Below are 56,286 nucleotides of genomic sequence, written 5' to 3'. Positions count from 1 at the left end.
CCGGACCTGGTCCTGTATTTCAAGCACATGATGGTGCTGAAGGGGAACCCGGAATACCTGCTGCATTTCAACGAGACCGACGCGCTCAGCGACAGCCAGCGCGGCTATGCCGAGGCGCAACTGCGTCTCTTTGAGGTATGGTATGCCGATTGGGCGAAACAGCCCGGCGCGGTGCAGAAATACGCTGCCTAACTGTGATCCGGCGCCGCATCAGCGGCGCCGTTTTCCTTTATTCCCGGCGCAGAATACGGACCAGTTCGGGGACGTAATCCGCGCCATGGCCTTGGCTCACGGCATGATCCAGCGCCCGGCTGATGCCATCCGCCACCTCATGCGTGGCCCCCGCCGCGCGCGCCATTTCCAGATAATAGCCCAGATCCTTGGCCGCGTTTGCGATGGCAAAAGGCAGCGCATCGCGATTGCCTTGAGTGATGAAAAGCGCAATCCGCTGCAAGGCGGTGCCGCCCGCGCCGCCGCTGGCCAGCACTTCGACAAAAGCATCGGGATCGACCCCACCATCAGCAGCATGGGCGGCCGCCTCGGCGATCAGCGCCAGCGATCCCAGCGAGACGTAATTGTGCAGCAGCTTCATGCGGTGCCCCGCGCCCTGCGTCCCGACATGACGCACCTCTTCGGCAAAGGCGCTCAGAATGGGCAGAGCGCGCCCGATCACCTCGGCCTCGCCACCGACCAGCAGATTCAAGCGGCCCTCATGGGCGTGCTGCGCCGTCCGCGTCATCGGCGCGTCGATGAATTCCCCACCCGACTCGCGGACCAATGTCGCCATGCGCAACGTCGAATCCGGCAGCGAGGTCGAGCAATCGATAACGATGCAACCCCGCGGCATTGCCGGGATGACGCCTTCAGCGCCAGTCAGAACCGCCTCGACCTGGGCCGAACCGGTCACGCATAGGATGACCGCCTCGCAGCCCGAAACCACCTCGGCGGGGCTGGCGCAGGAGATGCCGCCCAGCGACAGGATCTCGTCCACCGGGCGGTTTCCGGGGTGATCCAGAAAGCGCAGGTCAAATCCCTTGAGCAGAAGGTTTCGGGCGATGCCGTGGCCCATCAGCCCCACTCCGATTATCCCGAGCGTCATGGCGCATCCTCTCCGGCAAGCTCGCTGTCGTCCCGATTTCTGCCCCAGTCCGCCCCGAGGGGCCAGCCCCGATCAGAAAAACCGCGCCCGGCCGCTTCTGGCATTGCCGATGGTTTCACTTGGGTTTACGTTCGGCGGAAATTCTGGAAGGGCCATCATGTTTCCGATCCGTCCGCATCGCAGCACCGGCACATTCTCCTCGGCTTCCGGGGCGGCGGCGGCCTTGCTGCGGGCCCGTGCCGCTGAATGGGATGTCGAATTGATCGAGACCCCGGACAGCCTGACCATGCATGTCTGGGGCAGCGAGCTTTGCCTGATCCCCGGCGACGGGATCGCGCGGATCGAGTTGCATGCCCCCGAACAGCGCTTGATCGCAATCATGCAGGACAGCGCCACCGAATTGTTCGAAAGCCATGGCATGGCGATCAACTGGGACAATGTCGATGCGGGGGCACTTGCGCCGGGCCTCGCGCTGATGCGGCTTGTCTCATGCACGCGGCGCACGCCCGGCTTTATCCGGATCAGGGTGCAAGGCCCCGAGGCCGAGCGCTTTGCCCATAGCAACCTGCATTTCCGCCTGCTGATCCCGCCGCAGGGCCGCGCGCCGATCTGGCCCCGTATCGCCGAGAACGGCCGCACCCGCTGGCCCGAGGGCGAGGATGCGCTGCATCGCCCGGTCTATACCGTGGCCCTTCAGCGTGAGGATTGGGTCGAGTTCGACATCTTCGCCCATGAGGGCAGCCCGACCTGCGACTGGGCCGGGCGCGCCCAGGCCGGCGATCCGGTCGGACTGATGGGACCCGGCGGCGGCTGGTGCCCCGAGGCCGAGAAACTCTGGCTCTTCGGCGATGAGACCGCGCTGCCCGCCATTGCCCGGATGCTGGCTTTGGCCCCGGGCGCGGTCCGAGCCTATATCCGCGCCAATGCCGAGGATCTGGCCGAACTGGCCGCTGATCCCCGCGTCACGCGTTGCGACAACCTGGCCGCCGCCTTGGATTCGGCTCCGATCGAGGCGGGCGAAGATCTGCATGTCTGGTTCGCGGGCCATGTGAATGCGGCCCGCGAGGCCCGGCGCCAGCTTCTGGCGCGCGGGCTGAACAAGCGGCAGTTCACAGCCGCCGCCTATTGGGGTCAGCCCGACAGCCGGGCATAGACACCATCCTGCGAGACCAGCGCGGCATGCGTGCCGGTCTCGACAACCTTGCCCTCTTGCATCACCACGATCCGGTCAGCATGGCGGATCGTCCCCAGACGATGCGCGATGACCAGCGTGGTGCGCCCGACCGCAAGCGCGTCCAGCGCGGTCTGGATTTCGCGCTCGGTCTGGCTGTCCAGCGCCGAAGTCGCCTCGTCCAGGATCAGGATCGGAGGATTCTTGAGAAAGGCCCGCGCAATCGCCACCCGCTGCTTCTGGCCGCCCGAAAGCATCACGCCCCGTTCGCCCACGACCGTGTCCAGCCCTTCGGGCAGGCTTGCGATCATCGGGCCAAGCTGGGCCTGTTCGGCCGCGCGCATGATCTCGGCATCCGTCGCACCCAGGCGGCCATAGGCGATATTCTCGCGCAGCGTGCCGCCAAAGAGGAACACGTCCTGACTGACCAGCCCGATCTGGCGGCGCAGGCTGTTGAGCTTCATCTCGTCCAGCGCCAGGCCATCAACCGTGATCCGCCCCGAGGTCGGCTCGTAGAAACGCGGCAGCAGGGCGAGCAGCGTCGTCTTGCCCGCGCCAGAGGGCCCGACAAAGGCCACGGTCTCGCCGGCTTGGATCGAAAGGTCGATCCCCTTCAGGATCTCGCGGCCGCTGTCATAGGCAAAACCGACATTCTCGAAGCGGATATCGCCCTTCAGGGCGGGCGCGTCGATCGCCTGCGGGGCATCGCAGATCTCGGGATCGGTGGCCAGAAGCTCCTGATAGCGGCGGAAACCCGCGATGCCGCGCGGATAGGTCTCGATCACGGCGGCGATCTTTTCCAAGGGCCGGTAGAAGACCCCGACCAGCAGCAGGAAGCCGACAAAGCCCCCGGTGGTCAGATCGCCCGACAGAACGAACCCCGCGCCGACGACCATCACGAGCACCTGCACGAGGCGCAGCCCCATATATTGCAGCGCCGAGGACACGGCCATGACCTTATAGGCCTCGAGCTTGGTCTTGCGGTAATTCAGGTTGTCGCTGGCGAAAAGCTCGGTCTCATGCGCCTCGTTGCCAAAGGCCTGCACGACGCGCACCCCGCCAAGCGCCTCTTCGAGGCGGACGTTGAAATCCCCGACGCGGGCATAGATCGCGCGCCAGGTCCGCGTCATGCGCCCGCCATAGACGATGACCAGCGCCAGCATCGCCGGCACGACCAGCGCCACGATCAGCGCAAGCTGGGGGTTGATCCAGAACATCAGAAGGAAGGCGCCGACAAAGGTCATCAGCGCGATGAACGCATCCTCGGGGCCGTGATGGGCGACCTCGCCGATTTCCTCCAGATCGCGGGTCACCCGCGCGACCAGCTTGCCGGTGCGGGCCCGGTCGAACCAGCGCCAGGAAAGCCGGGTCAGATGGTCGAAGGCGCGCGCGCGCATCTCGGTCTCGATATTGATGCCCAGCATATGGCCCCAGTAGATCACCACCGACATCAGCCCGGTATTGACCGCATAAAGCGCCATCAGCCCGATCGCGGCGGCGATGGTCAGGCTCCAATTGCCCTGCGGCAGAAGATGGTCGATAAAGGCCGTGATCGCCACGGGAAAGGCGAGTTCCAGCAGACCCGAGACCACGGCGCAGCCGAAATCCAGCCAGAAAAGGCCCATCCAGGGGCGGTAATATGCGAAGAAATCGCGCAGCATAGCAGTCCTATCATTCGTCAGGCGGGAATGGCGACGGGCGTCCCGTTCTCGCAGCGCAGCACCTGCATCGGCAGCCCATAGACCTGCGCCAGCGCCTCGGGCCGCATCAGATCGGCCGGGCTGCCCTGCAAGGCAAGGCGCCCCCCCTTCAGGGCGACGACATGGTCGCAGAAACGCGCGGCCATATTGACCTCGTGCAACACCACCACGGCGCTGCGGTTTTGCTCATGGCACATGCGGCGCACAAGCGAAAGCACTTCGACCTGATGCGCGATGTCGAGCGCCGAGATCGGCTCGTCGAGCAGCAGCGTCCCGGCCTCCTGCGCGACCATCATCGCCAGCCATGCCCTCTGCCGCTCGCCCCCAGACAGCGTATCCACCAGACGCTCGGACAAGGGTGTGATCGCGCATTCGTCCAGCGCCGCCTGAACCGCGGCGTGATCGTCCCGCCCGAAACGGCCAAGCGCGCCATGCCAGGGATAGCGGCCAAGCGCGACCAGTTCGCGCACCGTCATGCCCTCGGCCGGGGGCGTGTTCTGCGGCATGAAGGCCAGCGCGCGGGCAAAGTCCCGCGCCGCCCAATCGGTGAGGCCCCGGCCGGCAAAGCGGACCTCGCCCGCGCTAAACGCGATCTGTCGGGCCAGCGTCTTCAACAGCGTGGACTTGCCCGAGCCGTTATGGCCGATCAGCGCGACGACCTGCCCGCGCGGCAGGGTCAGATCCACCCCGTCCAGCAACCGGCGGCCAGGCACATCGACGCATAGGCCCCTCATGGTGAAAAGCGGCTCGCTCATCGCCTTGTCCTCATCATCAGCCAGATCAGCCAGGGCGCGCCCAGAAGCGAGGCGAACAGCCCCAGCGGCAATTCATAGGGAAAGCCCGCCATTCGCGCGCCGAAATCCGCCGCAGTCATCAGGATCGCGCCCAGCAAGACCGCGCCCAGCACCTGATCCGAGGCGCGGGCAAAGCCGATCCGGCGCGCCAGATGCGGGGCCATCAGCCCGACAAAGCTGACCGGGCCGACCAGCAGCGTCGCCGCCCCGGTTGCCAGCCCCGCCAGCGCGATCAAACCCAATCGCGCGCGGTCCAGCGGCAAGCCAAGCGCCAGCGAGACCTCGGCCCCCAAGGGCAGGATCGCGAGCCAGCGCGCTGCGCGCAGGGCAAGCGCCAGAAGCACCAGCGCGAGCAGACAGAGCAGCACCGCCTGCCCCCATCCCACGGTCGAGGACGAGCCGCTGAGCCATGCCAGAACCTGCCAGGATTGCGCGCTGCCCGTCGCCATTACCGCCGAAAGCAGCGCCGCTGCCATGGACGAGACGGCGATCCCGGCCAGAAGCACGCGCTCGGGCGGCATATCCCGGCGTCGGGCGTAGCTTGCGACCAGCGCCAGAGCCAATGCGCCGCCAAGCATCGTCCCGATCATGCGCAGCCCATTTCCCGGCGCCGCGAACAGGAACAGCGTCGCGGCATAGCCGATCGAGGCGCCGCCCGCGACGCCCATCACCTCGGGCGAGGCGAGCGGATTGGCGGTCATCCGTTGCAGGATCGCTCCCGACAGCGCAAGCAGCGCCCCCGCCGCCGCCGCCGCGACCAGACGCGGCAGGCGCAGCGGCAGAAAGGCGCGGAAACTCGGCCAATCCAGCACGGCCCAGCCCTGCGGCAGGCGGCCGATCCAGACCAGCAGCAGCGCAAGCGCCAGCAGCAGCGCCGTCAGACCAAGCAAGGCCCGACCCGGCCGGGCAATCCGCGGAGCCAGACCCTCGGCCGCCTCGGTGCCGGGCGGGGTCGAGCCGCGCAGCCGCATCAGCAACCACAGAAGCAGCGGCCCGCCGATCAGCCCGGTCAGCGCGCCGGTCGGAAACATCTCGCCGCTCAGGCCCGCGACCGTCAGGACCAGCCCGTCGCAAACCGACAGGATCAGCGCGCCCAGAAGCGGGGCGAGCGCCAGCACCTGCTCGACGCTGCGCGCGCCAAGGCTGCGCGCAAGAGCCGGCGCGGCCAGCCCGACGAACCCGATCAGCCCCAGCTCGGCCGAGACCGTCGCGGCCAGCACCACGGCCAGCACCAGAACCGCGAAACGGACCAGCCCGACATTCATGCCAAGCGCCGTCGCGCCCGCCGCGCCCAGCGACAGGACGCGCAGCGGCCGGGCCAGAACCGCCGCGCCCGCAGCGCAGATCAGCAGGACCAGCGAGAGCTTGCCCACCCCGCTCCAATCCTGCTGCACCAGCGAGCCGCCGTTCCAGATCACCAGAGACAGCAGATATTCCCCGCGCGCCAGCGTTACCGCCGTCGCAATGGCCGAGGCGGTCATCGCGACCAGCATCCCCGCGATCACCATGGTCACCGGCGCAAAGGCGCGGCGCGCGCCGATCGCCATGACCAGAGCCGCCGCCGCCCCTGCCCCGGCCATCGCAACAGGCCAGCGGCCCTGATCGAGCAGGCCCGGCGCATGGATCGTCGCCATGACCAGCGCAAGCTGCGCGCCAGAAGAGATCCCCAAAGTGGTCGGATCCGCCACCGGGTTGCGCAGGACGGCCTGCAACAGCGCGCCCGAAAGACCAAGCGCCGCCCCCGCGAGCAGCGCGATCACCCCACGCGGCATATGCCCGAAGGCCAGGAGGATCTCGTCCAGCCCCATCGCCGACGGGTCAAAGGGCGGCACGGGCCAGGGACCGGGCACGATGGCCAGGGCGGCGGCATACCACAGCGCCAGCGCCAGCATAGCGCTGGCAGCAATGATCAGTAAGGATTTCATGCGGATAACGGTCCCCGCTCAAGCGCAAGGGTCAGAAGTTCGGAGAAACGCCGTCCGGCCGGCACTCCGCCAAAGGGATTGACGCCGGGCAGCCGGTAGAGCCGCCCCTCGGCCACCTGCGGCAGGGATTCCCATAACACGCTGCGGCGCAGCGCATGACGCGCCTCGACGGCGACATCTCCGACAAGGACCAGCCGCGCCTCGGGCATCTCGGCCAGACGCTCGAGCGGGATCGGTGCAAGGAAACTGAAACGGGTCCGGCCAGCCCAGGCATTCGTGAGCCCCAGACGGGTCAGCACATCGCCGAACATGCTGTCAAAGCCAAAGGCACGCAGATGCCGCGCATCGCCGATATCGACAAGACAGACCGGCCGGTCGCGATATGGTTCGAGCCGCGCCGCCAGAGCGTCAAAGCGCGCCTCGGCCTCGGCTCGGGCAAGCCGGGCTGCATCGGTCCTGCCGATCCTGTCGCCCAGAATGTCCAGCGCCGCCATCGCCTTGGCCAGAGGTGGTTCGCCCGGAACATAGAACGGAACCGAGAGCACCGGCGCGATGCGCGCCAGCCGCGCCTCGTGCTGGATATAGAATGGCGAGCTCAGGATCAGATCCGGCCGCGTCAATTGAAGCAATTCGTAATTCGGCGCGCCGCGCAGCCCCAGATCCACCACCTCACGGGATATCTCGGGGGCGATCGCCTGCGCCCGGTAGCTGACCAATTCGCAAGCCGCCTCGGGCATCTGTCCCAGCGCGATGGCGGTTTCGAGCATCGCCCAATCGATCGCGGCGAGTCGCGCGCCCTGAGGCGCAGCCGCAAGGGAATAGCCCGCCGCCGCGAATGCGGCGACGGACAGCATCAAGGCACGGCGCCCGATCTGGGCCCCGGCTGTTACCACTTGTAGGTCAGCCGCGCCTGAACTTCGCGACCTTCGCCATAGTTGCAGTAGAAGGAACTGCAGCTTGCCAGATAGGTCTCGTCGGTCAGGTTCAGGACGTTGAGCGAGGCTTCGATATTGTCGCGGGTATAGCTCGCGCCCAGATCGAGCAGCGTATAGCTGTCCAGCGGATAATCGTTGGCATCGTCGCCAAAACGCTCGCCGACATAGCGCACGCCGCCGCCGGCGCGGTAGCCATTGCCGAAATCGCGATCCAGCCAGACCGACGCCATGTGGTAGGGCGAGTTCGCGGCGCGGTTGCCATCCAGGAACGGCCCGGTTTCGCGCGCATCACCCTTTTGGCGGGCATCGGTATAGGTATAGGCGGCGCGAATATCCCAGCCCTGGGCCAGTTCGGCGGTGCCCTCAAGCTCGACGCCGCGCGAATGCACCTCGCCGATCTGGAAGGTCTGGAAGCTCTCGTCGCTGCGCACGACATTGGTCTGCTTCAGATCATAGACTGCGGCGGTCAGCAGGATATCGGCCGTCGGCTGATACTTGACGCCCACTTCCCATTGCTTGCCCTCGGTCGGCTTCAACGGATCGCCATTGCGGTCCGTGCCGATCTCGGGGTCGAACGAGGTCGAATAGGCGATATAGGGCGCGAGATCATTGTCGAAGAGATAGGACAGGCCGATCTGGCCGGTCGTCGCCTCATCCTTCTGATAGGCGTCCGAACTCGACGGGAAGCCCATGAACGCCGAGTTTACATCGCCGGTCTGCTTGACCCAGCTGTGACGCAGCCCCGCCGACATCCGCCAATTGTTCCAGGAAATCTCGTCCTGCGCATAGAGGCCGATCTGTGTGATCGTCAGATCCTCGCGCTTCACATACCATTCCTCGCCCACGACATCGATATCTCGATCGGGGTTGCGCCAGTCGATATCCTGCGGATACAGGAAATGGGTGGTGTTATCGAGCTTGTTGCGGATGATATCGAGGCCAAAGAGCAGCCGATGCGTCGCCGCCCCGGTGGCCACTTCTCCCTTGAACCGGGTATCGACATTCAGGGCCGAACTGTCCTCTTGCTGAATGGTCTGGTTCAGGTCGATATAATTGCCATCTGCGGAAAGCGCGTTCGACGTGAAGATATTATAGTCCCAATCGAACTTCTGATAACGGAAGCCCTGTTCCAGCCGCCAGCCATTGTCGAAATCGCGGCCATATTCCACGCCGAAATTGAACATGCGGCGATCGCTGTCCGTCTCGTCGGGATAGCCCGCGTAGAAGTCGCGCAGATCATCGCCATCGGCGATCTCGGTCAGGGCAAAGGGCACGCCGGCCGGCGAAATCGGGCTGTCCTTCTGATACGAGATCAGCAGATCGAGCGTCGAGACCTCGTCCATCTGCCACCGGAACGCCGAGGCCAGGTAGCCCCGGTCATTGGTCACGTCCTCGACCTGCTCTTCGGTCTGGCTGAGTTGCCCCGTGAGACGCCATGCCAGAGCGTCGGAGGGCGCGCGGTTGACGTCAAAGAACAGGCTGGCATCACCGAAACTGCCAAAGCCGATGCCGGATTCGGCAAAGTCTTCGACCTGGGCGTGCTTCTGCACGAGGTTGACGATGCCCCCCGGCGAGCCCGCGCCGTAAAGCGACGAGGACGGACCGCGCAGCAATTCGACCCGCTCGAGGCCGTATAGCTCGTAAGAGGGTGCGCCGAACTTGCGGATGAAACGCAGGCCGTTCAGATATTGCGAGTTGTTCGAGCCAAAGCCCCGGATATTGGGCTCGTCAAAGCCCGGCGTCGCGCCATAGGGTTCGGCCACGGCACCCGCGCTGTAGCGCAGCGCCTGCCCCACCGAGGCCGCGCCCTGATCGCGCATCTGCTGGGTGGTGACGACGGAAACCGATTGCTGGATCTCCAGCACGGGGGTTTCGGTCTTCGTGGCGATCTGGGTGGTCGGCACGACATAGCCCTGGGTCGGGGCCGTCGCATCCAGCACGACCTCGTCCAGAACCACGCCTTGGCTGGTTTCGGTTTCCTGCGCCATCGCGGGCAGGGCAAGCGCCATCAGGCTGCTTCCGGCCAGCAAGGCGAAACGCGGGGAAAGACGCATGTTGCGGTCCTTTCGTAAAGATCACTGTCGGTGGCGTTCCGCCCGTTCGGCCGCGCCAATCCCTATTATTTTTATGGGGAATCCTATTGCGCCAAATCCGGGACCGGCACAAGCGAAACTTGGCCTGTGCCGCGCGACGAAAAGGTCGGACGTGGCATTCGGGCCAGCCCGGCTTCCGCTCAGGGCAGCAGCCGACGGTCCCAGGCGATCGGCACTTCCAGACCGGGAAGGATGCGCGAAAATTCCGGATGCCCGGTATTGAAAAGCAGGTTGAATTCGACCGGTGCAAGCGCGCTCGGCACCAGCAGCACGGCCGAGCGGCGCTCCTGCGCCCAAAGATGCCCGAACTCGGCCGCCTCGACCGAACCGGGGCTACGCCAATCCGGGGCCTGATGATCGGCAAAGACCTCATAGCTGATGCCGGCGGGTATGCGGATCTCGATCGCGTGCTGGTTCGCAGGCAAGAGCCCCGCGAAATGCACCAGCTTCTCAAGCATCGCGGTCGAGAAATGCTCCGAGGCATAGATCACCGGATCCCCTGCCCTGTGCCAGCGGCCGGCATGACGCAGCGCCCCCGCATCGCTCCAGATCGGATAGCGGCCGGCCGGATCGCCGATCCGCCAGGCGCGGCGTTCCGCATCGAATCGGCGATGCGTCATCAGGCGGCGAATCCGGCCTCGGCCTGATGCAGAAGCTCGCTGACCGCATCCGCCCCGGCCGAACTGGAGACCGCGACATCCAGCGCCGCCTGACCACCCAGCAGCGGATGCGGCGTCTCCAGAAAGCGCATGGTGCGGTCATGGTCGCCGCCGTAAAGCCGCAGCGCCAGCTCATAGACCCGCGCGAATTCATAAAGCTTCTCGCTGGTTTCGCGGGTCAGCGGCTTGTCGAGCCGACGGACCCGGCGATAGGTCGCTTCCGGCAGGATGCGATAGAACCGCGACGCACCGATCCGGTCATGAACATGGCGGGCGCTTTCCGCCGGAAGCCCCTCGGCCACGTTTCGGGCCATGCTCAGCCTATCCCGGACCGCGCCATGCAGGCCCAGAACATCGGCGATGCGCAGCGTCTCACTTGTCACGTTCATCGCAGGCTCCCTGTCAGCTGATCCATATTTGGCGATCACATGATCGGATTGCAAGCCTCTTCACCGGGTTTCGATCCTTACCCGCGTCAACGTGCCATCGCTGCGCTGGACGGCGAGACGCAGCCGTTCCATCAGATGGGTGCGGATGTAATTGGCGTGAAACCGGCTGGGCGCGATCAGGGTCAGACAGCCTTCGTCGCTGCCAGCCTCGGCCAGCGGGGCGAACCAGGCATCGCAGATCGTGCCATCCTCTTGGGACAGCAAGTGACAGGCTTGCGCCCAGACCCCGTCCAGCGGCATTGCCGGAGCGGATCGCGGAAAGGGGATGACGCGGCTTTCCTCGACCTGATCGGGCCCCCCTGCCCTCTGGACGAAATCCTCGCCTATATTGCCCCATTCCGGGCGCGTGTCCTGCATGATCCGCCCAAGATTCAGACCCAGGACCGAAACCCGGCCGCGCGCGCCCTGCCGCTTGACCTCGATCCAACCCAGACCCTTGAGCCGGGACATGTCGCGCTTGACCGTGCGTTCATCGACGCACCACAGCCGGGCGATCTCGCGTTGGCCGATGGTCAGTTCGTCGCGCTGCCAGTTGTAGCGTGTCGTGATCAGCGACATGAGACGCAGCACCAGCCGTTGCCGGTTCTGGTCACCGGCAAGCGCATGGGCCATCATGGCCGAGAGAAGGTCATATTTCTTCGCAGCCGCGTCCCGTCCGACGGCCTTGATCGTCTGCATCTATGCCCTGCCCGCCGGAAGTCCCGGCCATCCTCGATGCCGTCCTTTGGGACGGTCTGTTCTCATCCGGCTCTGGCGGTGATCCGGCTTTGAGCCACCGGAACACAACGCTTTTCGCTTTCTTCACCGAATTTGCGTCCAGGTTGACGATTCTGTCAAGAGCCTGGCGCGCTCGCCGGGATCTGCGCCGAAAAATCCGAATGAAAAATGGTATCAATGGTATTGCGGGACATCTTGGGTGACCCCCATTCGGTTGGAAATGTCCCCTATTTCCCAGTTCTGGACGTGGCGACGTCCCCCAATACATCCCCTTGAGTTTGCACCGAATCACTTTCCGGTCTCTGAGGGTGAGGCGCGGGGATGGCGCCGATTCGCCGGGGAATTCTCCTCGCAGGAAATAGTCGAGCCATATTGAACTTCGCTTTTGCCAAAAGCGCAAATCCGGCGTAAAACCGAAGACACTGATTATTTGCGTCCTTGAATACAGGCAAAACATGTTTACGCACGAAGACCTCGCTCGGCTTCAGTCCCAATCGCTCAAGATGCAGGGCTGGATCAGAAGACAGACCTTCAGCCCGGACAGCGAAAAGACCCTGCGCCGCTTCTCGAGCTGGGAGGTGGCCGAGCTGATCTTCCGCATCAACCAGTCGACCTTCCGCGGCAAGCTCGCCGCCGAGCCGCATCTTCCCCTCGGGGAAGTCGAAGAGGATGGCCGCCAGCGCTGGTTCTCGCTCGACGAGATCAATGAGCTGCGCCGCCGGATCCGGGTCAACAAGCGTTCGCTGATGCCGCCGCGCCCCGAAGGCAAGCGCGCCTTCCGCGCCGCCATCGCCAACTTCAAGGGCGGTGCGGGCAAGTCCACGGTGGCCCTGCATTTCGCCCATGCCGCGGCGCTGGACGGCTACCGCGTCCTTGTCGTCGATTTCGACCCCCAGGCGACGCTGAGCCACTCCATGGGCCTGTCGGATGTCGGTGAGGATCACACGGTCTGGGGGATCATGGCGCGCGATCTTGAACGCGAGACCGACCGGATGAATGCGGCCTCGGCCGGTGCCGAGACGGGCACCGCCCTGCCCCAGCGCAAGCTGCCCGCCTCGATCCGGGACATGGGCCTGGGTACGCTGCGCCCGGCGGACTTCATCAAGCCGACGGCCTGGCCCACCATCGACATTGTCCCCAGCTGCGCCAACGCCGCCTTTGTCGAGTTCGCCAGCGCGCAGTATCGCCATCTGAATCCGGAATGGACCTTCTTTGGCGCGGTGTCGCGCTTTCTCGACAGCCTGTCGGACGATGCCTATGACCTGATCCTGTTCGACTGCCCGCCTGCCATCGGCTACCAGTCGATGAATGCGGTCTTTGCCGCGGACATGCTCTATATCCCCTCGGGTCCCGGCTACTGGGAATACGACTCGACGACGAGCTTCATCGGTCAGCTCGCCGAGGCACTCGAGGACCTGTCGCATGGTTTCGACAACTTCCCCACGGGGAAGGTCGCGCTGCCCAAGGCATTCGCCGATGTCCGCTTCCTGATGACCCGCTATGAGCCGTCCAATGATCTGCACCAGGCCATGTTCAATGCCTTTCGTCAGGTCTTTGGCGATCGTATGGCCGACCATCCGATCGAACTGACCCGTGCGGTCGAGCAATCCGGCCGATTCCTGAGTTCCATTTATGAGATCGATTATCGCGAGATGACGCGCGGGACCTGGCGTCGGGCACGCGCGACCTTCGATCAAGCCTATGAGGAATTCAAGTCCCATGTCATCTCGGCATGGAGCAAGATGGAGGCCGAGGCATGAGCCGCAAGCGTCGCATGTTCGATATCGAATTGCCGGAGGAGCAGTCCGAAACCTTCCCCGCGGGGAAGGAGGAGGTGCCGCAACGCCGTGGTCCCATGGCCGCGGCGATCACCGAGGCCGCGGAATCGAGCCGGGAGCGGGCCCAGATCGAAGCGCAGATCCGCGCCGAGAATGACGCCTTGGCGCAAGAGCATGTCCGGCTGAAGCGGGCCGGGCTGATCACCGATCTCATTCCACTGGAGGCGATCGACACGGTCAAGCTGGTCCGCGACCGGGCGGCGGGGCCGGATTTCGAACTGGCCGAACTGGTGGAATCGATCCGCGAGATCGGGCTGTCGAACCCGATCCGGGTCGAGCCGGCGGGGCAGGGGCGCTATGAGCTGATCCAGGGCTGGCGGAGGCTCTCGGCCTTTCGGCAGCTTCTTGAAGAGACCGGGGATGCCGAGACCTGGGGGCGGATCCCAGCCGGGATCGCGGCCCGAGGCGATGAGCTTGAACAGCTTTACCGGCGCATGGTCGATGAGAACATGGTCCGCAAGGACATCTCTTTCGCCGAGATGGCGCAGCTGGCCCTGCATTACGCGATGGACCCCGCAACGGCAGAAAACGACCCCGAGCGCGCCGTGGCGATCCTGTTCAAATCGGCCGGCTACCAGAAGCGCAGCTATATCCGCAACTTCATCCCCGTGGTCGAGCGTCTGGGAGAGGTGCTGATGTATCCGCGCGAAATTCCCCGCGCACTTGGCCTTGCCCTGTCGAGCAAGCTTGATGAAATGCCGGGGCTTGTCGCGGCGGTCAAGGCAGAGCTGAAGGATTGGGACACGCGTTCACCCAAGGACGAACTCGAGATCCTGCGTCGCTTCGTGGGGCAGGGGGGCGACATTGAAAGCGAAGAGCTGGTGCCCCGAACCAAGGGGGAGGCGGTACCCAGCGGCAAGGCCAAGACCACCTTCCAGATCGCCCGTCCCCAGGGGAATGCAAAATGCACGGCAGCCAATGGCCGTCTGGAGATCCGGCTGACGCGCGACTTTACCGCTGTGGACCGCAGGAGGCTTGAAGCGGCCGTAGCCTCGCTGCTGGATCAGATCGAGTGATCTTCCCCACGGGGAAGGGGTCGCGAGGATCCGCGTTTGAAGATGATACTGCGGCTAGCATGTGGGAGGCTGGCCGCAGGCGCATTTGGTGAGCCAGTGCAAAAGGGATGAGAACGCATCTGGGACCGGACAAATTCTCGCGAACAAAACGAAAACATCGGCCTTGCGCCGAGGTTGGACCGCCCTGTTCTAGTGTCGCCGCGCCTGACGGGTTCCGGCATGGACCATGCCGGGATCGGAGGGCGCGATGATCGCCATCCGTCCGGCCCGTCCATCCTGTCTTAGCCCATCGACCTCGGCGAGATCGACCGAAGTGGCAATGGGGCGCACCCCCTGCGCGGGACTCGGGACATGCGCCCCAGCCGGTCAGGGCTTCATCAGGACCGACTTGCGGGGATAATCCGAGGCAAAGCCGGCGGGCAGGGGGGCGATGAAGACATTCTCGGTCCGGGTGCGCGTGATCTTCCACTGGCCGTCTTGTTTGCGGAAGCTGTTGTTCAGCCGCGACGAGCGCAGCAATGCCTTGCCATCCGAGAACAGCCAAGGCTGCATGTGGACCCATTGGCCATCGGCGGTGTCACCCGTGACATGGATCTGCTCGGAGGTCAGGTAATGGCAGTTCAGGACCAGTTCCGGGTCGCGTTTCTGGCCCCAGAAGCCTTCGAAATGCCGGCGGATGGCGGCGGCACCTTCGGCTTTGCCGAACTGGTTGTCGTAATATTCGCCCACACCTTCCCAGACCGCATCCTCGGCATAGAGTTCCATGATGCGGTCGATGCGTTCGGCATCACTGGCCACGGCGTATTCCGGGAGCGGCGTGTCACAGAGGAACATGTAGCGGGCCTGAATCCTCCGGATCTCGGCCTCGGCCTCCAGTATTTCGATGCGGGCGATCAGATGGTCGAGCGTGGCTTGCGCAATCATGGACATGGCGGATCCTTCGGTTCATGGGGAAAGGGCAGGGCCGACGCTAGAGGAGCGCCGGGTCGCGAATCAAGCAGGAATATTCACGCGAATATTCCGACAAGTTGGCGTCCTTTGTCGGGCTTTTGCGTAAGATCACGGCAGATCGCAGAGTGTCCCGCGCGAAAGACATTTTTCTGTTGCATGAAAAAGAATGTAATTGCTACCCTGTTCCGGCAGAGACATGACTTCGCATGCCCAAGGGGATGCGAAGCCGTTTTCCATTCAAGTTACTGATTGTAATTAAAAAATCAGGCGACGAACGGAAAATTCCGTTGACCGACGGCGATATTGCGGTAACTTTCATGTAATACGTGAAGTCAAGGCGGCAGATTGCCGCGACCAAGGATCGCAATGACCCAGGCAAACTTCCCAGACCATGCGCTTGTCGCATCACTTCACCTCGGTGGGCAGGGGCCCAGCCTTGTCGTCAAGGATTGCATCGACATCGCGGGCACGGTCACCGGATGCGGCTCGGCCGCGCTGAGCGATCGGTCAGAGGCAAGCGCCCATGCGGCGGTTGTCGCGCGGCTCCTGCGTCAGGGATGCCGGATCCGGGGCAAGGCCAATATGCATGAGCTGGCCTTTGGCATGACCGGGGTGAATGCGCATACCGGCACGGCGCAGAACCCGAATTGGCCCGACCGCATTCCGGGGGGCTCATCCTCGGGGTCGGCCGCCGCCGTCGCTGCGGGTGCGGTGGATTTCGCGATCGGGACCGATACCGGCGGCTCGATCCGCCAGCCGGCGATCTGCTGCGGCATTGCCGGGCTGAAGCCCAGCTTCGGGCGGATCCCGCGCCAGGGCGCGACGCCGGCGGAAAGCTCGCTTGATTGCATCGGTCCCTTCGCCCGCGACGCCGCCGGGATCGAGGCGGCGATGGCGCTCATGGATCCCGGCTTTCAGCCTGCTCGTCAGGTCGAGAATCCGCGCCTGAGGGAAATCCTCGTCGCGACCGATGACGAGATTTCCGCTGCTTTCGCGCCTGTCGCGGCGCTGGCACAGGATCGTATGATCCTTGCCGGGCTGGACCGGGCCTTTGCTGCCGGAATGACGCTGATCGCCGCCGAAACGGCCGCGGCCTTTTCGCATCTGCGGCAGGACCTGATCGGCGAAGATGTGCGCCAGCGCATCGCGGCAGGGACGCGGATCGGCGCGGCCGAGATCGCCGAGGCCGAGGAAGCGCGAGAGGTTTTCCGCGCCGAGGTGGATGCCGCACTTGAGGGCTGCGATGCGCTGCTCTTGCCGGCATTGCCCCGTGTGCCGCCCCGGCTGGCCGAAGCCTCGGACCCTGCGGCGGTGCTGCCTTTGACCCGTTTTCTGCGCCCTTTCAACCTGTCGGGCCATCCATCACTGGTCCTGCCGATCCGGACGGATGCGGGCTTGCCCGCCGGACTCCAGATCGTGGGCCGAATGAACGACGACGCGCGGCTTTGCGCCATCGCACGATGGATCGAACCGCGCCTGACCGCCCTTGCGACCAAGGAGTCGACTGCATGAACGAAGTTCTCAGCCTCAAACCTGCTGTCCAACCCGGCCTTGCCGAGTTGCTGGCAGAGATCCGCGCCCGGCGTGGCGAATTCGAGAAGCTGCGCCATATCCCGCGCGACATCGTCGAGGGTTTCCGGCGCGCCGGGATCTATCGCGCCTTCGTCCCCGCGCGTTTCGGCGGCGACGAGATTTCCCCCGTCGCCTTCCTGCGCCTGATCGAGCGGATCTCGACCGCCGATGCCTCGGCAGGTTGGGTGGCAAGCTTTGGCGTGTCCTCGACCTATCTCGCGGCCCTGCCGGTCGAGACCTATGCCGCGATATTCGGGACCGATCCCGACACGGTCTTTGCCGGCGCGATGTTCCCGCCGCAGCCCGCGCGCCGCGTCGAGGGCGGCTTTGAGGTCTCTGGGCGCTGGCCCTATGGTTCGGGCTCGATGGGTGCCGATCTGATCGGCGCGGGCATCAAGGTCGAGGGCGAGGACAATCCCTTGCCCCGCACCGCCGTCATGCCGCGTGCGTCGGTGACCATCGACGAGACCTGGGACACGATCGGTCTGACCGCGACCGGCAGCCATGACATCGTCGTGGACAAGGTCGTGGTCGCGCCGGAATGGACCTTCGTGCGCGGCGCGAAATCCGCGATGGAGGACCGCATCTTCCGTTATCCCGCCATGGCCTTGGCGGCGCAAGTGCTGGCCGTGGTGGGCCTCGGCACGGCGCGCGAGGCGCTGGACTGGATCCGCTCGGATGCGGCCTCCCGCGCCTCGATCACCGGCGCGCCCAGCCCCGGCGCGCGCCCTCATGTTCAGGCCGATCTGGCCCGCGCAGAGGCCCGCCTCAGCGGTGCCCGCGCGCAGTTCTTCGAGATCGTCGAAGCGGCATGGGACCAGCTCGCCCATGCCCCCGCGGTCGAGCGCGAGACCCATATCCGCCTGCGCCTCGCCGCCACCCATGCCGCCGAAGAGGCGGCCGAGATCGCCCGCATGGCCTTCGTGATGGGCGGCACCGGCGCGATGGTGCGCGGCCATCCCTTGGGCCGGATCATGGTCGATGCGGCATGCGTCGCCCAGCACGCCTTCATGGCCTCGGGAACTTGGACCGCCGCCGGCGCGGCCATGTTCGGTGAAAAGACGCCTCCGGGCTTCCCTTGATATTCGAGAAAGAAAGACCCTAAAATGACCGACAAGACCCCGCTTCGCACGCTGCTCTGCTTTGCCGTGCAGCCCGCCTTCTTCGACCTGCCCTTTGACCAGATCGGCCCGGTCTGGAAAGGCGTCCAGCAATTGATGGGCGAGATCGCCCGCATCCCCGGCACCACGGTTCTGGGCACGCTGGACGATGACCAGACCCAGGTCGGAACCTCGCCCGCCTTCCCCTGGACCTGGTATATGCTCTGCGATTTCACCGATCGCGACGCCGTCGTCGCTGCCTGCAACCTGCTGCGCACGATCCAGACCGACGACCAGAATCACCGCCTGTGGAAATACATGCGTGTCGAGGCCCGCATGGGCCGCGCACTGGAAATCCCGCAACTCTGACCCCCGAGGCCGACATGACGCTTGATACCCCCGTCCAACTCGATCTCGACGCGCTCTACAATGACGCGCAGGTCGCCACCTCGATGTATGAGGATCCCGCGCTTTTCGACATCGAGATGGAGCGCATCTTCAAGAACACCTGGGTCTTTGTCGCCCATGACAGCGAGATCCCCGACAAGGGCAGCTTCAAGCTGTCTTGGGTCGGCAAGGAACCGGTGATTGTGGTCCGTGACCGCAAGGGCAAGGTCCATGTGATGGTGAACCGCTGCCGCCACCGCGCGGCCACCGTCTGCGAAGTCAAGAAGGGCAAGACCAGTTCCTTCCAATGCCCCTATCACGGCTGGGGCTATGCGCTGGATGGCAGCCTGCGCGCGCTGCCCTATCCCGAGCAGTACGGCGACGATTTCGACAAGGCCCAGCATGGGCTGCAGCGCCTGCATACCGAAACTTATAGCGGCATGATCTTTGCGAGTTTCAACGCCGAGATCGAGCCGCTGGTCGATTTCCTCGGCCCGGTCACGAAATGGATCGACCTGTTCATGAAGCAGGGCGGCGGCTTCCCGGTGAAGGTTCTGGGCGAGCATCAGTTCAAGGTCCCGATGAACTGGAAGGTGCAGCTGGAAAACACCACCGACGCTTATCACTTCCCGATCGTGCACAAGTCCTTCATGCAGTCGCTGGATGGCGAGACCGAGGAGATGTTCGAATTCCTCGAAACCGGCAAGGGCTATGTCGAGGATCTGGGCAATGGCCATTCGGTTATGGTGATGATCCCCGAACTTGTCGATCTGGATGAAAACCTCGACGCGCCGATCCCCGAGCGTTTCGCGGAACTGGCGCAGGAATTGCGCGACGAGGGTTACCCCGAGGATCAGGTGAAAAAGATCGTCCGCGCCGTCGGCGGGGCGGGTTTCAACCTGAACCTTTTCCCGAACGTGTCCTTCAGCCTCGCCTTCTTCCGCGTGCTGCGGCCGGTCAGCGTCGAGGAAACCGAAATCCGTCATATGGCGCTTGGGATGGAGGGCGGTCCGGCCGCAGCGAACCGGATGCGCCTGCGCCTGCACGAGCATTTCCAGGGCCCGATGGGCTTTGGCTCGCCGGACGATGCCGAGGTCTGGGAACGCGTGCAGCGCGGCACCAAGGGCGGCCCGGATCTGAAGATCTTGGTCAATCGGGGCCTCGTCGATGAGCGTCCCGGTCCGGACGGCCCGCTTGGCCATATCTCGGCCGAGACCGGCATGCGCGCGGCCTATGACATGTGGAAAAGGATGATGTCGAAATGAACGACATGAGCAGAACCCCCGGCAGCATGCTGCTTTCCGATGTCGCGGAATTCCTGTGGCACGAGGCTGATCTGCTGGACCGCAAGGATTACGACGCCTGGCTGTCGCTCTGGACCGGCAAAGGCCATTACATCCTGCCGATCGGCGACACGCCGGACGCGGAATTGGCAGATGCGCTGAACCTTTGCTACGACAATGACAAGATGCGCCGCGACCGGATCGCGCGGTTTCAGGCGGGTTTCTCGATTTCCTCGGCCCCGCCTGCGGAAACCATCCGCACCGTCTCGCGCATCGTGATCGAGGCCGCCGAGGGCGACCGCGTCACCATCCGCAGCGCCGAGCACCTGATCGAGGACAAGTTCGGCCGCCAGCGCGTCTGGGCCGCCAATGTCACCCATCGCCTGATCCGCGTCGATGGCTCCTTCCGCATCGAGGACAAGATCGTCCGTCTTTTGAACTCTGACGGGATGCTGAATTCGTTCAGCTATCTGTTCTGATGGCGGCGCCTTTGCCTGAAAAGGTGCAGACGGCAGTGGTGACGGGCGGCGCAAGCGGCTTTGGCGCCATCGCGGTCCGTGCGCTGCACAAGGCGGGCTTTCGGGTCGTCATCACCGATGTCGATCTGGAGCCTGCGACGGCCTTGGCCTCGGAACTCGACCTAGCTGGCGAGACGGCAGTGACCGCGACGCTGGATGTCTCGAAACCCGCGGATTTCCAAGAGGTTCTGGACAAGGTCATCGAGCGCTGGGGCTCCTGCGAGGTGCTGGTGAACAATGCCGCCCGCACCGCCGTCCAGCCCGTGCTGGAAATCGATCCCGCCGATTTCAACGCCATCATGGCGGTGAATGCGGGCGGCACCTTCACCGGATGTCAGGTCTTTGGCCGGCATTTCAAGGCGCAGGGCTATGGCCGGATCGTCAACATGGCCTCGCTCGCAGGCCAGAATGGCGGCACGGCGACGGGGGCGCATTACGCGGCCTCGAAAGGCGCGATCCTGACCCTGACCAAGATCTTCGCCCGCGACCTCGCGCCCTTCGGCGTGACCTGCAACGCGATCGCGCCGGGTCCGATGGACACGCCCATGGTTCGCGCGGTGCTGGGCGAGAATATCGACAAGGCCGCGGCCGCGATCCCGGTCGGCAAGCTGGGCGAGCCGGTCTTCGTCGCCGACCTGGTGGCAATGCTGGCCGGGCCTGCGGCCTATTTCGTGAACGGCGCCTGCTGGGACGTCAATGGTGGGATCTATATGCGATGAGCCTGGACATGACCCAAACGACCATGACCCTCGTGCTGGATCGTCGCATCGACGAGCCCGGCAATATCGCCCGGCTGCGCCTGCGCGCCGAGGACGGTGCGATGCTGCCGCCCTTTGACGCGGGCGCGCATCTGGATATCCGCATCACCGAAGGCACGACCGAGCTTTGGCGGCAATACTCGCTCTGCTCGGACCCTGCCGAGACCGGCTATTACGAGATCGGCGTCTTGCGCGATCCCGAAAGCCGGGGCGGATCGGAGGCCCTGCACCGCATCGCCATCGAGGGCACGCGCTTTCAGATCGAAGGCCCGAGGAACCTCTTTCCGCTGGCAGAGGACGCGCCGCAAAGCGTGCTTTTCGGGGGCGGTATCGGGGTTACGCCGATGATCGCCATGGCGCGCCGCCTGTCCGCCTTGGGTCGCGATTTCGCGCTGCATTACTGCACCCGCTCGGCCTCGATCACGGCGTTCGGCGACGAGATCGCGCAAAGCCCCTTCGCCGCGCAGGTCCATTTCCACCATGACGACCAGCCCGAAACCAAGCTGGACATTGCCGCCGCGCTGCCTCCGGTCGCCTCGGGCGCGCATGTCTATGTCTGCGGGCCGCAGGGCTTCATGGATTGGGTGATCGGCGCTGCCGAGGCGGCGGGCTATCCCTCGGGCCGCATCCACCGCGAATATTTTTCGGCCGAGGTCGATGCCTCGGGCGAGGGCTTTGAGGTGGTGGCGCAAAAATCCGGCGTGACCGTGACGGTCGGTCCCGATGACACCATCGCCAAGGCGCTGGCGCGGGCGGGCATCAAGATCACCGTCAAATGCGAGGAGGGCGTCTGCGGCACCTGCGTCACCGACGTGATCGAGGGCGAGATCGATCATCGCGACAAGTTCCTGACCGATGAGGAACGCGAGGATGGCGACCAGATCTGCGCCTGCTGCTCGCGCGCCTGCGGCGCACGCCTTGTGCTGGATGTCTGAGGGAGGAAACAGGATGACCCATTCCGCAACCGCCTTCCGCGAGGGGATGAGCCGCCTTGGCGCGGCAGTCACGGTCCTGACCTCGGACGGGCCTGCTGGTCGGCACGGCATGACGGCCTCGGCCGTCGTTTCGGTCACCGACTGCCCGCCCACGCTGATTGTCTGCGTCAACCGCAAGAACCGCAGCCATGACCTGTTCGTCGAAAATGGCGTGGTCGCGGTGAATGTTCTGGGGGGGCGGCACAAGGAACTGTCGAACGCCTTTGCAGGGCGGGCCGAGGGCGACCGCTTCACCGGCCATGACTGGACGCGCATGACCACCGGCGCGCCGGTTCTTGCCGATGCCGAGGTTGGGTTCGACTGCCGCATTGTCGATGTCCGCGAGGTCGGTTCGCATTCGGTCCTGACCTGCGCCGTCGAGGCCGTGGCCCTATCCCCCGAGCGGCCAGAAAGCCTGATCTGGTTCGGTCGCGGTTTCCACCATCTGCACGCCGCCAGTTGAGGCGGCGGCAAACCGGGCAGACGAGCAATCCGGCGTGGCTGTCAGCCGCGCCGGATTGCTCGCGGTTTTTTTGTCGGCAGCACCGATTTCATCTGCATTCCGCCCAAAATGCAGGCTTCCGCGCAACGCAAAGATTCAATGACAAGTCAGGTGATTTTTCACGTGACAATGGCGACAAATTGTCGCTAGCCTCATGGGTGAAAGGGCTTCGCCCGCGAAGACACCGCAGCCGTCCGACTCAGTTGGGACGGCATGGCGCGAGCCGCTTTTCCAACGATAGCAATGCATGACATAGCCAACGGGAAATCCATGACCATCCGCAAAAACCCCCTCAAGAAAAGCGCAATCCTCGCGGCGGCGATGGCATCTTTGGTCGCGCACGCCCTGCCGGTTCAGGCCGATGACATCCCGACGATCCGCGTCGGCTGGACCATGCCGGGCGAGGATTCGAAATACTGGATGATGAAGCGCCCGGAAAAATTCGAGGCGCTCGGCAAGACCTATAATGTCGAATGGGTGCAGTTCCAGGGCACCGCGCCCATGGTTCAGGCGATGATCGCGGGGGCGCTCGACTGCTCGACCCAGGGTGCGCTGTCGCTGGCCAATGGGCATTTGCAAGGCGGGCTCGACTCTTATGTGGTGGCCTCGCATCTGGGCACGGCGCCGCAGAGCTTCTCGCCCTATTGGGCCGTGGCCGAGGATAGCGAGGTCAAGGCGGGCGCGGATCTCAAGGGCAAGACCGTGGGCATCAACGTGTTGGGTTCGGGCCTTTACGGTCAGCTTTACCTGTTCCTGAAACAGTCGGGCCTCGACCCGCAAAAGGATATCAAGCTGGTCGAGACGGGCTTCCCCGGCTCGGAGGATGCGCTGCGCGCGGCACGGGTCGATGCCGCGGTGATGAACCAGCCCTTTGCCGCCAAGGCCGAGGCCAAGGGCGGCATCCGCAAGCTCTTTACCATCAATGACATCACCCCGAACAGCATCCAGATCTTTGAGGTCTGCAGCAAGAAATTCGTCGATGAGAAACCGGAGCTGGCGGCGAATTACGTCAAGGATCTGACCCGCGGCATGGACATGGCTCTGGCCGATCGCGCAGAGACCATCAAGGTCGCCTCGGAAGTCACCAAGGCTCCGGTCGAGGTCCTCGAAGGCTTCTACCTGAAAGAGGGGCAGGATTTCGAACGCGCGGCCGGCGCGGCCGTCGATTTCACGGTGCTGCAAAACATGCTGGACCTTTACCACGAGGCCGGGATGATCCCCGCCAAGGTCGAGGCCGCCAAGTTTCAGCATGCCGAGATCGTGGCCCCGCTGAAATAACCCTGAACAGACATCTCTCCCGACAGGAGATTGAATATGATCGCGATCGAGCATCTCTCGAAACGCTTCAAGACGGCTGCGGGCAAGGACCATCTTGCGCTGTCGGACATCAACCTTGAACTCAAAAGCGGCGAGTTCGTGTCGATCATCGGTCCCTCGGGCTGCGGAAAATCGACGCTGCTCTACATGATCGGCGGCTTCATCCCCGCCTCCGAGGGCCGTATCCTGATCGACGGCAAGCCGGTCGCCGGGCCGGGGCCGGATCGCGGCCCCGTCTTTCAGGAATTCGCGCTTTTCGCGTGGAAGACGGTGTTGCAGAACATCGCCTATGGATTGCGCCTGCAGGGCAAGTCCAAGGCCGAGGCCGAGGCGCGCGCGCGGGTGCTGCTCAAGATGGTCGGGCTGGAACGCTTTGCGAATTTCTACCCCAAGGAGCTGTCGGGCGGGATGAAGCAGCGCGTCGCCATTGCCCGCACGCTGGCCTATGATCCTCAGACCCTGCTGATGGACGAGCCTTTCGGCGCGCTCGACGCCCATACCCGGACCCATCTGCAGCGCGATCTGCTGCAGATCTGGGAAGAGCATCGCAAGACTGTCCTCTTTGTCACCCATAGCGTCGAAGAGGCGGTCTATCTTTCGGACCGTGTGATCGTCATGGCGGCCGGGCCGGGCCGGATCGACCGCATCATCCCGATCGAGCTTGACCGCCCGCGCCAGCGCAGCGAATTGATGTTCGACCGTCGCTATCAGGAATACATCACCCAGATCGAGGGCATGATCGACGCCTTCGAGACGGAGGCGGCATGACGCGCCACATCCCCTCGATCTGCGCCGGCGTCGCGCTGCTGCTGCTCTGGGAAATCGCACATCGCAGCTTTGGCCTGTCGGGCTTGCCGGGACCGGTTTCGGCTTTCCGGGCTTTGCCTGAATTGCTGTCGGATGGTGACGCGCTTTACGACATCGCGCAATCCCTGCAGCGCATGGCGGCGGGCTATCTCTTGGCAGCGGTATTCGGCATCAGCTTCGGCCTGCTCATGGGCACCAGCCCGCTGGCCGAGCGCCTGCTCAATCCGCTGATCATGATGATCTATCCGATCCCCAAGGCGGCCTTGATGCCGATCCTGATGATCTGGCTGGGCATTGGCGATGCCTCGAAGATCCTGGTGATCTTTCTCGGTTCCAGCCTGCCGATCATCTATCACGCCTGGCAGGGTGGCCGTTCGGTCAGCCAGATCGTGGTCTGGAGCGCTGCGGCCATGGGCATGGGGCCGGTGCAGCGCCTGTTCCGGATCGTGCTGCCCGCCGCTCTGCCCGAGATCTTTATCGGGCTTCGCACCGGCCTGATCCTTGCGCTGATCACCATGGTCGTCAGCGAGATCGTGGCGCGCAGCAATGGCATCGGCAACCTGCTCTTCAACTCGATGGACATGGCGCTTTACGACCGCATGTTCGCCGCAATCATCATCATCGCCGCCATGGGCTATGTGCTGGACCTGATCTTCGAGGCGATCAGGACGCGTTTCCTGCGCTGGTCCGACAGCGGCGAGCATATTCAGGTGGCTGTCGGATGACCGCAAATTCCAAGCTCATCGGTCTGGTCCCCATCCTTGGCCTGGTCCTGCTGTGGGGGTGGCTCGCGGCTTCGGGCATGGCGCCGCGCGCCCTGCTGCCCTCGCCGGTGGATGTCGTCCAGAGACTCTTCGAACTGCTGGCCGATCCCGATTTCCTGGCGCAGATCGGAACGACCCTGTTCCGCCTGGTCTCGGGCTTTCTGATCGCGCTGGTGCTGGGCACGGTCCTGGCGGTACTGTCCGCTTCGAGCGAAGTGACCCAGACGGCGGTCAATGCCTTTGTGCGCATTCTCGCGCCGCTGCCCAAGATCGCGCTTTACCCGGCGATGATCCTGATCCTTGGCTTTGGCCATAGTTCCAAGATCGCACTAGTGGTCATCGAAGCGGCCTTTCCGATCTATCTGGCCACCTATCAGGGCATGCGCAACGTCGACAAGAAGCTGGTCTGGGCGGCGCGCTCGGCGGGGGCGTCGCGGCTGCATTGCCTGCTTTTCGTGATGCTGCCTGCGGCGGCGCCGTCGATCCTGACCGGGGCGCGGGTGGCCTTGGTGATCTCGTGCATCGTGGTCTTTCTCAGCGAGATGATGTCCTCGACCGAGGGGCTGGGCTATGTGCTGATCGATGCCGCGCGGAATTTCCGCACCATCGACATGTTCGTCCCGATCATCCTGATCTCGGCGCTTGGCCTTGGCCTTGGCGCGGGTCTTTCCGCCCTGCGGCGCAAGCTGCTGGTCGGCTATCCACAAGACTGAAAACATAAGAACTGGGAGTTTCAAATGCGTATAGCTGTTCTTGGAGGCGGGAACGGGTCGATGGCTGCCGCCGCCGATTTCGCGCTTGGCGGGCATGAGGTCGCCCTGTGGCGTCGTGGCGAGGCCGAGGTCGCGCAGCACCGCGAGTTTGGCAACAAGCTGATCGTCCGCGATGGCAAGGGCCGGCACGAAGCCCAATTGGCCGAGGTCACGACCGATCTGGCCGCCGCGATGGAGGGGGCCGATCTGATCTTCTGCCCGGTGCCCGCCCCGGCGCATGGTGATATCGCCGAAAAGGTCGCGCCGCATCTGCGCCCCGGTCAGGTCGTGCATCTGCCGCCGGGCACGATGGGATCGCTGGTCTTTGCCCGCGCCGCGCAAAAGGCGGGCACGGTCAAGGGCGTGGCTTTCGCCGAATCCGGTACGCTGCCCTGGCTGGTGCGCAAGCATGGCTTCAACGAGATGGTGATTTCGGGCCGTACCACGCGCCTGCCGACGGGCGTGTTCCCGCTGTCGCTCGAGGATCATGCGATCGAGATCATCGGTCGTGCTTTCCCCGGTGCGGTCGAGGCCTGCGGCGATGCGCTGTCCGGTGCGCTGATGAATGCCGGTCCGATCATCCACCCGCCGCTGATCACCATGAACGCGGGGCCGCTTGAACATTTCCCGGCATGGGACATCCATAACGAAGGCACGCAGCCCGCGATCCGCCGCGTCACCGATGCGCTGGATGCCGAGCGCGTCAAGGTCCGCGAGGCCTTGGGTTACGGGGCGCCGCATTTCCCGCTGGCCGATCACTACAATCAGGACGGCGATGAATGGATGTATGGCCGGAAGGCGCATTCCGACCTGACCGATTCCGGCGACTGGCGCGAAAAGATCGTTCTGACCGAGCATCGCTACATGCTGGAGGATGTGCGCTACGGCCTGTCGCTGCTGGTTTCGGCCGCGCGCATGGCGGGGGTTTCGGTCCCGGTCGCCGAGGGGCTTCTGGCCATCGGCGGCTCGATCTGCAACGAGGATTTCATGCAGACCGGTCGCCCGCTGGCCGCCGTGGGTCTTGATACCCTCAGCCGCGAGGAACTGCGCGAGACCATGCAATCGGGCTTTGCCGCATGAGCGCGGCAAAGCAAACCATCGCGGCGCTTGGCGCAGGCAGGATGGGGCGCGGCATCGCCATCGTCTTTGCCTATGCCGGGCATCCGGTCGCGCTGATCGACTTCAAGACCCGACCCGAGGCCGATTTCACCGCTCTGGCTGCCGAGGCCCGACAGGAAATCCACCAGACGCTGACCATGCTCCATGAACTGGGCATGTTCGCGGATGCGGGGGCCATTCCCCGCATTCTCGATCAGATCCAGATCGTGCCGAAATCGGGCGCCGCCGAGGCCTTGGCCGAAGCGGATGTGATCTTCGAGGGATTCCCCGAGATCCTCGACCTCAAGCGCGAGGCGCTGCGCGAAGCATCCGCCCTGTGCCGGGACGATGCGATCATCGCCTCGACCACATCGACGATCCTGGTCGATGACCTGTCCACGGCGGTGCGCAATACCGGGCGTTTCCTGAACGCGCATTGGCTGAACCCGGCGTTCATCGTGCCGCTGGTCGAGCTTTCTCCGGGCCGCGACACCTCGGACGAGGCCACGCGGCGGATGACGGAACTGCTGGAATCGGTGGGCAAGGTTCCCGTGACCTGCGCCGCGCGGCCGGGCTTCATCGTGCCGCGCATGCAGACGGTGGCGATGAATGAGGCCGCGCGTCTGGTCGAAGAGGGCGTCGCCTCGGTCGAGGATATCGAAAAGGCCGCGAAATACGGCTTCGGCTTCCGCTTCTCGGTTCTGGGACTCCTGGAATTCATCGACTGGGGCGGCGGCGACATCCTGCACCATGCCAGCCGCTACCTGTCGGATGCGATGCAGGACGACCGCTATGCTGCGCCCGAAGTCGTCACCCGCAACATGGAAGAAGGCCGCATCGGCCTGAAGACCGGCGCGGGGTTCCTTGATTACAGCAGCATGGATGTTCCGGCCTATCGCAAGGCCCGCCTTGGCGCCTTTGTCGAGCGGCTGCGCGACATGGGCATGGCGACGGAACCCGCAGCCTGATCCCTATCCCGGCCATGCGGCGGCCTGGCCGGGGTATCGCATGATACCCGCCGCAGATCTGGCAGATGCCGCGCGCGGGATGCCAATATTACAGCATCGACAGCAGGGCATCGCCCCGTAAGTCAAGAAGGAGGAGAACCACATGAGCCATGTCACCATCGACAACGTCACCGAGACCGTCATCGCCTCGCTCGGCAAGCACGCCCCGATCGAACCCCGCCAGCGCCAGATCATGGAAAGCCTGATCCGCCACCTGCACGGCTTCTGCAAGGACGTGAACCTGAGCCATGCCGAATTCATGGCGGCCTGCGACTATCTTGGCCGCGCCGGCGCGATGTGCAGCCACAAGCGTCAGGAATTCATCCTGCTGGCCGATATCCTTGGCGTCGAAGTTCTGGTGGACATGCTGTCGAACCCGGTCGCGGGCAACGAGACCACCTCGACCGTGCTTGGGCCCTTCTTCCGCGAGAATGCGCCGGTCATGCCGAAAGGTGCCTCGACCGTTCAGAAGCATTTCGATGGCGAGGAATCCGTTCTGGTCGAGGGCCATGTCCGCGACACCGATGGCAATCCCATCGTCGGCGCCATCATCGACGTCTGGGAGGACGCGCCGAACGGTCTTTATGAAAACCACGACCCCGAGCAGCCCGACTACAACCTGCGCGGCCGGTTCGAATCCGACGAGAACGGTCATTACGCCTTCCGCGCGATCCGCCCCGTGCCCTATCCGATCCCCGGCGACGAGACCGCGGGCGAGCTGATCCGCTATATGGGCCATCACTGCATGCGCCCTGGCCATATCCATATGATGGTCAACCGCGAGGGCTTCCGCCCGCTGATCTCGCAGATCTACGACTCGAGCAGCGCGCATCTGGACGACGACTCGGTTTTCGCCGTCAAGGAAGAGCTGATCGGAGAGTTCCGCAAGGCCCCGGAAGGCGCGGATACCGACTTGGTGCTGGAATTCGACTTCATCCTGCCCCGCGCCGAGGCGCAGCGCATGGCCGCCGAATAATCGGCCAGGGCCGCGCCCGGACCAGGGCGCGGCAATTTTCAGGACGAAAGGAAGATTGCGATGAACGTGCCGGGCATTTCTGGCCTGTCTCCTGCCGAGCGCGCGGATCACCGCCTCGGCCGCGACATCACCCGGATCGAACCCGTGATCGTCGATCTGCCGACGACCCGCCGCCACCGGCTCTCGAATACCGAGGTGACCTTCCAGTCCTATGTGATCGTGCGCGCCGAACTGGCCGATGGCACGGTCGGTTATGGCGAGGCCGCGACCTTGGGCGGTCCCCGCTGGGCCGAGGAAAGCGTCGAGGCGATCAAGGCCAATATCGACGCCTACCTCGCCCCCGCCATTCTGGGCCGGAATGCGCTGGATTTCGAGGCGAACCTGCTGGCGATGAAAAAGGCCGCCAGTCGCAACAATGCCGCGCGCGGCGCGGTCGACAGCGCGCTGTTCGACGCCGCCGGGAAATCTCTGGGCCTCCCCACAAGCCTGTTCCTTGGCGGCGCATTGCGGGACCGGATCGAGGTTCTCTGGGCGCTTGCCTCGGGTGACGCCGATCAGGAGATCGAGGAAGCCAAGGGCAAGCTCTCCGCCCGCGAGCATCGCCGCTTCAAGATCAAGCTCGGTTTCCATTCCCCCGCCGACGACATGGCGCGCCTGACCCGCATCACCGAGGCTCTGCCGGGCTGCGAGATCGTCTGCGACGTCAATCAGGCCTGGTCCGAGGCGACCGCGATCCGCTACCTCCCGCGCATGGCGGAACTGGGCATCGTGCTGATCGAACAACCCCTGCGTCCGGGCCTGCTGGAAGCCACCGGCCGCATCGCAGCCCGCAGTTCCATTCCGATCATGACCGATGAAGCCGCCTTTACCGGCGCGGAAATCGTCGCCAATGCGACCTCGGGCGCGGGCAGCGTCTATTCGCTGAAGCTGGTGAAAAGCGGCGGTCTGATGGAGTTGAAGCGCGCTGCCGGAACCGCGCAGGCCTGCGGGATGGAGCTTTACGGCGGCTGCCTCTTGGAAACGGGTCTGGGGGCTGCGGCGCATCTGGCCGTTTTCTCGACCCTGCCGACGCTGGAATGGGGTTGCGAGCATTTCGGCCCGCGCATCGTCAAGACCGATCTCTTGCGCGAGCCGATCACCTTCAAGGACTTCCATATCCATTGCCCGACGGGGCCGGGGCTGGGGGTCGACATCAACGAAGACGCCCTTGCCGCCATGACGCGAAAGGCCTGACCCATGCCGCTATTGCACTGGTCGCCGCGCTCTCCCTATGTCCGCAAGGTCATGGTCGCGCTACATGAAAAGGGCCTTGCCGGACAGGTCCGCACCATTCGCACCCATGCCGATCCGATGATCCCGCATGAGGGGCTGATGCAGGTCAATCCGCTGTCGAAAATCCCGACGCTGGAGCTTGAGGACGGCCAAGTCCTGTTTGACAGCCATGTGATCTGCCGCTGGGCGGACCGCAACGGAACCGGCCCGGTGCTCTTCCCCGAAGACCCGATGGCCGAACGCGACGAGGCCCTGGGGACCGGCCTTCTGGATGTGGCCCTGCCTTGGCTGGTCGAGGCGCGGTTGCGTCCCGAAGAGCAGCGTTCCGAGCAGATGATCGCCGCCTATCGCAGCAAGCTGAACCGTGTCGCGGATTGGCTTGAAGGGCACGCGCCCGCGCTGGCCGCACGCCCCTTCGATATCGGCCATCTCAGCATCGGGGTTGCGCTGAGCTATCTCGATTTTCGCTTCGGGGTGGAAGATTGGCGTAAGTCGCGCCCCCGTCTGGCGGAATGGCATGCGGGCTTTGCGGCGCGGCCCTCGGTCCTTGCGACCGAGTTCAGGGACGATCCCCGCCCGCAGGCGGCCTGAGCGGGTTGCGCGCGAATTTCCTTGTGATCTCAAGGAAATTCACCACCTGCGGCGCGCGATTGTCGAGCCGGGCATGGACGGTCAGCGCCGTGCCCGGATTTTCCCCCTCATAATCGCGATAGATCACGCCGGGCCTTTGGGTCCGCGCCACCGATTCCGGCACGACCGAGACCCCCACGCCGACCGAAACCAGACTGATCGCGCTTTGGAAATCCTGAGTCAATTCCAGCTTGGCGGGCGTGAACCCCGCGCGCTGGCATAGCCCAAGGATCACATCGGCATAGCTCGGACGCGGGCGGCGCGGGTAAAGGACGAAGGTCTGCGCCGCCAGATCGGCCAATCGGATCTTGGACAGGCTCGCCAGCGGCGAATTGTCCGGTAGCGCGAGGATCAGCCGCTCGTGGCAGAGAAGCTCGCGGCGGAATTCGTCATCGACCAGTTCAGGGCGGGCGACAGCAATGTCGATCTCGCGGCTAATGAGTGCCCGGTGCAGTTCGGCATTGTTCATCGCCGACAGCGCCAGTTCGACATCAGGGTAGAAGGACCGAAAGGACTTGATCAGCGTCGGCAGCACCCCATGCGAGGCCGAGCCGACAAAGGCAATCCTCAGCCGCCCCGCGCCGCCCAGCCCCACTGCGCGGGTATCGCGCCGGGCCGCATCTAGGCGTTCGAGGATGTCTCGGGCATGATCGCGAAACACCTCGCCGGCCTGTGTCAGCCGGATCTGGCTGCGGCTGCGGTCGAAAAGCTGCACGCCCAGTTCCGCCTCGAGCGACGCGATCTGGCGCGACAGCGGCGGCTGCGCCATGTCGAGCCGCGCCGCCGCACGACCGAAATGCAGTTCTTCGGCTACCGCCAGAAAATAGGTCAGCCCCTTGAACTCCACGCCATCCCCCTCGCAGCACCTTTCTCTGCCGTCATACCGAAACGAATGGTTGAATTACATGCCAATTCATGCAAATCCAAATTTATCCCTCTGTCCGTCGCAAGTTCTGCCGCAGATACGGAGAGTTACCAGCAGGAGCCCGTGCCGATGCGCGCCCCCGAAGATGTGCCGTCCGAGGATTCCGGCCCCGCGAACCTGCTGGGCGAGGGGCGGATGCGGCCGCAATGGCCGTTTTACTGGATCTCGCGCGTGAACCAGCGCTATGCTGAGACGCTGCAAGCCCGGCTGAAGCATCTTGATCTGGACGTCTCGCGCTGGCGGGTGCTGATGTCGCTGCATGAGGACGATCTGCTGAGCGTCTCTGAAATTGCGGAATATGCGGTGCTGAAGCTCAGCACCACGACCAAGATCGTGCAGCGCCTTGTCGCGGATGGCATGGTGACGACCCAGCCCCGCGCCAGCGATGCCCGCGTCACCGAGGTGCGCCTGACCGACGAGGGCGACCGCATCCGCCGGCTGGCCCGCGCGCAGGCCGAGGCGGTCTTTGCCCGCGCCTTCACCGTCGAGGCCACGGACGAGTTGGCGGGGCTGAACGAGCTTCTGGAAAAAGTCTTCACCCGCCTGAACGATGCCGACACCCCCGCGCGACGCGCCCGCCGCGAGCGTGATCAATGACAATGAAGGAAACGCCCGCAATGCCCGCCACCCATGCCTATGTCGAACATTCCGCCTTCCGCGTGCGCGAGATCAAGCCCGTCGCGGATTTCTTTCGAGAGGTCCTGGGCATGACGGTGACCCAGGTCGATGGCAACCCGGAACATCCGCGTCAGGTCTGGCTGCTGGGCGGCGTCCAACTGATCGAGGATGCCGGTTTCGACGGCAATGAGGGCCGTTTCGGGCATCTCGGCATCGTCTGCGAGGATGTTCCCGCCGCGATCGAAGGGGCCAAGGCTTTCGGTGCGCGCTCGACCGAAAAGGGCCCGCATTGGATGCTCTTGCCCGATGGGCTCTTCATCGAGTTCCTGCCCCAGAAGAACGGCGCCGTCGCCAAGATCCGCGCGCTCGACCCCCGCGCCCCGGCTTGTCCGGAGCCTGCCCAGCCCGTAGCGTGATCTCATCCCGCGCAGGCGCGCATGTTTCAGGAAAAGCCTTTCGATGACCGAGCCGAATGCCGTCCACCGCGCCTCCCCCGAGATGATCTCGGGTCAGGTCAAGCACATGAAGAAGAACTGGCCCTTCTACTGGATCTCGCGCGTGAATGCGCGCTATGTGCAGGTGCTGGAACGGCGGCTGAAACCGATCGGTCTGGACATGCCGCGCTGGCGGGTGCTGATCTCGCTTTACGAAGAGGAATATCTCAGCGTGTCGCAGATCGCGGAACATAGCGTGATGCGGCTGAACACGGCGACAAAGGTGGTGCAGCGTCTGGCCGCTGACGGCATGGTGACGACCCGTGTCAGCCCCAGCGATGGCCGCGTGACCGAGGTGACGCTGACGGCCGAAGGCGATCGGATGCGGCAGGCGGCGCTGGAACAGGCCGAAAGGATTTTGGCGGCCTCGTTCATCAATATCACGCCTGATGAATTGGCCGCCTTGAACGGGTTGCTGCAAAAGGTCCTGTCCCGCCTCGACGAGATCTAGCCGCCGGTCGGCGGAGCCTCGATATTCCAGATCCGTCGCGCATTCCGATGCAGTATCAACGCCCGCTCCTCGGCCGAAAAATCCGCCAGCAGGGCATGGGTCGCACCGACCCATTCGGCGAGATTGGAGTGCAGCGTGCAGACCGGGCTGTCCGAGCCCCAGACGATGCGCGCGGGTCCGAAGCAGTCGATGACCTGAGAGACCCAGGGCCGCAACGTTTCGAGCGTCCAATCTGCCGTCGCATAGGCGGTGATGCCCGAAAGCTTGACATGGACATTGGGGCGAAGGGCAAGCTGCGCCATTGCCTCTGCCCAGCTCTCATGGGCACCACCGGCAATGTCCGGCACGCCGCAATGATCCAGAACCAGCACCGTGTCGGGCGCCGCATCCGCAAGCGCGATGCCCAGGTGCAATTGCCGTGCCAGAAGACACATGTCAAAGGGCAGGCCCGCGGCCCCCAATCGGCGGATATTCTCGCGAAAGGCCGGGGCTTGGGACAACTCGTCCGGCATCACATGCAGAACGCGGCGCAGGCCTTTGACGACCCGTCGGTCGAGCCGCTCAAGCCAGCTTTCGAAATTCGGGGATTCGGGACGGGCCGCGCTGATCGCACCACGGATCAATGAGCCGGGCCGGGCCATCAATTCTGCAATATAGGCGGTTTCGGCGTCGATATCGGCCTCGGCGACATCCACCTCCATATGCAGCACGTCGGTAATGCCAAGCCGCTGCGCGACGGTTTCATATTCCGCGTAGCTCCAATCCCGATCAAGTCTGTTGACATTTGCCAGCCACGGATAGCTCAGGCGGTTGCGTGCGATCAGGTGAAGATGCGTGTCAAAGATCATTCCGGCCTCTCGGTTCCTCGGTCGCCATGTTGACGCGGGGGACGCGCGGTCTTCAACAGCTTAATCGCTGGTCTGATCATTCTGGCTGCAGGGGCCGGTCTTTGGCTATGCTCAACGAGGGCAGGCGGCGGGCACTACTTCTTGACATGCTCGGGTTTGCCTTTCCGCTTCGTGCTGGCAAAATCCTCGAGCTGGTTTTCGGACATCGACTCGTACATGTCCTTGGATGCGCCGCGCAGCTCGCTTTTCTTGGTCTCGCCGCGCTTGGCCGAGAGCGCCGCTCCGGCCGCTTTCTGCTGGGCTTTCGACTTGGCTGGCATTGTGCCATCTCCTTCGATGGGGTTGGCGCCGCCTTGCGGCGACGCCGGAACCGTCAGTGATGATGCTCGGGCAGCGCTTTCAGCGCCTCCTTGGTCTTGGTCGTCACGCCGTGAACGGTGCCGTCCTGATCGCGCATGAAGTCGATCTCACCGACACGTATCGCCACGGGTTTCGCTCCGATGCCCAGAAAACCCCCGACATCGAGGATCACCTCGGCGCTGGATCCCATGCCATGAAGATGCGAGACGGTGCCAACGGTCTCGTCATCGGGCCCATAGATCGTCGCACCCGAGAGAACAGCATCGGTCAGTTCGGTTTCGGACAGTCGTTGATGCGATGCGTGATCCATTTCAGATCCTCCAGCTTGTTGCAGATGAAGGATAAACCCGTCCCCGCCGGTGATGTTTCGCTGTCTCAAGCTAACGTGAGACCTTGCGGCGGGGATGTGCCGGTTTCAGATCTGAATGCTGCAATGATCGGAAGTCCGGGTTTCCGGACGCGTCCCGACCAGCGTTTCGGTCACGATCAAACGTGGGGTCCATCACCGAAATGCTGCGCAAGGTGCTCGAACCGGATCCGCAAAACCGGGCACCCACGGCGCGATTTCAGGAACAATCCACGCAACCGGGGGTTCTATTGATGCGTCCGGTCAGCGACGCATTTCCATTTCGAGGTTACGATGGCAGGGCGGTTGATCGTCATTTCAAATCGCATTCCCATGGGTGAAAGCATTTCAGGCGGGCTTGTCGTCGCATTGCATGACGCCCTGGGTTGCTCTGGAGGAATATGGATCGGCGCTCACCCCGATCCCGGTGACGGAGATGACAGCCTTGAGGAACTCGGAACCAGCCCCTATCAGCGGCTGGCCTTTCGGCTGACAGAGGAAGAGCAGAATAATTACTACCTTGGCTACGCGAATTCGGTGCTCTGGCCGCTTTGCCACCGGCGCGGCGATCTGGTCGAGATGCGATCGGAATATGAGACAAGCTATCGCGCAGTGAATGCGCGTATCGCAAGGATCGTCAGCAGGATCGCCGAGCCCGAGGATCTCATCTGGGTCCATGACTACCATTTTCTGCCGCTTGCCACCGAGATGCGCGCGCGGGGCTTGCGCAATCGGATCGGGTTCTTTCTGCACATTCCCTTTCCCGCGCTTGGAGATCTCTCGGTCTTGTCTCAGCCCGAGCGCTTTGCCGACGATCTTGCGCATTACGATCTGGTCGGGCTTCAGACCCGCAGCGATGTCGCACGTTGCCTGGAAATGTATCGGGCGGACCCTCGGGCCGAGTTCATGCCGGATGGCAGCATCAAGTTTCTCGACAGATTCACCTCGGTTCGTTCCTTTCCGATCGGAATTGATACCAAGGGCTTTGCGGCAGATGCCGCCCAAGAGGCGGTCAATCCATTCGGGCGCGAAGAGCCGGGCAGTTACATCATCGGCGTTGACCGGCTGGATTACTCGAAGGGTCTGCCGAACCGCTTTCGGGCCTTCGCGCGCTATCTGGAAACCCGGCCCGAGGGCGTGCGCCCCTGTCTCGTTCAGATCGCGCCCCCGACCCGCCAGCAGGTGCGCGCCTATCAGGACATTACCCGCGAACTCGAGGAAATCGCGGGCCATGTGAACGGGGCTTTCGCGGAACTCGACTGGACCCCGATCCGCTATATCCATCGCGCGGTGCCGAGGGCCGAGCTTGCACGGCTGTATCGCAAGGCGCGGGCCTGTCTTGTGACGTCCTATGCGGATGGGATGAACCTTGTCGCCAAGGAATATGTCGCGGCGCAGGATCCCGAGAATCCGGGCGTGCTGCTCTTGTCGCGCTTTGCAGGCGCCGCGGAGGACATGACCGAGGCGCTGCAGATCAACCCCTACGATGTCGAGGAAGTCTCGGCGGCCATTGCCGCCGCGTTCGACATGCCTTTGGCCGAACGCAAAAGACGGCATGCGGCATGTCTGGAGATCGTGAAGAAAACCGATGTCACTATCTGGTCGACGGATTTTCTGCGCGTCCTGATGCGATGCAAGCCTTTTGCGGTGCCGGAATATCTGGGGATGCGAAGCATTCCCGACCCTGCGCTCTGAAAGGCGGGGTTTTTCGGTGCCCTCTCTGCCCAATTGTATTTCTGGCTTCGGGGCGGTTGCTTGAAAGTCGCCACAACAGAAGGAGTGGCCATGGCAGATATTTCGCGGGTTCCGGCCTAGTCGCGACTGCTGGCCCTTCGGTGATCTTGCCCCGTGTTCCTGGGCCGGTGGTTAGTTTACTCTCGGGACAATGGATCCATACTGGCACAGGATCACGTTGCCGGATCAGGGCAGGGTCCGGGGAACAGGCGGTCGCGGCAAGTCAAAGGAGGGTGCAACTCGGGCCAGCGTCGCGCTGGAGCCAGGGCCACTCACTTCGTCGCAAATGAAGGGCTGGCGGCTCGCGCTTGAGGCTGCGGGTTCTACTGACGCTTTGCACCGACAGAAGGCTGAGACAGTAGGACTGCCGGAATTGCGCCGCGAGAACCCTCTCCTGAAAGAAGGGAGCGTGGTGATGCGCAAAGCCTAGGCATGTTTCGCGCAATGGGAGGCAAAGCCGGCCTTCATCGCTTTCCGGGCTGGTGAACACGTGCCACCTGCTCATGCCAGCGTGAGTTGGTGCGCCAGGGCATGTCCTTGTCCCAGTCAGATCAGCAAAGCGTCACGCTGCTTCAGCGCCTGGTTTTAGTCGCTTCGTGGCTCGGTAGCGGGTAGGTGAGGAACTATGCCGCAGCTTTTACGTACTGAATGCGCTTGGTGAATCTGGAGGCGAAAAAGCCTTGCGACAATTTCCATCGACACGAGCCGCTGGCTGCCCCGTCATTCCCACCGCGCCAGGGGCCTTGGCGGAATGACGTCAGATCACCGTGATTTTGCCCGCCGTCGCAGCCTCTTGATACCAATCTACGGTTGGTATACTGCCGCATACAATTAGCTTGACCTTGCGCGCCGGAGCTTCTCCCGGCCCGCTTTTCCAGCTTATTCCAGCATTGCTACCCAGGGATCGTCATGAGCTTGTACACCGACTACCTAACCGAGATCGAAACCCGCAAAGGCGAAGGTCTGCATCCCAAGCCCATCGACGACGGCGCGCTGGTGGCCGAGCTGATCACCCAGATCGAGGATGCCGGAAACGAACACCGCAAGGACTCGCTGCAATTCTTCATCTATAACACCCTGCCGGGCACGACCAGCGCCGCAGGCGTCAAGGCGCAATTCCTCAAGCGGATCATTCTGGGTGACGCCATTGTCGCCGAGATCACCCCGGATTTCGCGTTTGAGCTGCTGTCGCACATGAAGGGCGGCCCCTCGGTCGAGGTTCTGCTGGACCTCGCGCTGGGTGCGGATGCCGCCATCTCCGCGCAGGCCGGCGACGTGCTGAAAACCCAAGTGTTCCTTTACGACGCCGACATGGCCCGTCTGGGCGATGCCTATAAGGCTGGCAATGCCGTCGCCAAGGAGGTGCTGGAGAGCTATGCCAAGGCCGAGTTCTTCACCAAGCTTCCGGCGGTCGAGGACGAAATCAAGGTCGTGACCTATATCGCCGCCGAAGGCGATATCTCGACCGACCTGCTCTCGCCCGGCAATCAGGCGCATTCGCGCTCGGACCGCGAATTGCACGGCAAATGCATGATCTCGCCCGCGGCTCAGGCCGAAATTCAGGCGCTGCAAGCCCAGCATCCGGGCAAGCGCGTCATGCTGATCGCAGAAAAAGGCACGATGGGCGTGGGTTCCTCGCGCATGTCGGGCGTGAACAACGTGGCACTCTGGGCCGGTAAGCAGGCCAGCCCCTATGTGCCCTTCGTCAACATCGCCCCCGTGGTTGCGGGCACGAACGGCATCTCGCCGATCTTCGCCACGACCGTGGACGTGACCGGCGGTATCGGCCTGAACCTGAAAAACTGGGTCAAAAAGACCGATGAGGACGGCAAGCCGATCCTGAACAATGACGGCAATCCGATCCTTGAACAGACCTATTCGGTCGAGACCGGCACCGTCCTGACCATCGACGCCAAGAACAAGAAGCTTTGCGACGAAGCGGGCAAGGAACTTGTCGATATCGCTTCGGCCTTCACCCCCCAGAAGGTCGAGTTCATGAAGGCCGGTGGTTCCTATGCCATCGTCTTCGGCAAGAAGCTGCAAACCTATGCGGCCCAGACCCTCGGCATCGAGCCGACCCCGGTCTTTGCCCCGAACAAGGAAATCTCGGTCGAAGGTCAAGGCTTGACCGCTGTCGAAAAGATCTTCAACCGCAATGCCGTGGGCGTGCTGGGCGGCAAGGTGCTGCATGCCGGTTCGGACGTGCGCGTGCGCGTCAATATCGTCGGCTCGCAGGACACGACCGGTCTGATGACCGCGCAGGAACTTGAGGCGATGGCGGCAACCGTCATCTCGCCGATCGTCGATGGCGCCTACCAGTCGGGTTGCCACACCGCCTCGGTTTGGGACAAGAAGGCGCAGGTCAACATTCCGAAACTCATGAATTTCATGAATAATTTCGGCGTGATCACGGCGCGCGACCCGAAAGGCGTCTATCACTCGATGACGGACGTGATCCACAAGGTTCTGAACGACATCACCGTGGATGATTGGGCGATCATCGTCGGCGGCGACAGCCATACCCGCATGTCGAAAGGCGTGGCCTTCGGCGCGGATTCGGGCACGGTGGCGCTGGCTCTGGCCACGGGCGAGGCGACCATGCCGATCCCGCAATCGGTGAAAGTGACCTTCAAGGGCACGATGCAGCCGCATATGGACTTCCGCGACGTGGTCCACGCAACGCAGGCACAGATGCTGAAGCAATGCGGCGACAACGTCTTCCAGGGCCGCGTGATCGAGGTCCATATCGGCACGTTGCTGGCCGACCAAGCCTTCACCTTCACCGACTGGACCGCCGAGATGAAGGCCAAGGCGTCGATCTGCATTTCGCAGGACGACACCCTGATCGAGTCGCTGGAAATCGCCAAATCGCGCATCCAGATCATGATCGACAAGGGCATGGACAATGCCGCTGGCACGCTGGCCGGGCTGATCGCCAAGGCAGATGCCCGCATCAACGAGATCCGCTCGGGCGAGAAACCGGCGCTGGCCCCCGATGCCAACGCGAAATACTTCGCCGAGGTCGTCGTGGATCTGGACCTGATCGACGAGCCGATGATCGCCGACCCGGACGTGAACAACGCCGATGTCTCCAAGCGCTACACCCATGACACGATCCGCCCGGTCTCCTATTACGGCGGCACGAAAAAGGTCGATCTGGGCTTCGTCGGCTCCTGCATGGTGCACAAGGGCGACATCAAGATCGTCGCGCAGATGCTGAAGAACCTCGAGAAAGCCACCGGCAAGGTCGAATTCAACGCGCCTCTGATCGTCGCGGCCCCGACCTATAACATCATCGACGAGTTGAAGGCCGAGGGTGACTGGGAGATCCTGCAGAAGTACTCGGGCTTCGAGTTCGACGATCTGAAGCCCAAGACCACCAACCGCACCGAGTACGAGAATATTCTTTATCTTGAGCGCCCCGGCTGCAATCTCTGCATGGGCAACCAAGAGAAAGCCGAAAAGGGCGACACGGTTCTGGCCACCTCGACGCGTCTGTTCCAAGGTCGCGTCGTGGAAGACACTGCCGAGAAGAAGGGTGAATCCCTGCTCGCGTCGACCCCGGTCGTGGTTCTCTCCGCGATCCTTGGCCGCACACCCAGTGCGGATGAATACAAATCCGCCGTCGAGGGCATCGAACTGACCAAATTCGCGCCGCCGCTCGAGAAAACTGGCTTGGCGCGCTCGATCCAGTTCTGATCACCTTGCCCCGGCGCCGCCACCCGCGGCGCTGGGGTCTTCAACCGTGACGCTCTTTCATGTTCGAAATGTTGCGTCCCAGGAATCGTCTCCGGCTTGTGGGCGATGTCGCACAAAATGTCCGAACTCTGAGCTAGCCCTCTAGCCGCTCCAAGGTCATTTGAAGCTGATTGTACGAAGAATACCGAAGCAACTCGGCAATTCTTCTGCCTCGGCTTTCTGCCGCCCTACGGCTGGGCCGATCACGTGGCCCAAGCCGCCAATCCTTTGGCAACGACGAGGCATACCCGGCTGCTCCTTGCACTCCGCCGTAACCCGGAGATTTCGTCCCCTTGCTCATTTTTGTCCTTTGCCACGACAGCAATTAACTGCCTTTCGGGATCACGCGACAGGTCAGCCTGTTCTGCTGCAGCCAATCAGGGCCGTTAACAGATTTCTTAGAAATTTCTGGCATCTAGTGGCTTGGAATGGCCTGATTCCAGGCACGGGAACGACCGGAATCCCTGGAAAGCGGAGATCTCGATTTGCCTCAAGTGGACGTTATCATACCGTATTTTCAAGAAAGTCCGGGAATTCTTGCCCGCGCGTTGCGCAGTGTCGGCACTCAGACGGGTATCGCGGATTTGCAGATCGAAGTCTATGTCGTCGACGATCATTCGCCGCGACCGGCAGCGTTGGAACTGACGGGTATCGTGCTGCCGGATCATGTCAGGCTTCATTTGATCGAGCAGCGAAATGGCGGACCGGGGGCGGCGCGCAACAGCGGGCTGGATGCGGCCGATCGGGCGGGTAAGGCAGAATTCGTCGCGTTTTTGGATTCAGACGACGAATGGGAACCTCACCACCTCAGCGATGCCATCGACGCCTTGCGGTACGGATACGACTTCTATTTCTGCGACACCTCACGGCCTGGGTTCTTCGAAGCCTATACCGACCAGATCCCTCTGTTCCGCGAGGGGGGGCAGAAACTGTCACGCCTTTCCGAACTGCTGAATGAGCACGGGCCGGTTCGGGGCTTTGAACCTCACGCGCTGAGCGACATCTTCTTCGAATATTGTCCCTGCCATACCTCTTCCGTCGTGATGCGGCGAAATGCGATCGGCAGTCTTCGCTTTGACACATCTCTTCGCAATGCGGGCGAGGACTGGATGTTCTGGCTAAGGGTCGAAAAGGCCGGCGCGCGCGTGGCCATTTCGTGGAAGCGGAACAGCCGTTCCGGGGAAGGTGTGAATATATTCTTCAAATCTCTCGACTGGGATACGCCAGGAACGATAAAGAGGATAGGGTGCAAATATCTGTTTTCATTGAAACTGAAAATGATTGCATCGACATCCCAAAAAGACGCGGCGGCAGCGATGCAAACGAAATATCGCAGGGCCTTTTCCTACCTTTTTGCCCGAAATGTCATGAAATTCCGCGCAATTCCGGTTGGATTGTCGCGAGAAATCATCAGACGGGATCCGGCGATATTACTCATGATGCCTTTCCTCTTTGCGAAGGTGTTCCTTACCAAATGCACGTCGGAGAAGGAGTGGTGAAGGAAATCCGCCAAAATCTGGAAAGCAAAAATCTCCGGAGTGAGAGTTTGCGTTTCATCCGGACGGAGTTTGCGTCTTTCGACCCTCCCGCCTGCCAAGGTGTCGAAAACGGATTGCCGCAGGCAATCGAAAGCTGATCGGATGGGGCAGAGTTTTCCTGACGCGCTCTCGCATTACCAATCGGGGCGCGCGCGCCGCGCCTTCACCGGGGTGCTTTGGTCGGGCATCAATGCATTGTTGCCGGCGGCCGCGGGGCTCGTCGTCTTCCTGGTCGTCTCTCGTGTCATTGGGCCGGCGGAATTAGGACATGTTGCCTTGGCGGCCGCGATCATTGGCCTGCTCGGAGCGTTTTCGCCAGCGGGTTTTGGCGATGCCCTGGTCCAAAGGGTGGATCTGAGCCCCGTGCATCTGAACGCAACCTTCTGGTTGTGTCTGCTATGGGGAGTGGGGCTCTATGGAATCGCGGTGGCGCTGGCCTTTCTGCTGCGCGACCCGATGCTGCGGCAGTTGATGCCGGTTCTTGCGCTGCGCCTGATCCCCGATCTTGGGAGCGTCGTGCCCTCGGCCCTGCTCAGCCGCCAGATGCAGTTCCGCCGCCTGGCTTTGCGCACGTTGATATCTTCGGTGCTGTCGATGCTCGCTTCGCTCGTCGTGCTCGGACTGGGCTATGGGCTATGGGCCTTGGTCACCTCGCAACTCGCGGGCGCCATGGTCGTTTGCGTTGTCAGTTGGTGGTCGATCCGCTGGCGCCCATCGTGGCGGATTGACAAAGGCGCGCTGCGCGAACTGGCAGGCTTCGGCGGATTTGCGTCGGGAAGCCGGCTGATCACATCGATCAATCTTGATCAACTGCTGATCGGTGCCTTGCTGGGATCAACTGCGCTCGGTGTCTTCTCGTTTGCCAGGCGCATCTTTCAAATGCTCAACGATGTGCTGACAGGGGCGCTGGCGGCCGTGGCCTATCCGCTGCTGTCCTCGATGCAGACCGAGCCGGACAAGTTGCGTGAGGCCTATCTTGCCACCACATTCCTCTCTGCGCTGCTGGCATTTCCGGTTTTCACAGGCCTCGGAATTGTTGGCGGTCAGCTTATTCCGCTGGTCTTTGGCGGGCAGTGGAACGCGGCGACATCCGTGCTTCAGGCGTTTTGCGCGATCGGCCTTCTCAGTTGCATCGGCATTCTTCAGGCCGCGCTGATCCGGGCGAAAGGTCGAGCGGATTGGTGGATGTGGTATCAAACCCTGCAGCAGATACTGACCGGATTGATTATTGTCGCGCTGTTTCCTTATGGCGTGACGGTCGTCGTCGTTGCGATTGCGGCAAAGACCTGGGTGGTCTGGCCCGTCGCCGCCGCCGCCGCGGGGCGCATGATCGACCTGCCATTCGGCCGATATGTCTCGCAATTTTTGGCCCCAATTTTGGGCTGCATGGTGATGGCCGCCGTGCTGATCGCCTTGCGCGAGGGGGTCGCAGCCAGCCCTGGCCTTCTGGTCGCGATGCAGATCGGGGGTGGGGTCTTGGCCTATGGCCTGACCGTGCTGTTCGTCGCGAGGAACCGCGTGACGACCTTGCGCCAGACAATTGCCAGGAAATCATAGGGAAGACAGCCGTTGAGACCGATCTTACCATGACCGTACCGCTCGTCTTCGTGATTCCCGTTCGACATCCCGCTTCGGTCAAGGACTGGACGGCCGTGCAATTTTGTCTGGCCCAGACCTTGGCATCGGTGGCGGCCCAGACCGTATCGACTTGGCAATGCGTGGTTGTGGCCAATGCTGGCTCGGATCTGCCCGTGATGCCTTTGAACGCCCGCGTCGTCTGGGTGAACCTGCCATTGCCGGAGATGCCGGACCGGAACCGAGAGCAAGAGCGATTTTACGACGCAGTTCGTCGCGACAAGGGGCTTCGCATTCATGCGGGACTCGAGGGCGTCGGCGAAGACGCTTTTGTCATGGTCGTGGATTTCGACGATTTCGTGCATCGGCGCCTTGCCGAATTCGTGGCCGCAGAGTTGGGCGCGCCCGGCTGGACGATCGATCGCGGCTATGTCTGGGGGGGCGGGTCCTGGTGCTTCGAAAAGCCCGGCTTCCATATGCTGTGCGGCACCTCTCATATCATCCGTCGCGCGCTCCTGGGCCGGTTCCTCACGGAGGATGGGCGTCCCGACATGATGGCCATCAAGCGGCGTCTGGGCAGCCACGTCTTCATTCATGACGATCTTGCGACACAGGGCCAACCTCTGGGGAGCCTGCCTTTCGCGGGGGCCGTTTATCGCGTCGGGAACCCGCAATCGACAAGCGGCAATGGGAATTTGGCCCGCCTCATGACGCCTCGGACAGACCTGATTTCCCATCCACGCAGATTTGCGCGCAATGTCTTGCGTTATCGCCGCGTCAGCCATGCCTTGCGTCGCGATTTTACGCTCCCCTTCGATCCATGGTGAGGGATGGCGCGATGTTGTCCGTGCCCGGCCATCTCCGATTCCCGCGACATACTGAAGAAGACAGGATTTTCCCGCCATGCGGCTGACATATTTTCGAGGGGATCAACCCAATTTCGGGGACGAAATCAATAGGTTCATCTGGCAAAGGCTGCTTCCGCCGGGTTTTCTCGACGAGGATCCGAGCGAGTTGTTCTTGGGCATCGGGTCGATCATCTGGGATCACTACCCTGCCAAGGCGATCAAGCATGTCATCGGGTCCGGCTATGGCGGCTATACCGCTGTCCCCGACATTTCGGATGGCACTTGGAATTTCGCTTGGGTGCGAGGGCCCTTGACCGCCGAAAAGCTTGGCCTGGATCGGTCAATCGCGCTGACCGACGCAGCCATTCTCTTGCGCGCGATTGACCTGCCTGTGGCTACCGTGAATGTCGGACCCGCTTTCATGCCGCATTTCGAAAGCGCTGCGCGTGGCAATTGGTCTCAGGTCTGTGCACGCGCCGGCGTGACCTATCTGGATCCTCGGACAGAGCCGCTGGAATTGATCTCTCGGATTCGCGGAGCAAATGTCCTTGTGACCGAGGCCATGCATGGCGCAATCGTCGCAGATGCCCTGAGGACTCCCTTTATCGCCGTCACTCCAACCCATCCCAGCCATCGCTATAAATGGGAGGATTGGGCGCAATCCGTCGAAATAAGTCTGAAGCAGGTTCAGGTCATGCCCTCATCCCTGTTGGAGAGCTATGTCGCGCTGACCGGGTTGCGCGGTCAAGGCGTGCGGTCACGCGCACTGCTGGGAAACCGCCTGCTGTCGCCGCTGCAGGACCTGGTGATCGCACGGGCGGCAAAAATGCTGTCCCGGATCGTAGAGAAGGTTCAACCCCAGCTGTCAAAGGACGCGGTCATCGAACGCGTGACCGAACAGAGCCTTTATGCGCTGAACCGGTTCGTGTCATCGCGACGCTAGGCTTCGGAGTGCCAGGGCCGATTCACGGTTCTCGTTCAGGCCCCGTTCCGCATGGCCCGCGCAAAGCCCCATAGCCCGAGCACGGGACCGGGCGCGAGGATCGCAACTGCCGACGGCCCGAATTTCGCAACTACGGCCGTCGCTGCCCAGATCGAAACCATCGTGATCGTGAAACCTATCGCGTTCTGCAAGGCCAATGCGCCTCCGACCAGATCCGAAGGGCAGGCGCGCGCGGACAGGGCCGAGAACTGAGGCGAATCCGCGACAACGGCGGTGCCCCAGATCAACAAGAGTGCCAGCAATCCCAAGGGCGAAAGGGATTGCCAGGCCAGCGCGAAAAGGATGATGCAGCTACCGGAGATCGCCAAGGCGCCCAAGGCGACCCTTGCGCTGCCCACCCGGCGCGAAAGCACGCCGCCGGCCAAGCAGCCAAGCGCGCCCGCGGCAATGATGAAAAAGGAGAGCCCCGCGACTCCCAACAGGGGGAAAGCGTCCGACAGCCCTGTGGCAGCCAGCAAGAGGGGGACGACCGTCCAGAAGGAATAGAGTTCCCACATATGCCCGAAATAGCCGGTCGCCGCGGCACGGAAGCGGGGAATTCCGAGGGCCGCGAGAACCAAACGTCTGGGTTGATGCGCCTCGCCCGCCTTGCGCAAAGGAAGATGCGGCCCGGTCCCCAGATTCTGAATAAGCGCGGCGCCCAGAAGTGCCAGAAGGGAAGAGCAGGTGATGATCCATCGCCAGGAAAGCCCCGAACCGGTGAAACGCAGGAAATGCGGCAGGGCCGTGCCAAGCGTGAGCATGGCGACCAGCAAGGCCAGCGCCTGGCCGGTGCGATCGGGCTCCCAGCTCACGATCAGCTTCATGCCTATGGGATAGATGCCCGCCAGGCTGAGCCCGACAAGAAAGCGAAAGATGCTTCCCGACAGGACATCCTGGGCCAGCCAGGCAAATCCCACATTGAAGACTGCCCCAGCCAAAGCCGACCCGACAAAGATCGTGCTTGCGCGAAACCGGTCCGCCATGCCCGAAAAAGCCAAGGCAAGCGTTCCCAGGATGAAACCCGCCTGAACGGCGTTTGTCAGCCAGCCGATATCCGCAGCACCGGCATTCCACGCCCGGGACAGATCTTCGCCGGCGCTGTTTGCGCTGAACCAGAGTGACGTTCCAAGCAACTGTGCAAGTGACACCACTGCGATCGCACTGAAAGGACGGGAAGGGCTTTTGATCATCATGCAGTGCCTCGACATCCCAAATTCCGCATCCCTATCCAGCTCAGGTTCCCGTGACCGAGCATGGAACACTGCCAGAGGTGACGCAAAGCCTGTGCAACGCGCAAGGTCCCTGCCGGACGCACCCGATGAGACAGGCAGATCTTTGCGCCGCTCTTTTCATTGCAGACTGTGAATTATTTACAAGATGGCTCGTTATATTGTGAAGCAATTTACAAAATTTCCTTTCGAAAAAAAAGGTTTACGATATCCGCGACAATGTATTAGCTTCTCTTGAATAACTGGTCCGGCGCGAGGGGAAGCGTGCCGCCAGTTTGCGGCGACGGTAAAGAGGAGGCCAGTAATGTCCATTGAAGCGATGCAGAAGCATCCCATTCCACCAGGGTTCGAGGACGCGTTGCTCAAGCCCGAGGATTATGGACGGCTTTATGCCGAGTCGGTCTCGGATCCGGCGGGTTTTTGGGCGCGCGAGGGCAGGCGGCTCGACTGGATTCACCCCTATTCGATTGTGAAGCATACCGATTTCACCTTTGGCAAGGTCTCGATCAAATGGTTCGAGGACGGCATTCTGAACGCCTCGGTGAATTGCATCGACCGCCATTTGCCCGCGCGCGCGAACCAGACGGCGATCATCTTCGAACCGGATGACCCCAAGGCGCCCGCCCGCCATGTCACCTATGCCGAGCTTTCGGACAAGGTGAACCGTTTTGCCAATGTGCTCTTGAGCCAAGGCGTGATGCGGGGCGATCGGGTCGTGATCTACATGCCGATGATCCCCGAGGCGGCCTATGCCATGCTGGCCTGTGCCCGGATCGGCGCGATCCACTCCATCGTTTTCGCGGGTTTCTCGCCGGATGCACTGGCGAACCGGATCAATGATTGCGGCGCGAAACTGGTGATCACCGCCGATACAGCACCGCGGGGCGGCCGTCGCACCGCGCTGAAATCGAATACCGATGCAGCACTTCTGCATTGCTCGGACCGGGTGCGTTGCCTTGTGGTCAAGCATACGGGCGATCAGACCACCTGGATCGACGGGCGCGATGTCGATGTGCTGAAGCTGATGGAGGAGGTCAGCCCCGACTGCCCGCCGCGGCCGATGCATGCCGAAGATCCTCTGTTCATTCTCTATACTTCGGGTTCGACCGGCAAGCCCAAGGGCGTGGTGCATTCGACCGGCGGCTACCTCGTCTATGCCGCGATGACGCATCAATATGTCTTCGATTACAAGGAAGGCGACGTCTTCTGGTGCACCGCCGATGTCGGCTGGGTCACCGGGCACAGCTATATCGTCTATGGCCCGCTGGCGAATGGCGCAACCACGCTGATGTTCGAGGGCGTGCCGACCTGGCCCGATGCAGGCCGCTTCTGGGAAGTTTGCGACAAGCATAAGGTCAACCAGTTCTACACTGCGCCGACGGCGGTCCGCGCGCTGATGGGGCAGGGACCGGAATGGGTCGACAAGCACGACCTGTCCAGCCTGCGCGTTCTTGGCACCGTGGGCGAGCCGATCAATCCCGAGGCCTGGGTCTGGTATGACAAGCATGTGGGCAAGGGCCGCTGCCCGATCGTCGACACCTGGTGGCAGACCGAGACCGGCGGCCATATGATCACCTCCCTGCCCGGCGCGATCGAAACCAAGCCCGGCTCGGCGACGCTGCCCTTCTTTGGCGTCAAGCCCGAGGTGCTCGACGCGGCAAGCGGCGAGATCCAGACCGGCAACGGAGTCGAGGGCGTGCTGGCCATCGCCGATAGCTGGCCGGGCCAGATGCGCACGCTCTGGGGCGATCACCAGCGCTTTATGGAAGCCTATTTCCAGCAATATCCCGGCTATTACTTCACCGGGGACGGCTGCCGCCGCGACGAGGACGGCTATTACTGGATCACCGGCCGGGTCGATGACGTGATCAACGTCTCGGGCCATCGCATGGGCACGGCCGAGGTGGAATCCGCCCTGGTCGCCCATGAAAAGGTCGCCGAGGCGGCGGTCGTGGGCTATCCGCATCATCTGAAAGGGCAGGGCATCTATGCCTATGTCACGCTGATGAAGGGGATCGATCCCAGCGACGAGCTCAAGCGCGAGCTCGAGACCTGGGTCCGCACCGAAATCGGGCCTATTGCCAAGCCCGACCTGATCCAATGGGCTCCGGGCCTGCCCAAGACCCGTTCCGGCAAGATCATGCGCCGCATCCTGCGCAAGATCGCCGAGAACGACTATGGCAGCCTGGGCGACATCTCGACTTTGGCCGAACCCGCCGTCGTCGAGGAATTGATCGAGAACCGGATGAACCGGACCTGACGGAATAGGGCAGGCGCGGCGGAAGAGGAGAGCCCCGCGCCTGCCCGAATACCCGACCGAAGCCGCCGAGGTCGGGCCATCGTAAAGGCGGCGCATTCATCACAGGGAGGATACGGGGAGTGAGCGAGAAACATCCCGAATATGCCTATTGGGAGGCCAATGTCCGGATCATCGGATGGTGCCTCGTCATCTGGGCGCTTGTGTCTTACGGCTTCGGCATCCTGCTGCGGCCGTTGATTTCGTGGATCAAGGTAGGCGGGACCGATCTGGGCTTCTGGTTTGCCCAGCAAGGGTCGATCCTGACCTTTATCGTGCTGATCTTCTGGTACGCGGCGCGGATGAACCGTCTCGACCGCGAACACGGGGTCGAGGAATAGGCCATGGATCAGTTTACCCTTAACCTCATCGTCATCGGGCTTAGCTTTTGCCTGTATTTCGGCATTGCGTTCTGGGCCCGCGCGGGTTCGACGGCGGAGTTCTACGCGGCGAACCGTGGCGTGCATCCGGTGATGAACGGGATGGCGACGGCGGCCGACTGGATGTCGGCGGCGTCCTTCATCTCGATGGCCGGCCTCATCGCCTTCACCGGCTATGACAACTCGACCTATCTGATGGGCTGGACCGGCGGTTACGTGCTGCTGGCGATGCTGCTTGCGCCCTATCTGCGCAAGTTCGGCAAGTTCACGGTGCCGGAATTCATCGGCGACCGCTTCTACTCGCAGACTGCCCGCATCATCGGCGTGATCTGCCTGCTGATCATCTCGATCACTTATGTGATCGGCCAGATGGAGGGCGTGGGCATCACCTTCGCGCGCTATCTGGAAGTCTCGAAATCGACGGGCCTTTGGATCGGCGCGGCGGTGGTCTTTGCCTATGCCGTTTTCGGCGGCATGAAGGGCGTGACCTATACCCAGGTCGCGCAATATATCGTGCTGATCATCGCCTATACCATCCCGGCGATCTTCATCTCGTTGGCGCTGACCGGCAATTTCCTGCCGCAGCTGGGCCTGTTTGGCACCCATGACGGATCGAATACCGAATTCCTGACCAAGCTTGATCAGGTGGTGACGGATCTGGGCTTCAAGGCCTACACGACCCATAATGGTTCGACCCTGAACATGGTGATGTTCACTCTGGCGCTGATGATCGGCACGGCGGGCCTGCCGCATGTCATCATCCGCTTCTTCACCGTGCCGAAAGTCTCGGATGCGCGCTCTTCGGCGGGCTGGGCGCTGGTCTTCATCGCGCTGCTCTATACCGTCGCTCCGGCGGTCGGCTCGATGGCGCGTCTGAACCTCTCGACCACCATGTGGCCGGGCGCGGCGACGGGCGAGACCTTCTCGCAGCCTGCGGTTTCGATTTCGGATATCGAATCGAAGCCGGAACTGAACTGGATGCGGACCTGGGCCAAGACCGGTCTTCTGAAATGGGACGACAAGAACGGCGACGGCCTGATCCAGTATTACAATGATGGTGCCGATGCTCAGGCCAAGGCTCTGGCCGCGGCAAAGGCGGGCAGCGATCAGGCCGCGATCGACGCGGCGCAGACGGCCTATGATGAAGCCCTCGCGGCGGGTATCGCGAAACTGCCGAACGCGCCTGCCGATGCGGCGAGCTGGAAAGGCAACGAACTGCCGACGGTCAGCAATGACATCATGGTTCTGGCCAATCCGGAAATCGCCAACCTGCCGGGCTGGGTCATCGCCATTGTCGCGGCCGGCGGTCTGGCCGCGGCGCTGTCGACGGCGGCGGGTCTGCTGCTGGCGATCTCGTCGGCGGTCAGCCATGACCTGATCAAGGGCGCGATCAATCCGAATATCAGCGAGAAATCCGAGCTGAATGCGGCGCGCGTCTCGATGGCGGTCTCGATCCTTGTGGCGACGCTCTTGGGTCTGAACCCGCCGGGCTTTGCCGCGCAGACCGTGGCTCTGGCCTTTGGCCTTGCCGCCAGCTCGATCTTCCCGGTGCTGATGATGGGCATCTTCTCGAAGCGCGTGAACAAGCATGGCGCGATCTGGGGGATGCTGGCGGGTATTCTGTCGACCCTGCTCTATATCTTCACCTATAAGGGCTGGTTCTTCGTCGCGGGGACCAACATGCTGCCCGACACGCCTGCAGCCTGGCTCTTTGGCATCGCTCCGGCTTCATTCGGTGTCGTGGGCGCGCTGCTGAACTTCCTCGTGGCCTATGTCGTCTCGAACGCAACCGAGGAGCCCCCGGTCCATGTGCAGGAACTGGTCGAATCGATCCGGATCCCGCGCGGCGCCGGTGCGGCCACCCATCACTGAAGCGAAAACGGTCGCGCCCCTCGGGGCGCGACCAACCCCGGATGATCGCAATGGACCAGATCAGCAGCTTTCTAGCCACGATTCATCCCTATGATGCCCTGTCGCAGGACGAGCTGGCGCGCGTCGCCCGTTTCTTCAGCCGCAGGGAATGGCAGGCGGGCGAGATCGTCTATCGCCATGGCGAGCCGCTCGACGGGCTCTACCTGATCGAAAGCGCAGGTGTCGAGGTCACCGGACCGGGCGGCGAGGCGGTGTCCTCGCTGGGCCGCGGGAACAGTTTCGGCGAGCGGGGGCTCTTGCGCGACGGTCTGGCTGCCACGTCGGCAAGGGTCAGCCGGTCGGGAACGATCCTCCTGCTGCCGCCGGTCGAGTTCCGCCACCTCATGGCCGCGAACACGAGCTTCGCGCGGTTTTTTCATCGCGGCGTCTCTCGCGCGCGGTCCGAGGCGGGGGCGCAATTCGCCGATCTGCGTGTCGCGGAACTGCTGAGCCGACCGCCGGTTTTTTGCGCGCCCGAACAGCCGATCGTCGCCGCCGCCCGGATGATGCGGGATGCTGGCATCTCTTCTCTCGGGGTCACCGCGCCGGATGGCAGGCTGCTGGGGATCGTGACGGTGCGCGACATCAGCGGCAAGGTGGTGGCCGAGGGGCGCGACCCTCAGGCGCCGGTCGCGACGATCATGACCTCCGGGCCGATCTCGCTGGGACCGGAGGCCCTTGGGGCCGATGTTCTGAACCTGATGGCCGAGCGGGGCATCGGTCATTTGCCGATCACCGAGGCCGGACGCTTTGTCGGCATGATCACGCAGACGGATCTGGCCCGGGTCCAGGCGGTGTTAGGCTCGGTCCTGATGCGCGAGATCGCCGGGGCTCCCGACGATGCCGCTCTGCGCCGCGCGACCGCGCGCATTCCCGAATTGCTCGCCAGCCTCGTCGCCGCCAGCCAGCGACAGGAGGTCATCACCCGGCAGATCACCGATGTCGCCGATGCAGTGACGCGGCGTCTGCTGCGCATGGCCGAAGAACGCCTGGGACCGCCCCCGGCCGCCTGGCTCTGGGCGGCCTGCGGCAGTCAGGGTCGGCAGGAACAGACCGGTGTCTCGGACCAGGATAACTGCCTGATCCTTGCTCCCGGCGCCGATCCCGATCATCCTTGGTTCGGTGAATTCGCGCGGATCGTCACCGACGGGCTGAACGCGGCGGGCTATGTCTATTGCCCGGGCGAGATGATGGCTTCGAACCCGCGCTGGCGGCAGCCGATCGGCATCTGGCGCGACTATTTCCGGGGTTGGATCCAGCGCCCGAGTCCCGAGGCCCAGATGCTGGCAAGTGTCATGTTCGACCTGCGCGCCATTGGCGGCGATGTCGCGCTGCTCGCCGAGTTGCAGGCCGAAACGCTTTGGGCGGCGCGCCGCAACTCGATCTTTGTCGCGCATATGATCGCGAATTCGCTCAAGCATCGCCCGCCACTGGGGCTGATCGGGGGCTTTGCCACGATCCGCTCGGGCGAGCATCGCAACCAGATCGACATGAAGCTGAACGGCGTTGTCCCGATCACCGATCTGGCCCGGATCTATGCGCTTCAGGGCGGGATCCCGGCGGTCAACACCCGGGCGCGGCTGGTCGCCGCGGGCGAGGCTGGGGTGATGTCGCCCTCGGGTGCCGCGGATATGATCGCGGCCTATGACCTGATCCAATCGCGCCGGCTGGAACATCAGGCCCGCCGGGTCCGGGCCGGATTGAAGCCCGATAATTTTCTTGCGCCCGTCGATCTGCCGGATTTCGAGCGCAGCCACCTTCGCGACGCCTTTGTCGTCGTGCGCAGCATGCAATCGGCCGTCGGCCATGGAAAAGGAGCCCTTGGATGATGAGCGGTATGGCATGGGATATTTTGGGGATGGTCGCCGTCGGCATTGGCGCGGCGGCGGCGGCATATGCCGCGATGCATGCGTTGCGAAAGGCCGGAGCAGCGGTTCCCGGCTGGATCCTGCCGGCCATTGTCGGCATTTCGATGCTCGGCTTTACGATCTGGAACGAATATAGCTGGTATTCCCGCGTCCGGGCGCAACTGCCCGATACGGTCGAGGTTCTGCAGACCGGAAGCGGGGGGAAGGCATGGCGGCCCTGGGCCTTCGTCGTTCCGATGGTGAACCGCTTTGCCGTGATCGACCGTGCGAGCGTCAGCCCGGGCGAGGCCGGGCTTCAGCGCGGCGATGTTCTTTTTGTCGAGCGCTGGCAGCCGACGCGGCGCGTGACGCTGGATTTCGATTGTGCGGGGGCGAGGCTGCGCGCGGTCTCGGGCGAGGCGGAAAGCGCCTGGCAGCCGGGCGGTGACGATCCGGCCTTTGCGGCCATATGCCGAAAGAATGGCTGATGGCGCGCATCTTGATCATCGAGGACGAGGACAATATCGCGACCGCGCTTGAGTTCCTGGTGTCGCGCTACGGCCATACGCATCGTCGTCTCGCCGAGGGGGGCGGCGCCTTGAAGGTCATTCGCGAAGAACGCCCGGATCTGGTGCTGCTTGACATCATGCTGCCCGATATCTCGGGCTACCAGATCGTCGAAGAACTGCGCGCCGATCCCGCGCTTGCGGAAGTGCGCGTCCTGATGATGACGGCGCGCGGCTCGGTGCTCGAGCGCCGCAAGGGGCTTGCTCTGGGCGCGGACGGCTTCATCGCCAAGCCCTTCGAACTGGCCGAGCTGCGGGCCGAGATGACGCGCCTTCTTGGGGTGCCGTGATGACCGGGCTTTCCTTGCGGCTCAGAATCTTTCTGATCTTCGCGGGGTTGCTGGCCGGGGTGCTCCTGGCTCTGGGGGCGGCGCTGCTTGTGGTTTGGCAAAGGCTCGACGCCGCGACGCCCGGCCTGTTTGCGACATTGATCGCGGCGGGGGCCACGGGTTTCTTCGGGATATTGCCGCTTGTACTCTGGGTCTGGCATCTCTTTGACGAACATGTCGCCCGCCCGATCGAAACGCTTGCCGGGGGGTTGCGCACCGGAACCCCGCCCGCAGAGGCCGAGGGCCGCTATCTTGCCGATCTTGGACCGGCCGCCCGCGATGCGGCGAGGGCGCGCGACCTGTCCGAGCAGGCCCTTGCCGAGGCGGTCGAAACACGGACGCGCGCCCATGTCCGAGAAAAGGAGATGCTCGAGGCCGTCCTCGGCGACATCGGTGCCGCCGCCCTCATGATCGATGCCGGGGGGCGGGTGATCTTTTTCAACGCGGCTGCCAAATCGGCCCTATCCGGGATGGTTCTGGGCTGCGCTCTGTCGCGGCATATTCGTCCAAGCGCACTCAAAGCCGCCGAACGGCGTCTGGCGGTCGCGGGCGGGGCGACCGCGATCACGGTGATGACGCTGGCTGGTCATCGACTGGCGGGGACCATGCGGGCCGTGGGTAACGAGCGGGTGCTGATCCTCCGCCCCGCCGGACAGCAGGAACGCGCCCGCGCGACCGAGCGCCTGCGCCGTCATGCGGCGACCCTGGTTCCGATCCTGGGTGCAGCCCAAGAGGCGCTGCCCCCCGCAGTCCGCAAGGCGGTCGAGGACGAGGGAATGGCGCTCATCGCGGCGCTGCGAGATATCGAAACCTCTCCGGCCAGCGGCGCGCAGGTCGAAGCCCGGGCGCTCGCGGCCTCGATCGAAGGGGCGCGCCTGGGGCGGATCGATGATCTTTGCATCGAGGCCGAGGCGGGCGGGCTTGCCGCTCTGCTCGGGCATTTGCTGCACCGGCTTGACGGATCCGGCCGAGCGGCTGTGCTGGATATTCTTGCCGAGCCGGAAGAGGCGCTGATTTCGCTGCATTGGAGTGGTGCTCCGCTCGGCATGGCGGAACTGGATGAATGGCTCGACGAGGGGCCTGACGCGGATCGCCCCGGTATCAGCGGTGCGCTGCTTGCGGTCGAACTGGGCTCGGGGCTCTGGACCGAAACCACATCCGACGGCGGACGCATTCTCATGCCCTTGCCCGCCGGCATCGGTCAATGCGCCTTGCCGGTCAACCTGACCTATCGGCCTGCCGTCTCCGATGCCGAGACGCTTTCACAATTGACCTTTGTGGTCTTCGATACCGAGACCACCGGTCTTGCGATGACCGACCGGATCGTCCAGATCGCGGGATTGCGCATCATGGGCGGCCATTTGACGGGCGAGCGTTTCGAGACCTTGGTCAATCCGGGACGGCCAATCCCAGCTGCGGCTTCCGCGATACATGGTATCACGGACGCGGATGTCGCCGATGCCCCTGCTTTGCGCGAGGTTCTCGCCTCTTTTCGCCATTTCACCGACGAGGCCGTTCTGGTCGCGCATAACGCGCCCTTCGACATGGGACTTTTGCGTGCGGCCGAGAAAGACACCGGCGTGCAATTTCCGAACCGTGTGCTGGACACGGTCCTGCTTTCGGCGATGCTCTGGGGACAGGCCGCGCCGCATACACTCGAGGCATTGGCCGAGAGGCTGGGCGTTGCGATCCCCCCTCATGCCCGCCACAGCGCGATGGGGGATGCCGAAGCCACGGCCGCGATTTTTCTGCGGATGATCCCTGCTTTGGAAGCAAAGGGATTGGACAAGCTTGCCGCGATCCGGGTCGAGGCGCGGAGCCATGGCAGACTGATCCAAAACGCTGATCGCGGCTAGGGCCTGTTGACATTCAGGATTCCTGCTGCGGCTGATTTCTGATTCAAGCTTTCCAAAGGGAGGCCTGAATGGACGAACAGCGGTTTGTGGTGTCGGATAGGGTTTGGCTGTGCCTTGAGCCGCACCTGCCCGGAAAGAAGAGCGACAGCGGCGTGACGGGCAAGGATAACCGCCTGTTCCTGGAAGCCGTTCTATGGCGGGTGCGGACGGGCCTGCCGTGGCGCGGGTAATCCTCCCCATGGTTAAGGGGCTGCATAAGTAGAATTTTCTCGTAGCGTGAGCTGAGGAGATTCGAATGAGAAAGAGCCGTTTCACGGAACCGCAGATCATGGCTGTGCTTCGTCAGGC

General features: G+C 63.3%; 54 protein-coding genes (1 of these 54 only partly in view). 38 read left to right on the top strand and 16 right to left on the bottom strand.

Annotated features, from left to right (window positions below; all coding sequences use genetic code 11):
• Positions 1-192, top strand: the final stretch of a protein-coding gene (locus ESZ60_RS09475; protein WP_134680335.1) for a dihydrodipicolinate synthase family protein. The gene continues 771 nt to the left of window position 1, outside the view; the window shows 192 of its 963 coding nt (coding positions 772-963); the start codon falls outside the window, past its left edge; it ends in the stop codon at positions 190-192.
• Between the two features lie 37 nt (positions 193-229).
• Here ESZ60_RS09475 and ESZ60_RS09470 read toward each other — a convergent pair whose 3' ends face one another.
• Positions 230-1,099, bottom strand: a complete 870-nt coding sequence (locus tag ESZ60_RS09470; RefSeq protein WP_134680334.1) for an NAD(P)-dependent oxidoreductase — start codon at positions 1,097-1,099, stop codon at positions 230-232.
• A 157-nt stretch (positions 1,100-1,256) separates the two neighbouring features.
• Here ESZ60_RS09470 and ESZ60_RS09465 point away from each other — a divergent pair, with 157 nt between their 5' ends.
• The gene (locus tag ESZ60_RS09465; RefSeq protein ID WP_134680333.1) at positions 1,257-2,252 is read left to right on the top strand and encodes a siderophore-interacting protein; all 996 of its coding nucleotides are present in this window, start codon (positions 1,257-1,259) and stop codon (positions 2,250-2,252) included.
• On the opposite strand, the gene ESZ60_RS09460 is transcribed toward ESZ60_RS09465, so the two are convergent.
• The 8 genes from ESZ60_RS09460 to ESZ60_RS09425 form a co-directional block, all read right to left on the bottom strand.
• Entirely contained in the window at positions 2,231-3,931 is a 1,701-nt protein-coding gene (locus ESZ60_RS09460; protein WP_134680332.1) for an ABC transporter ATP-binding protein, read from the bottom strand. The genes ESZ60_RS09465 and ESZ60_RS09460 overlap by 22 nt on opposite strands.
• A 17-nt stretch (positions 3,932-3,948) precedes the next feature.
• Positions 3,949-4,725 carry an ABC transporter ATP-binding protein gene (locus ESZ60_RS09455; RefSeq protein ID WP_134680331.1) on the bottom strand — a complete coding sequence of 259 codons (777 nt, stop codon included), beginning with the start codon at positions 4,723-4,725 and terminating at the stop codon, positions 3,949-3,951.
• On the bottom strand, positions 4,722-6,689 hold the full coding sequence (gene fhuB / locus ESZ60_RS09450) for a Fe(3+)-hydroxamate ABC transporter permease FhuB (protein WP_134680330.1): 1,968 nt from the start codon (positions 6,687-6,689) through the stop codon (positions 4,722-4,724). The genes ESZ60_RS09455 and fhuB overlap by 4 nt, the downstream gene beginning before the upstream one ends.
• Complete coding sequence (locus tag ESZ60_RS09445; RefSeq protein ID WP_134680403.1) at positions 6,686-7,543, bottom strand: iron-siderophore ABC transporter substrate-binding protein; 858 nt, start codon at positions 7,541-7,543, stop codon at positions 6,686-6,688. The genes fhuB and ESZ60_RS09445 overlap by 4 nt, the downstream gene beginning before the upstream one ends.
• Before the next feature lie 32 nt (positions 7,544-7,575).
• Entirely contained in the window at positions 7,576-9,678 is a 2,103-nt protein-coding gene (locus ESZ60_RS09440; RefSeq protein ID WP_245155642.1) for a TonB-dependent siderophore receptor, read from the bottom strand.
• A 179-nt stretch (positions 9,679-9,857) separates the two neighbouring features.
• Positions 9,858-10,337 (bottom strand): RES family NAD+ phosphorylase, encoded by a 480-nt coding sequence (locus tag ESZ60_RS09435; protein ID WP_134680329.1) that lies wholly within the window; start codon positions 10,335-10,337, stop codon positions 9,858-9,860.
• Positions 10,337-10,765 (bottom strand): antitoxin Xre/MbcA/ParS toxin-binding domain-containing protein, encoded by a 429-nt coding sequence (locus tag ESZ60_RS09430; protein ID WP_134680328.1) that lies wholly within the window; start codon positions 10,763-10,765, stop codon positions 10,337-10,339. Before ESZ60_RS09430 ends, ESZ60_RS09435 begins: the two co-directional genes overlap by 1 nt.
• A 60-nt stretch (positions 10,766-10,825) precedes the next feature.
• Entirely contained in the window at positions 10,826-11,503 is a 678-nt protein-coding gene (locus tag ESZ60_RS09425) for a DnaA N-terminal domain-containing protein (RefSeq protein ID WP_134680327.1), read from the bottom strand.
• Between the two features lie 494 nt (positions 11,504-11,997).
• Here ESZ60_RS09425 and ESZ60_RS09420 point away from each other — a divergent pair, with 494 nt between their 5' ends.
• On the top strand, positions 11,998-13,302 hold the full coding sequence (locus ESZ60_RS09420; protein ID WP_134680326.1) for an AAA family ATPase: 1,305 nt from the start codon (positions 11,998-12,000) through the stop codon (positions 13,300-13,302).
• On the top strand, positions 13,299-14,396 hold the full coding sequence (locus ESZ60_RS09415) for a ParB/RepB/Spo0J family partition protein (protein ID WP_134680325.1): 1,098 nt from the start codon (positions 13,299-13,301) through the stop codon (positions 14,394-14,396). Before ESZ60_RS09420 ends, ESZ60_RS09415 begins: the two co-directional genes overlap by 4 nt.
• Positions 14,397-14,585: 189 nt before the next feature.
• Here ESZ60_RS09415 and ESZ60_RS20730 read toward each other — a convergent pair whose 3' ends face one another.
• Together ESZ60_RS20730 and ESZ60_RS09410 are read right to left on the bottom strand one after the other, a co-directional pair.
• Positions 14,586-14,726 carry a hypothetical protein gene (locus ESZ60_RS20730; RefSeq protein ID WP_167620101.1) on the bottom strand — a complete coding sequence of 47 codons (141 nt, stop codon included), beginning with the start codon at positions 14,724-14,726 and terminating at the stop codon, positions 14,586-14,588.
• Between the two features lie 36 nt (positions 14,727-14,762).
• Positions 14,763-15,326: a nuclear transport factor 2 family protein gene (locus ESZ60_RS09410; RefSeq protein WP_134680324.1), complete on the bottom strand. Its 564-nt coding sequence runs from the start codon at positions 15,324-15,326 to the stop codon at positions 14,763-14,765.
• Between the two features lie 387 nt (positions 15,327-15,713).
• On the opposite strand from ESZ60_RS09410, the gene ESZ60_RS09405 reads away from it, so the two are divergent.
• From ESZ60_RS09405 to ESZ60_RS09325, 17 genes are all read left to right on the top strand, one after another.
• The gene (locus tag ESZ60_RS09405) at positions 15,714-16,859 is read left to right on the top strand and encodes an amidase (protein WP_134680323.1); all 1,146 of its coding nucleotides are present in this window, start codon (positions 15,714-15,716) and stop codon (positions 16,857-16,859) included.
• On the top strand, positions 16,856-18,001 hold the full coding sequence (locus ESZ60_RS09400) for an acyl-CoA dehydrogenase family protein (protein WP_134680322.1): 1,146 nt from the start codon (positions 16,856-16,858) through the stop codon (positions 17,999-18,001). The genes ESZ60_RS09405 and ESZ60_RS09400 overlap by 4 nt, the downstream gene beginning before the upstream one ends.
• Before the next feature lie 24 nt (positions 18,002-18,025).
• Complete coding sequence (locus ESZ60_RS09395; protein ID WP_134680321.1) at positions 18,026-18,388, top strand: hypothetical protein; 363 nt, start codon at positions 18,026-18,028, stop codon at positions 18,386-18,388.
• A gap of 14 nt (positions 18,389-18,402) precedes the next feature.
• A complete protein-coding gene (locus tag ESZ60_RS09390; protein ID WP_134680320.1) occupies positions 18,403-19,671 on the top strand; it encodes an aromatic ring-hydroxylating oxygenase subunit alpha in 1,269 nt (422 codons plus the stop codon).
• A 5-nt stretch (positions 19,672-19,676) separates the two neighbouring features.
• Positions 19,677-20,168: an aromatic-ring-hydroxylating dioxygenase subunit beta gene (locus tag ESZ60_RS09385; protein ID WP_245155641.1), complete on the top strand. Its 492-nt coding sequence runs from the start codon at positions 19,677-19,679 to the stop codon at positions 20,166-20,168.
• An 11-nt stretch (positions 20,169-20,179) separates the two neighbouring features.
• Positions 20,180-20,926 carry an SDR family NAD(P)-dependent oxidoreductase gene (locus tag ESZ60_RS09380; RefSeq protein WP_245155640.1) on the top strand — a complete coding sequence of 249 codons (747 nt, stop codon included), beginning with the start codon at positions 20,180-20,182 and terminating at the stop codon, positions 20,924-20,926.
• Between the two features lie 8 nt (positions 20,927-20,934).
• Positions 20,935-21,900 carry a PDR/VanB family oxidoreductase gene (locus tag ESZ60_RS09375; RefSeq protein WP_134680317.1) on the top strand — a complete coding sequence of 322 codons (966 nt, stop codon included), beginning with the start codon at positions 20,935-20,937 and terminating at the stop codon, positions 21,898-21,900.
• A 13-nt stretch (positions 21,901-21,913) separates the two neighbouring features.
• A complete protein-coding gene (locus tag ESZ60_RS09370) occupies positions 21,914-22,402 on the top strand; it encodes a flavin reductase family protein (protein WP_167620100.1) in 489 nt (162 codons plus the stop codon).
• Positions 22,403-22,711: 309 nt separating this feature from the next.
• Positions 22,712-23,719, top strand: coding sequence for an ABC transporter substrate-binding protein (locus ESZ60_RS09365; RefSeq protein WP_209021266.1), 1,008 nt, complete (start codon positions 22,712-22,714; stop codon positions 23,717-23,719).
• 36 nt (positions 23,720-23,755) lie between these two features.
• Entirely contained in the window at positions 23,756-24,526 is a 771-nt protein-coding gene (locus ESZ60_RS09360) for an ABC transporter ATP-binding protein (protein ID WP_134680316.1), read from the top strand.
• A complete protein-coding gene (locus ESZ60_RS09355; protein WP_134680315.1) occupies positions 24,523-25,290 on the top strand; it encodes an ABC transporter permease in 768 nt (255 codons plus the stop codon). The genes ESZ60_RS09360 and ESZ60_RS09355 overlap by 4 nt, the downstream gene beginning before the upstream one ends.
• On the top strand, positions 25,287-26,042 hold the full coding sequence (locus ESZ60_RS09350; protein ID WP_134680314.1) for an ABC transporter permease: 756 nt from the start codon (positions 25,287-25,289) through the stop codon (positions 26,040-26,042). Before ESZ60_RS09355 ends, ESZ60_RS09350 begins: the two co-directional genes overlap by 4 nt.
• Positions 26,043-26,066: 24 nt before the next feature.
• The gene (locus ESZ60_RS09345; protein WP_134680313.1) at positions 26,067-27,161 is read left to right on the top strand and encodes an NAD/NADP-dependent octopine/nopaline dehydrogenase family protein; all 1,095 of its coding nucleotides are present in this window, start codon (positions 26,067-26,069) and stop codon (positions 27,159-27,161) included.
• On the top strand, positions 27,158-28,147 hold the full coding sequence (locus tag ESZ60_RS09340) for a 3-hydroxybutyryl-CoA dehydrogenase (RefSeq protein ID WP_134680312.1): 990 nt from the start codon (positions 27,158-27,160) through the stop codon (positions 28,145-28,147). Before ESZ60_RS09345 ends, ESZ60_RS09340 begins: the two co-directional genes overlap by 4 nt.
• Positions 28,148-28,289: 142 nt before the next feature.
• Positions 28,290-29,162 (top strand): dioxygenase family protein, encoded by an 873-nt coding sequence (locus ESZ60_RS09335; protein ID WP_134680311.1) that lies wholly within the window; start codon positions 28,290-28,292, stop codon positions 29,160-29,162.
• A 60-nt stretch (positions 29,163-29,222) separates the two neighbouring features.
• On the top strand, positions 29,223-30,395 hold the full coding sequence (locus tag ESZ60_RS09330; RefSeq protein ID WP_134680310.1) for a muconate/chloromuconate family cycloisomerase: 1,173 nt from the start codon (positions 29,223-29,225) through the stop codon (positions 30,393-30,395).
• 3 nt (positions 30,396-30,398) lie between these two features.
• Entirely contained in the window at positions 30,399-31,025 is a 627-nt protein-coding gene (locus ESZ60_RS09325) for a glutathione S-transferase family protein (RefSeq protein ID WP_134680309.1), read from the top strand.
• Here the strand turns inward: ESZ60_RS09325 and ESZ60_RS09320 are convergent.
• On the bottom strand, positions 30,994-31,911 hold the full coding sequence (locus ESZ60_RS09320; protein WP_134680308.1) for a LysR family transcriptional regulator: 918 nt from the start codon (positions 31,909-31,911) through the stop codon (positions 30,994-30,996). The genes ESZ60_RS09325 and ESZ60_RS09320 overlap by 32 nt on opposite strands.
• 147 nt (positions 31,912-32,058) lie before the next feature.
• Between ESZ60_RS09320 and ESZ60_RS09315 the strand changes: the two genes are divergently transcribed.
• The 3 genes from ESZ60_RS09315 to ESZ60_RS09305 are packed head-to-tail and all read left to right on the top strand — an operon-like array spanning position 32,059 to position 33,552.
• Complete coding sequence (locus ESZ60_RS09315) at positions 32,059-32,586, top strand: MarR family winged helix-turn-helix transcriptional regulator (RefSeq protein WP_134680307.1); 528 nt, start codon at positions 32,059-32,061, stop codon at positions 32,584-32,586.
• A 20-nt stretch (positions 32,587-32,606) separates the two neighbouring features.
• Positions 32,607-33,023, top strand: coding sequence for a VOC family protein (locus ESZ60_RS09310; RefSeq protein ID WP_134680306.1), 417 nt, complete (start codon positions 32,607-32,609; stop codon positions 33,021-33,023).
• A gap of 43 nt (positions 33,024-33,066) precedes the next feature.
• A complete protein-coding gene (locus ESZ60_RS09305; RefSeq protein WP_134680305.1) occupies positions 33,067-33,552 on the top strand; it encodes a MarR family winged helix-turn-helix transcriptional regulator in 486 nt (161 codons plus the stop codon).
• On the opposite strand, the gene ESZ60_RS09300 is transcribed toward ESZ60_RS09305, so the two are convergent.
• From ESZ60_RS09300 to ESZ60_RS09290, 3 genes are all read right to left on the bottom strand, one after another.
• The gene (locus tag ESZ60_RS09300) at positions 33,549-34,400 is read right to left on the bottom strand and encodes an amidohydrolase family protein (RefSeq protein ID WP_134680304.1); all 852 of its coding nucleotides are present in this window, start codon (positions 34,398-34,400) and stop codon (positions 33,549-33,551) included. The genes ESZ60_RS09305 and ESZ60_RS09300 overlap by 4 nt on opposite strands.
• A 134-nt stretch (positions 34,401-34,534) precedes the next feature.
• The gene (locus tag ESZ60_RS09295; protein WP_134680303.1) at positions 34,535-34,720 is read right to left on the bottom strand and encodes a DUF3008 family protein; all 186 of its coding nucleotides are present in this window, start codon (positions 34,718-34,720) and stop codon (positions 34,535-34,537) included.
• Between the two features lie 53 nt (positions 34,721-34,773).
• Positions 34,774-35,070 (bottom strand): PRC-barrel domain-containing protein, encoded by a 297-nt coding sequence (locus tag ESZ60_RS09290; RefSeq protein ID WP_134680302.1) that lies wholly within the window; start codon positions 35,068-35,070, stop codon positions 34,774-34,776.
• Between the two features lie 369 nt (positions 35,071-35,439).
• On the opposite strand from ESZ60_RS09290, the gene ESZ60_RS09285 reads away from it, so the two are divergent.
• From ESZ60_RS09285 to ESZ60_RS09255, 6 genes are all read left to right on the top strand, one after another.
• The gene (locus tag ESZ60_RS09285; protein ID WP_245155638.1) at positions 35,440-36,801 is read left to right on the top strand and encodes an alpha,alpha-trehalose-phosphate synthase (UDP-forming); all 1,362 of its coding nucleotides are present in this window, start codon (positions 35,440-35,442) and stop codon (positions 36,799-36,801) included.
• Positions 36,802-37,749: 948 nt separating this feature from the next.
• Positions 37,750-40,539: a bifunctional aconitate hydratase 2/2-methylisocitrate dehydratase gene (locus tag ESZ60_RS09275; RefSeq protein WP_134680299.1), complete on the top strand. Its 2,790-nt coding sequence runs from the start codon at positions 37,750-37,752 to the stop codon at positions 40,537-40,539.
• Positions 40,540-41,072: 533 nt separating this feature from the next.
• Positions 41,073-42,077: a glycosyltransferase family 2 protein gene (locus ESZ60_RS09270; protein ID WP_245155647.1), complete on the top strand. Its 1,005-nt coding sequence runs from the start codon at positions 41,073-41,075 to the stop codon at positions 42,075-42,077.
• 141 nt (positions 42,078-42,218) lie between these two features.
• On the top strand, positions 42,219-43,673 hold the full coding sequence (locus ESZ60_RS09265; protein WP_134680297.1) for a lipopolysaccharide biosynthesis protein: 1,455 nt from the start codon (positions 42,219-42,221) through the stop codon (positions 43,671-43,673).
• 29 nt (positions 43,674-43,702) lie between these two features.
• Positions 43,703-44,518 (top strand): glycosyltransferase family A protein, encoded by an 816-nt coding sequence (locus tag ESZ60_RS09260; RefSeq protein ID WP_134680296.1) that lies wholly within the window; start codon positions 43,703-43,705, stop codon positions 44,516-44,518.
• Between the two features lie 76 nt (positions 44,519-44,594).
• Entirely contained in the window at positions 44,595-45,482 is an 888-nt protein-coding gene (locus ESZ60_RS09255; RefSeq protein WP_134680295.1) for a polysaccharide pyruvyl transferase family protein, read from the top strand.
• A gap of 35 nt (positions 45,483-45,517) precedes the next feature.
• Here the strand turns inward: ESZ60_RS09255 and ESZ60_RS09250 are convergent, their stop codons facing one another.
• Complete coding sequence (locus ESZ60_RS09250; protein WP_209021265.1) at positions 45,518-46,672, bottom strand: MFS transporter; 1,155 nt, start codon at positions 46,670-46,672, stop codon at positions 45,518-45,520.
• A gap of 385 nt (positions 46,673-47,057) precedes the next feature.
• Here ESZ60_RS09250 and acs point away from each other — a divergent pair, with 385 nt between their 5' ends.
• The 8 genes from acs to ESZ60_RS09210 all read left to right on the top strand — a co-directional run bounded on the left by acs (position 47,058) and on the right by ESZ60_RS09210 (position 56,168).
• Positions 47,058-49,013, top strand: coding sequence for an acetate--CoA ligase (acs, locus tag ESZ60_RS09245; RefSeq protein ID WP_134680294.1), 1,956 nt, complete (start codon positions 47,058-47,060; stop codon positions 49,011-49,013).
• A 119-nt stretch (positions 49,014-49,132) separates the two neighbouring features.
• Positions 49,133-49,390: a DUF4212 domain-containing protein gene (locus ESZ60_RS09240; RefSeq protein ID WP_134680293.1), complete on the top strand. Its 258-nt coding sequence runs from the start codon at positions 49,133-49,135 to the stop codon at positions 49,388-49,390.
• A gap of 3 nt (positions 49,391-49,393) precedes the next feature.
• Positions 49,394-51,301 carry a sodium:solute symporter family protein gene (locus ESZ60_RS09235; protein WP_134680292.1) on the top strand — a complete coding sequence of 636 codons (1,908 nt, stop codon included), beginning with the start codon at positions 49,394-49,396 and terminating at the stop codon, positions 51,299-51,301.
• A 50-nt stretch (positions 51,302-51,351) separates the two neighbouring features.
• The gene (locus ESZ60_RS09230; RefSeq protein WP_134680291.1) at positions 51,352-53,169 is read left to right on the top strand and encodes a putative nucleotidyltransferase substrate binding domain-containing protein; all 1,818 of its coding nucleotides are present in this window, start codon (positions 51,352-51,354) and stop codon (positions 53,167-53,169) included.
• Positions 53,166-53,675, top strand: a complete 510-nt coding sequence (locus ESZ60_RS09225) for a hypothetical protein (RefSeq protein ID WP_134680290.1) — start codon at positions 53,166-53,168, stop codon at positions 53,673-53,675. The genes ESZ60_RS09230 and ESZ60_RS09225 overlap by 4 nt, the downstream gene beginning before the upstream one ends.
• Positions 53,675-54,043, top strand: a complete 369-nt coding sequence (locus tag ESZ60_RS09220; RefSeq protein WP_134680289.1) for a response regulator transcription factor — start codon at positions 53,675-53,677, stop codon at positions 54,041-54,043. Before ESZ60_RS09225 ends, ESZ60_RS09220 begins: the two co-directional genes overlap by 1 nt.
• Positions 54,043-55,938, top strand: coding sequence for a 3'-5' exonuclease (locus tag ESZ60_RS09215; protein ID WP_245155637.1), 1,896 nt, complete (start codon positions 54,043-54,045; stop codon positions 55,936-55,938). Before ESZ60_RS09220 ends, ESZ60_RS09215 begins: the two co-directional genes overlap by 1 nt.
• A 68-nt stretch (positions 55,939-56,006) precedes the next feature.
• On the top strand, positions 56,007-56,168 hold the full coding sequence (locus ESZ60_RS09210) for a transposase (RefSeq protein WP_425331316.1): 162 nt from the start codon (positions 56,007-56,009) through the stop codon (positions 56,166-56,168).
• Positions 56,169-56,286 lie beyond the last annotated feature (118 nt).

The organism is Paracoccus ravus (assembly GCF_004522175.1).
Classification (GTDB): domain Bacteria; phylum Pseudomonadota; class Alphaproteobacteria; order Rhodobacterales; family Rhodobacteraceae; genus Paracoccus; species Paracoccus ravus.
Note: the sequence above shows the minus strand (reverse complement) of the source record. Positions and strands in the feature narration are given on the sequence as shown.

What these genes read in the sequence shown, in the direction of transcription:
- ESZ60_RS09470 (WP_134680334.1), bottom strand. Translation starts at nt 1,099, where the DNA reads ATGACGCTCGGGATAATCGGAGTGGGGCTGATGGGCCACGGCATCGCC.
- ESZ60_RS09465 (WP_134680333.1), top strand. Translation starts at nt 1,257, where the DNA reads ATGTTTCCGATCCGTCCGCATCGCAGCACCGGCACATTCTCCTCGGCT.
- ESZ60_RS09460 (WP_134680332.1), bottom strand. Translation starts at nt 3,931, where the DNA reads ATGCTGCGCGATTTCTTCGCATATTACCGCCCCTGGATGGGCCTTTTC.
- ESZ60_RS09455 (WP_134680331.1), bottom strand. Translation starts at nt 4,725, where the DNA reads ATGAGCGAGCCGCTTTTCACCATGAGGGGCCTATGCGTCGATGTGCCT.
- fhuB (WP_134680330.1), bottom strand. Translation starts at nt 6,689, where the DNA reads ATGAAATCCTTACTGATCATTGCTGCCAGCGCTATGCTGGCGCTGGCG.
- ESZ60_RS09445 (WP_134680403.1), bottom strand. Translation starts at nt 7,543, where the DNA reads ATGCTGTCCGTCGCCGCATTCGCGGCGGCGGGCTATTCCCTTGCGGCT.
- ESZ60_RS09440 (WP_245155642.1), bottom strand. Translation starts at nt 9,678, where the DNA reads ATGCGTCTTTCCCCGCGTTTCGCCTTGCTGGCCGGAAGCAGCCTGATG.
- ESZ60_RS09435 (WP_134680329.1), bottom strand. Translation starts at nt 10,337, where the DNA reads ATGACGCATCGCCGATTCGATGCGGAACGCCGCGCCTGGCGGATCGGC.
- ESZ60_RS09430 (WP_134680328.1), bottom strand. Translation starts at nt 10,765, where the DNA reads ATGAACGTGACAAGTGAGACGCTGCGCATCGCCGATGTTCTGGGCCTG.
- ESZ60_RS09425 (WP_134680327.1), bottom strand. Translation starts at nt 11,503, where the DNA reads ATGCAGACGATCAAGGCCGTCGGACGGGACGCGGCTGCGAAGAAATAT.
- ESZ60_RS09420 (WP_134680326.1), top strand. Translation starts at nt 11,998, where the DNA reads ATGTTTACGCACGAAGACCTCGCTCGGCTTCAGTCCCAATCGCTCAAG.
- ESZ60_RS09415 (WP_134680325.1), top strand. Translation starts at nt 13,299, where the DNA reads ATGAGCCGCAAGCGTCGCATGTTCGATATCGAATTGCCGGAGGAGCAG.
- ESZ60_RS09410 (WP_134680324.1), bottom strand. Translation starts at nt 15,326, where the DNA reads ATGTCCATGATTGCGCAAGCCACGCTCGACCATCTGATCGCCCGCATC.
- ESZ60_RS09405 (WP_134680323.1), top strand. Translation starts at nt 15,714, where the DNA reads ATGACCCAGGCAAACTTCCCAGACCATGCGCTTGTCGCATCACTTCAC.
- ESZ60_RS09400 (WP_134680322.1), top strand. Translation starts at nt 16,856, where the DNA reads ATGAACGAAGTTCTCAGCCTCAAACCTGCTGTCCAACCCGGCCTTGCC.
- ESZ60_RS09395 (WP_134680321.1), top strand. Translation starts at nt 18,026, where the DNA reads ATGACCGACAAGACCCCGCTTCGCACGCTGCTCTGCTTTGCCGTGCAG.
- ESZ60_RS09390 (WP_134680320.1), top strand. Translation starts at nt 18,403, where the DNA reads ATGACGCTTGATACCCCCGTCCAACTCGATCTCGACGCGCTCTACAAT.
- ESZ60_RS09385 (WP_245155641.1), top strand. Translation starts at nt 19,677, where the DNA reads ATGAGCAGAACCCCCGGCAGCATGCTGCTTTCCGATGTCGCGGAATTC.
- ESZ60_RS09375 (WP_134680317.1), top strand. Translation starts at nt 20,935, where the DNA reads ATGACCCAAACGACCATGACCCTCGTGCTGGATCGTCGCATCGACGAG.
- ESZ60_RS09370 (WP_167620100.1), top strand. Translation starts at nt 21,914, where the DNA reads ATGACCCATTCCGCAACCGCCTTCCGCGAGGGGATGAGCCGCCTTGGC.
- ESZ60_RS09365 (WP_209021266.1), top strand. Translation starts at nt 22,712, where the DNA reads ATGACCATCCGCAAAAACCCCCTCAAGAAAAGCGCAATCCTCGCGGCG.
- ESZ60_RS09360 (WP_134680316.1), top strand. Translation starts at nt 23,756, where the DNA reads ATGATCGCGATCGAGCATCTCTCGAAACGCTTCAAGACGGCTGCGGGC.
- ESZ60_RS09355 (WP_134680315.1), top strand. Translation starts at nt 24,523, where the DNA reads ATGACGCGCCACATCCCCTCGATCTGCGCCGGCGTCGCGCTGCTGCTG.
- ESZ60_RS09350 (WP_134680314.1), top strand. Translation starts at nt 25,287, where the DNA reads ATGACCGCAAATTCCAAGCTCATCGGTCTGGTCCCCATCCTTGGCCTG.
- ESZ60_RS09345 (WP_134680313.1), top strand. Translation starts at nt 26,067, where the DNA reads ATGCGTATAGCTGTTCTTGGAGGCGGGAACGGGTCGATGGCTGCCGCC.
- ESZ60_RS09340 (WP_134680312.1), top strand. Translation starts at nt 27,158, where the DNA reads ATGAGCGCGGCAAAGCAAACCATCGCGGCGCTTGGCGCAGGCAGGATG.
- ESZ60_RS09335 (WP_134680311.1), top strand. Translation starts at nt 28,290, where the DNA reads ATGAGCCATGTCACCATCGACAACGTCACCGAGACCGTCATCGCCTCG.
- ESZ60_RS09330 (WP_134680310.1), top strand. Translation starts at nt 29,223, where the DNA reads ATGAACGTGCCGGGCATTTCTGGCCTGTCTCCTGCCGAGCGCGCGGAT.
- ESZ60_RS09325 (WP_134680309.1), top strand. Translation starts at nt 30,399, where the DNA reads ATGCCGCTATTGCACTGGTCGCCGCGCTCTCCCTATGTCCGCAAGGTC.
- ESZ60_RS09315 (WP_134680307.1), top strand. Translation starts at nt 32,059, where the DNA reads ATGCGCGCCCCCGAAGATGTGCCGTCCGAGGATTCCGGCCCCGCGAAC.
- ESZ60_RS09310 (WP_134680306.1), top strand. Translation starts at nt 32,607, where the DNA reads ATGCCCGCCACCCATGCCTATGTCGAACATTCCGCCTTCCGCGTGCGC.
- ESZ60_RS09305 (WP_134680305.1), top strand. Translation starts at nt 33,067, where the DNA reads ATGACCGAGCCGAATGCCGTCCACCGCGCCTCCCCCGAGATGATCTCG.
- ESZ60_RS09300 (WP_134680304.1), bottom strand. Translation starts at nt 34,400, where the DNA reads ATGATCTTTGACACGCATCTTCACCTGATCGCACGCAACCGCCTGAGC.
- ESZ60_RS09295 (WP_134680303.1), bottom strand. Translation starts at nt 34,720, where the DNA reads ATGCCAGCCAAGTCGAAAGCCCAGCAGAAAGCGGCCGGAGCGGCGCTC.
- ESZ60_RS09290 (WP_134680302.1), bottom strand. Translation starts at nt 35,070, where the DNA reads ATGGATCACGCATCGCATCAACGACTGTCCGAAACCGAACTGACCGAT.
- ESZ60_RS09285 (WP_245155638.1), top strand. Translation starts at nt 35,440, where the DNA reads ATGGGTGAAAGCATTTCAGGCGGGCTTGTCGTCGCATTGCATGACGCC.
- ESZ60_RS09275 (WP_134680299.1), top strand. Translation starts at nt 37,750, where the DNA reads ATGAGCTTGTACACCGACTACCTAACCGAGATCGAAACCCGCAAAGGC.
- ESZ60_RS09265 (WP_134680297.1), top strand. Translation starts at nt 42,219, where the DNA reads ATGGGGCAGAGTTTTCCTGACGCGCTCTCGCATTACCAATCGGGGCGC.
- ESZ60_RS09260 (WP_134680296.1), top strand. Translation starts at nt 43,703, where the DNA reads ATGACCGTACCGCTCGTCTTCGTGATTCCCGTTCGACATCCCGCTTCG.
- ESZ60_RS09255 (WP_134680295.1), top strand. Translation starts at nt 44,595, where the DNA reads ATGCGGCTGACATATTTTCGAGGGGATCAACCCAATTTCGGGGACGAA.
- acs (WP_134680294.1), top strand. Translation starts at nt 47,058, where the DNA reads ATGTCCATTGAAGCGATGCAGAAGCATCCCATTCCACCAGGGTTCGAG.
- ESZ60_RS09235 (WP_134680292.1), top strand. Translation starts at nt 49,394, where the DNA reads ATGGATCAGTTTACCCTTAACCTCATCGTCATCGGGCTTAGCTTTTGC.
- ESZ60_RS09230 (WP_134680291.1), top strand. Translation starts at nt 51,352, where the DNA reads ATGGACCAGATCAGCAGCTTTCTAGCCACGATTCATCCCTATGATGCC.
- ESZ60_RS09225 (WP_134680290.1), top strand. Translation starts at nt 53,166, where the DNA reads ATGATGAGCGGTATGGCATGGGATATTTTGGGGATGGTCGCCGTCGGC.
- ESZ60_RS09220 (WP_134680289.1), top strand. Translation starts at nt 53,675, where the DNA reads ATGGCGCGCATCTTGATCATCGAGGACGAGGACAATATCGCGACCGCG.
- ESZ60_RS09215 (WP_245155637.1), top strand. Translation starts at nt 54,043, where the DNA reads ATGACCGGGCTTTCCTTGCGGCTCAGAATCTTTCTGATCTTCGCGGGG.
- ESZ60_RS09210 (WP_425331316.1), top strand. Translation starts at nt 56,007, where the DNA reads ATGGACGAACAGCGGTTTGTGGTGTCGGATAGGGTTTGGCTGTGCCTT.